Here is a 56,547-nt window from a genome sequence, read left to right on the forward strand (position 1 = left end):
CCGATTCGACGATGACGGTCGAGGCTGCCTCAAAGGCGGCGGGCGCCTCAGTCGGCAGGGCCAGCACGCGCGGATCGGTGACATGCATCGTGCCAAGCAGCCAGGACGGCGCGACACCGTCCTTCTCGATCTTCCAGAAGATGCCCTTGCTGTTCGGGATGGCGGCAGCTTCCGCTTCGAGTGCGGCCAGTTTCGTCGGGTCGGATTTTGCAAGCGCGGTCAGAACATTCGCGCCGCCACATTCGACCTCCGTGGCATCAGCCTCGGCGACGAAGACGAGAGCGACGAGGAGGCAGGCGGCGAGCATGACATGGAGCAGGGCGGCCAGCCAAAGTGCGCCATCGGCGAGCCGCGCAAGCAGGTGCCGCGGCAGGTTTTGCTGAGGTCTCGCAAAGGCGGTCATCGTTCTTCCCTGACAGTCGCATGGTCGATAGTCGACCCTAGGCCCGGGTCGGTCACGGCTTCCTTAACGGGCATGGTTAATCCGCTCTTTCGCCGAAAATCAGGCGCGCGGGTGGGCGCGGTCGTAGATTTCCAGAAGCCGAGCCGAATCGACGCCGGTATAGACCTGGGTGGTCGACAGGCTGGCATGGCCGAGCAGTTCCTGAATGGTCCTGAGATCGCCGCCGCCGGCCAGCAGATGGGTGGCGAAGGAGTGGCGCAGCGCATGCGGCGTTGCCGTCTCGGGCAGGCCGAGCGCCCCGCGCAGCTTCTGCATTTCGCGCTGGATGATCGCCGGCTGCAGCTTGGCGCCGCGCGCGCCCAGGAACAGCGGCGCATCGGCCGCGATCGGATAGGGGCAGAGCTTCAAGTAGGTGGCGACGGCCTCGCGCGCCGCTTCGATCAGCGGCACGATGCGGGTCTTGTCGCCCTTGCCGACGATGCGCAGCGACGAGGGCGCGCCGGCAAATGCTGACGGCGTGAGGCCGAGCGCCTCGGAAATGCGCAGGCCGCAGCCGTAGAGCAGGGTCAGCACCGCTGCGTTGCGCGCCGCGATCCAGGGTTCCTCGGCAAGTTGCGCCTCGGACGTCACGACATTCAGCGCTTCGCGATCGGTGAGCGGCTTCGGCAGGGATTTGGGCTGTTTGGGCGAACGCACCGCAGCCGCACCGGCCGCATTGGCAAGGCCGTTGCGTTCGAGATAGCGCAGGAAGGAGCGAAGCCCGGCCAGCCCGCGGCCGAGCGTGCGGGCGCCGGCGCCGCCCTTGCGACGCTGGGCGAGGAACCCGCGAAGGTCGGCCGGCCTCAGCGTGCGGATATCGGAAAGCCGTGGCGGCCCGGCGAGATGGCCGGTGAGAAATGTCAGGAATTGCCGGGTGTCGCGCTCATAGGCCTCGACGGTATTGTCGGAGAGGCGGCGCTCCCGCATGAGCCCGTCCAGCCAGCGCTGACGCTCGGCAAGTAGCTCGGGATGGCCGATGACGAGGAACTCGTTCATTGTCGTTTTCCTGAGTTTGTCGGTCCGCGACAATGCCCTGACGCATCTTAGGTTTTTGCTAATGCACCCTTGGAATCTGTCATCCTTCGATCATATAGAATTGCGATGGTCAGCCGCAAACAAACGGATCGGACTATGGCGGGACGGGATTCGGTGAACGGATTCGCGCATTTTGCAGAAGTAATCACCCTGGTCTCCCAGGGGCAGCCTGGCCACATCGTCGATACCCTGATCGCGGAGCGTGGCCAGCGGATCGTCAAGAGCCCGCTATGGCCGCTGATGCGGCCCTTTCTCTACACGTTGCTGAACTATCGCAAGGCGCACGAGTTCGCCGATGCCGTCGCCAATATGCCGGGATTCCAGGCCTTCGAGCACCTGAGCTCGCTGCTTTCGCTGGAGGTGCGGGTCGACCGGGCCGAGCGCATTCCCGCCAAGGGCGGCTTCCTGCTCGTCAGCAACCACCCGACCGGCATTGCCGATGGGATCGCCGTTTTCGACCTCTTGAAGAGCCGGCGGCCGGACATGATGTTCTTCGCCAATCGCGACGCCATCCGCGTCAATCCGCGCTTCGTCGAAATGGTCATCCCGGTCGAATGGCGCGAGGAACACAAGAGCAAGCTGAAGGCGCGTGAGACGCTGCAGGTGACCAACCGGGCGATCGGCGAGGGTAAGGCGACGGTGCTCTTCCCCTCGGGACGCATCGCCTACTGGGCCGAAGGATGTCTCAACGAGCGGCCATGGAAGACATCGGCCGTGGGCTTTGCGCGCAAATACGGCCTGCCGATCCTGCCGGTGCATATGAGCGCCCGCAATTCCGGCCTGTTCTACTGGTTCGCCAAATGGTCGACCGAGCTGCGCGACATGACCGTGTTCCACGAACTGCTGAACAAGAAGGGCGATCTTTTCGACTTTCGCATCGGCAACCTCATCCCGCCGGAGGCGCTGGAAGGTGAAACGGGCGAGGTGACGAAGGCGCTCGAACGACACACGGTCTTCGATCTGGCGCTGGATGCCGACGCGGCCTTCAAGCCCCGGCTGCAAACGGCGGCCGCGCTCTAGCGACTGTCGTGGCTTACGGAAACGCTGGCGGGCTTCACCCCGCGCGGCGGATCGGCTAGGTCTGAGCCATGCAGCTTCAATCCATGTTTGCCGAAAACTACCGTTCGCTGAGGTCGATCCGCATGGATCTGACCGGGGTCAACCTGTTCATCGGCGAAAACGGCGTCGGCAAGTCCAATCTCTACCGGGCGCTTCAACTCGTGCAAGCCGCCACGCGGGGCACTTTGGCGCGCGAGATTGCCGAAGAGGGCGGAATGTCGTCGGCGCTCTGGAGCGGCCGCCGGCGTGCCGACAAGCCGGCGCGCATAAGGCTCGAAACCGAGCTTCTGGACGAGGAGCGGGCCATCACCTTCCGCTACCGCATCGAGGCCGGGCTGCGTCCGCCGAAGGCTGCGGCCGGGTTCGCCTATGAGCCACAGGTCAAGGAAGAGGAACTGACGGTCGAAACCGGCCGCCGCCCGGTGACGATGATGAAACGCGTGGGCCCCGGCATCTTCGTGCGCGGCGAACGCGGGCGGATGGAGGATTATCCGGAGCAGGCGCTGACGTCCGAAACGGCGATCTCGCTGCTCGGCGATGCCGGCCATTATCCGGAGGTCGGCACCTTCCGCCGAGCGGTCGAGCAGTGGCGCTTCTTTCACGGCTTCCGCACCGATCGCGATTCGCCGTTGCGGCTGCCCTGCCTTGCGGTGACCGCGCCGATGCTCGACGAGACCGGCGTCAATATGGCGGCCGTCTTTGCAACGCTCCGCCACACGCGCGAGGACACGGTCGATCTCGACCGGGCCATTGCCGATGCGTTCGGCGGCGCTTACCTCGATGTTCCCGAACCTGGCCAGTTCGCCGAATTTTCGCTGGTCTTTCCGGATTTTCCCAACAGACCGTTTTCGCCGCGCGAGCTTTCCGACGGCCAGATGCGTTTTCTGGCGCTGGCGGCCGCACTGCTTTCCTATCGCCGGCCGCGCTTCATCGCGCTCAACGAACCGGAGACGAGCCTGCACCCGGACATGCTGCCGGCGCTTGCCGACATGATCGCCAGCGCGTCGCGCGAAAGCCAGATCTGGATCGTCACCCATTCGGAGCGGCTGGCGCAGGAAGTGCGTCAACGCTCGGGCATTCGTCCGCGGCGAGTGATCCGCAAGGACAGCGCCACCTGGATCGACGGCATGCGGCTGACAGGGCTGATGGACGATGACGAGTAGGCAACAAAAAAGCCCGGCGCGGTGGCCGGGCTCTTTCTGAACTTTCCTGAAAGTATCAGGCGATCTTCTGGCCGGTCTTGGCCCAGTCGGCCAGGAAGGTTTCGAGGCCCTTGTCGGTCAGCGGGTGCTTGACCAGCGCCTTCAGCGTTGCCGGCGGTGCGGTGACGACGTCCGCGCCGATGAGGGCGGCTTCCTTGACGTGGTTCACGGTGCGGATCGAAGCTGCAAGGATTTCGGTCTCGTAGCCGTAGTTGTCGTAGATGTGGCGGATCTCGCGGATCAGGTCCATGCCGTCAAACGCGATGTCGTCGAGGCGGCCGACGAAAGGCGAGACGAAGGTCGCGCCGGCCTTGGCGGCGAGCAGCGCCTGGTTGGCCGAGAAGCACAGCGTCACGTTGGTCTGATGACCGTCAGACGTCAGCGCCTTGCAGGCCTTGAGGCCGTCGAGCGTCAGCGGCAGCTTGATGCAGATGTTGTCGGCGATCTTCGAGAGAACGGCGGCTTCCTTCATCATCTCGGCGTATTCGGTTGCGGTCACTTCAGCCGAAACCGGGCCTTCGACGATGCCGCAGATTTCCTTGGTGACTTCCGTGATGTCACGGCCCGACTTCAGGATCAGCGACGGGTTGGTGGTGACGCCATCGAGAAGGCCGAGATCGTTCAGCTCACGGATTTCCTTGACGTCGGCGGTATCAACGAAAAATTTCATGGGGTCACTCCCTTGGGGCACGATTGCCGTTCGGCGCATATCTACCGGGGAGGAATTCCGTTGGCAGAGATCGCGCGCGTTGAAACTCTGGTGGAACCGTGACAAACCCTGCGGCCTGCAAGGCTGCGGTTCGCAGCGCAGTTTTCTTTAACCGAAACACGTGGCAAGGTCACGGCAAAATGACTCGCGATTCAACCGATTTATTCGGCGATTTGCTCGGGCCCGTTTCGGCCCGTCGCGTCGTGCCGGTCCTGGTGCCCTTGCCGGCGCCGAAAGCCTATTCCTATGCGGTTCCCGACGGCATGGCGGTCGAACCGGGCTCGATCGTGCAGGTGCCTCTGGGCCCCCGTCTCGTCGTCGGCGTGGTCTGGGATGGCGATGATGACGGGAGCGTCGATGCCAAGAAACTTAAGACGATCGAGAAGGCTTTCGACTGCCCGCCGCTGACGCGCGACATGCGGACCTTTCTCGATTGGGTGGCCGCCTATACCGTCACGCCGCCGGGGCTGGTGGCGCGTATGGCGCTCCGCGCACCGGCGGCGTTCGATCCTGAACCGATGGTGGAGGCACTGCGTCTCACCGAGATGCGGCCGGAGCGCATGACGGCTGCGCGCGAGCGCGTAATCGCTGCCGCCAGTGACGGTTTTTCCTGGACGCGCTCGGGGCTGGCGCATGCCGCCGGCACGTCGTCGAGTGTGATCGAAGGGCTAACCCAGCAAGGCGTATTCGAGACCGTCTTCATGGCGCCGCCGCCTGTCGTCGCCTTGCCAGATCCCGATTTCACCGCGCCCCGGCTCGAAGGCCCGCAGAAGGATGCGGCCGCCGATCTGCTGGCAGCGGTAGAGGAGGGCGGCTTCTCGGTGTCGCTCATCGACGGCATCACCGGATCCGGCAAGACCGAGGTCTATTTCGAGGCGATCGCTGCGACCCTTCGCGCCGGCAAGCAGGTGCTGATCCTGCTTCCCGAAATCGCGCTGACGTCGAGCTTCCTCGAGCGCTTCCAGGATCGTTTTGGCGCCAAGCCCGCCGAGTGGCATTCGGACTTGGCTCCCCGCACCCGCGAAAAGGTCTGGCGCCAGGTGACGACAGGCACCGTCCGCGTCGTGGCCGGCGCCCGCTCGGCGCTGTTCCTGCCCTTCGAGGAACTGGGCCTCATCATCGTCGACGAAGAGCACGACCCCGCCTACAAGCAGGAAGATCGCGTCTTCTACAATGCGCGCGACATGGCGGTCGTTCGTGGTCGCATCACCGGCTTTCCCGTCGTGCTCGTCTCGGCGACGCCGTCGCTCGAAAGCCGGGTCAATGGCGATGTCGGCCGTTACAAGCCGATCCACCTGCCGACCCGTTTCGGCGATGCGGCGCTGCCGCGGCTCGGCGTCGTCGACATGCGTCAGCACCCGCCGGCACGCGGCGGCTTTCTGTCGCCGGTGCTCTTGAACCAGGTCGGCAAGGCGGTCGAGCGTGGCGAACAGGCGTTGCTCTTCCTCAATCGTCGCGGCTACGCACCGCTGACGCTCTGCCGCGTCTGCGGCCATCGCTTCCAGTGCCCGGATTGTTCGAGCTGGCTCGTCGAGCATCGCTTCCGCGGGCAGATCCAGTGCCACCAGTGCGGCTACTCCGAGCGCACGCCGGAAGCCTGCCCGGAATGCGGCACGCTCGATCATCTGGTGGCCTGCGGGCCGGGGGTCGAGCGCATCGCCGAAGAGGTGGAGCGGCATTTCCCCGAGGCGCGCACCATCGTGCTTTCTTCCGACCTGATGGGCGTCAAACGGTTGAGGCTGGAGCTTGAAGCCATCACGCGTGGCGAAGCCGATATCGTCATCGGCACGCAACTCGTCGCCAAGGGACATAACTTCCCCCTGATGACACTGGTCGGCATTGTCGATGCGGATCTGGGTCTTGCGAACGGCGATCCGCGTGCGGCGGAGCGGACCTTCCAGCTGCTCTCGCAGGTGACGGGTCGTGCGGGCCGAACGGGTCTCAAAAGCCTCGGCTTGCTGCAGACCTATCAGCCGCAGCATCCGGTGATGCAGGCGATCGTTTCCGGCGATGCCGACGCCTTCTACGACCGCGAGATCGCCGAGCGCGAGAAAGCGCTGCTGCCGCCTTTTGGCCGGCTTGCCTCGCTGATTGTTTCGGCCGACACGCGCCAGGATGCCGAGGGCCACGCGCGCGGCTTGCGGATGGCCGCCCCCCGCACCGAGGGTATCAGTATTCTCGGTCCGGCCGAGGCGCCGCTGGCGCTGGTGCGCGGGCGGCATCGCTTCCGGCTGCTGGTGCATGGCCGGCGTAACAGCGACATGCAGGCCTTCGTCAAGGCGATGATCGCCGCCGGTCCCAAGGAGCGCGGCTCGATCAGCGTCCAGCTCGACATCGATCCGCAGAGCTTCCTGTAGTTCAAGTTTCCTGTGATCGCCGCATTCTGAAGCCCGTGGGCGATTCACAACCGGGGCGACATGCGCTAGAGGTCAGGGACGCATTGCTCCGGCCGACGACGGGGCAGCATGACAACGGGCTCATCTGCGGGAACGGGCATGGAGTTTTATATTCCGACGGAAACCGGCGAGTTCCTCGCCTTCTGCGCGGCGGCGGTAGCAGCGTTGATCGGCGTCGTCATGCTGTTTGCTCCGCGGCTGACCTTTCGCGCAGCCGGCATCGGTATTGCCGAGGGGCGGCGCGGCGGCCTTGCCGAGGCGCGCTCGACCATGGGCGGCATGCATGTGGGGCTCGGTCTTGCCGCCATTCTGCTCGCCCAGCCGATGGTTTATCTCGCTGTCGGCGCGGCCTTTGCGCTCGCCGCCTTCGGCCGAATCCTCTCGATGATGAGCGACAACGGCAGCACGCTCTACAACTGGGCGGCGCTCATCGTTCAGGCGGCACTCGCCATCCTTCCGCTCGCCTATGTCTTCGGCATGATCTGATTGCGATTGCGGGCTTCCCCGCGATTCACAGCGCAGGACCGAATTTACGGCAAAATTCGGCCAAAGGTGGCCGACTTATGCCGCATTCCTGCCCTTCGCGTGTTGCGAGTCCAAACATCCTATGCTAGACGAACCGCGAATTGCGGGGGAAGTGGGTCGCCAGGCCTCGATATCCTGCAAATTATTGCAGCAAATTCAAGATTTTAAGTTGACGGCCCACCGCCAGCGCAGTTCTTGGATGAAATTGAGAGAAGCTTGTGCCCGTGGCAGACACATCCCAGCTTATTTCCGGTGTTGCAGAAAGATATGCGTCCTCGCTTTTTGAACTCGCGCTCAGCGCCGGTTCGGTCGAGGCAGTCGGTGCGGATCTTACCCGCGTCCAGGCCCTGATCGACGGCAGCGACGATCTGAAGCGGCTGATCGCCAGCCCGGTCTTTTCTGCAGACGACCAGTTCAAGGCCATTTCGGCAGTTGCCGCGAAGGCTGGCATCTCCGGGCTCGTCGGTAACTTCCTCAAGGTCGTTGCCCGCAATCGCCGCCTCTTCGCGCTGCCGGGCATGATCAAGGCGTTCCGCCTGATCGCCGCGCGCCATCGTGGTGAAATTTCCGCCGACGTCACGTCGGCCCATGCGCTCTCCGCGGCGCAGGAAACTGAATTGAAGGCGACGCTGAAGAGCGTCACCGGCAAAGACGTGGCGGTCAACGTCACCGTCGACCCGTCTATTCTTGGAGGTCTGATCGTCAAGGTCGGGTCCCGCCAGATTGACACTTCCCTTCGCACCAAACTCTCTACCCTTAAGCTTGCACTGAAAGAGGTCGGCTGATGGATATCCGCGCCGCGGAAATTTCCGCAATTCTCAAAGATCAGATCAAAAATTTCGGCCAGGAAGCAGAAGTCTCCGAAGTCGGTCAGGTGCTTTCCGTCGGTGACGGTATTGCCCGCGTCTACGGCCTCGACAATGTCCAGGCAGGCGAAATGGTCGAATTCCCGGGTGGAATTCGCGGCATGGCGCTGAACCTCGAAGCCGACAACGTCGGTGTCGTTATCTTCGGTTCGGACCGCGACATCAAGGAAGGCGACACCGTCAAGCGGACTGGCGCCATCGTGGACGTTCCGGTTGGTCCGGAACTGCTCGGCCGCGTCGTCGACGCGCTCGGCAACCCGATCGACGGCAAGGGCCCGATCAACGCCAAGCAGCGCTCGCGCGTTGACGTCAAGGCTCCGGGCATCATTCCGCGCAAGTCGGTGCATGAGCCGATGTCGACCGGCCTCAAGGCCATCGACGCCCTCATCCCGGTTGGCCGTGGCCAGCGCGAACTCGTCATCGGCGACCGCCAGACCGGCAAGACCGCGATCATCCTCGACACGATCCTCAACCAGAAGGCCATTCACGACAATGGTCCGGAAGGTGACAAGCTGTATTGCGTCTACGTCGCAATCGGCCAGAAGCGTTCGACCGTTGCCCAGTTCGTGAAGGTTCTGGAAGAGCGTGGCGCTCTGCAGTACTCGATCATCGTTGCTGCGACCGCTTCCGACCCGGCTCCGATGCAGTACCTCGCACCGTTCGCCGGTTGCGCGATGGGCGAATACTTCCGTGACAACGGTAAGCATGCCCTGATCGGCTACGACGACCTGTCGAAGCAGGCTGTTTCCTACCGCCAGATGTCGCTCCTGCTGCGCCGCCCGCCGGGCCGCGAAGCTTACCCCGGCGACGTTTTCTACCTGCACTCCCGTCTGCTCGAGCGCGCTGCAAAGCTGAACGACGACATGGGCGCTGGCTCGCTGACGGCTCTGCCGGTCATCGAAACGCAGGGTAACGACGTTTCGGCGTTCATCCCGACCAACGTGATCTCGATCACCGACGGCCAGATCTTCCTCGAAACCGACCTGTTCTACCAGGGCATCCGTCCGGCCGTTAACGTCGGTCTGTCGGTTTCGCGCGTCGGCTCGGCTGCGCAGATCAAGGCGATGAAGCAGGTTGCCGGCTCGATCAAGGGCGAACTCGCCCAGTATCGCGAAATGGCCGCCTTTGCGCAGTTCGGCTCGGACCTCGACGCCGCTACGCAGCGCCTGCTGAACCGCGGTGCCCGCCTGACCGAACTCCTGAAGCAGCCGCAGTTCTCGCCGCTGAAGACGGAAGAACAGGTCGCTGTCATCTTCGCAGGCGTCAACGGTTACCTCGACAAGCTGCCGGTCAACCAGGTCGGCAAGTTCGAGCAGGGCCTGCTTTCGTACATGCGTTCGGAAGGCAAGGACATCCTGGAAACCATCCGCAAGGACAAGGCGATCTCCGACGACGTCAAGGGCAAGCTGAAGGCTGCAATCGACAGCTTCGCCAAGTCTTTCGCCTGAGCGGATTTCATTTAGGACGGATAACGGATGCCTTCACTTAAGGATCTGAAGAACCGGATCGCCTCCGTCAAGGCGACGCAGAAGATCACCAAGGCGATGAAAATGGTCGCCGCGGCGAAGCTTCGGCGCGCGCAGGAGGCGGCCGAGGCCGCCCGGCCTTACTCGCAGCGTATGGCTGCCGTTCTCGCCAACATCGCCCAGGCGGTTGGCGCGGACGACAGCGCGCCTGCGCTGATGACCGGAACCGGCAAGGACGATACGCACCTTCTGGTCGTCTGCACGGCTGAACGCGGCCTTTGCGGCGGCTTCAACTCGCAGATCGCCCGTCATGCCCGTGACCACGTTCGCAAGCTGCTTGCAGCCGGCAAGACGGTCAAGATCATCTGCGTCGGCAAGAAGGGCTTCGATATTCTGCGCCGCGAATACGCGTCGCTGATCATCGATCGTGTCGACCTGCGTGAGGTCAAGAAGATCGGCTTTGAAAACGCCGACCAGATTGGCCACAAGATCATCGCGCTCTTCGAAAAGGGCGAGTTCGATGTCTGCACGCTGTTCTATTCTGAGTTCAAGTCCGTTATCGCCCAGATTCCGACGGCTCAGCAGCTGATCCCCGCTTCGGCCGGCCCGGTCGCAGCGGAAGCATCGGATGCTTCGGCTGTCTACGAATATGAGCCGGACGCGGGCGCGATCCTCAGCGATCTCATTCCGCGCAACATTTCGGTGCAGATCTTCCGGGCCTTGCTCGAGAACGTCGCCGGCGAAATGGGCGCCAAGATGAGCGCGATGGATAACGCGACGCGCAATGCTGGTGAGATGATCAACAAGCTGACGCTGAACTACAACCGTCAGCGCCAGGCTCAGATCACCAAGGAACTCATTGAAATCATCTCGGGCGCGGAAGCGCTCTAAGGTCACGAGAAGAGGGTAAGGATTATGGCTAAGGCAGCTACCCCGAAAGAAACCGCAGCGGAGAAGAAGCCCGCTGCACCGAGGAAGGCAGCTTCCGCCAAGACCGCAGCAGCAGCCGCAACCGGCGCTGTCGGTCGCGTAACGCAGGTCATCGGCGCCGTCGTCGACGTCGCGTTCGATGAAGGCCAGCTTCCGCAGATCCTGAACGCGCTGGAAACCGACAACAACGGTAACCGCCTCGTTCTCGAAGTCGCACAGCACCTCGGCGAAAACGCCGTCCGTACGATCGCCATGGACTCGACCGAAGGTCTCGTCCGCGGCCAGTCGGTCACCGACACCGGCGCACCGATCACGGTTCCGGTTGGCGACGAAACGCTCGGCCGCATCATGAACGTCATCGGCGAGCCGGTTGACGAAGCGGGCCCGCTCGTCACCTCGGGCAAGCGCGCCATCCACCAGGAAGCGCCGTCCTACGTCGAGCAGTCGACGGAAGCGCAGATCCTCGTCACCGGCATCAAGGTCGTCGACCTTCTCGCTCCTTACGCAAAGGGCGGCAAGATCGGCCTCTTCGGCGGCGCAGGCGTCGGCAAGACCGTTCTCATCATGGAACTGATCAACAACGTCGCCAAGGCGCACGGTGGTTACTCGGTGTTTGCAGGCGTGGGTGAACGTACCCGCGAAGGCAACGACCTTTACCACGAAATGATCGAGTCCGGCGTTAACAAGCACGGCGGTGGCGCAGGCTCCAAGGCTGCCCTCGTGTACGGCCAGATGAACGAACCGCCGGGCGCCCGCGCTCGTGTCGCTCTGACGGGTCTGACGATCGCTGAAGACTTCCGCGACAAGGGCCAGGACGTTCTGTTCTTCGTCGACAACATCTTCCGCTTCACCCAGGCAGGTTCCGAAGTGTCGGCTCTGCTCGGCCGTATTCCGTCGGCCGTGGGTTACCAGCCGACGCTGGCGACCGACATGGGTCAGATGCAGGAACGCATCACCACGACGACCAAGGGCTCGATCACCTCGGTTCAGGCCATCTACGTTCCGGCCGACGACTTGACCGACCCGGCACCGGCAACCTCGTTCGCCCACCTGGACGCAACGACCGTTCTGTCGCGCTCGATCGCCGAAAAGGGTATCTACCCGGCCGTTGACCCGCTCGACTCGACCTCGCGCATGCTCGACCCGATGATCGTCGGCGAAGAGCACTACGAAGTGTCGCGTAAGGTGCAGACGACCCTGCAGCGCTACAAGGCGCTCCAGGACATCATCGCCATCCTGGGCATGGACGAACTGTCTGAAGAAGACAAGCTGGCCGTTGCCCGCGCTCGTAAGATCGAACGCTTCCTGTCGCAGCCGTTCTTCGTCGCCGAAGTCTTCACGGGTTCGCCGGGCAAGCTCGTCGCTCTCGAAGACACGATCAAGGGCTTCAAGGGCCTGGTCAACGGCGAGTACGACCACCTGCCGGAAGCTGCCTTCTACATGGTTGGCTCGATCGAAGAAGCGATTGAAAAGGCCAAGAAGCTGGCTGCCGAAGCCGCTTGATAGCACTGTTAAGCCTCGGCGCTGCACAAGCGCCGAGGCTTTCATCCTGTCCTTTCGCAAGGATAGGGAAGACATGCACAGCCGCCTCTCAGGTGGCGCGCCCACAAGAAGTGAATGGTCATGGCCGATTTCAACTTTGAGCTTGTTTCCCCCGAGCGCCTGCTCGTCTCCGAAAAGGTGACGGAAGTCGTCATTCCGGCGACCGAGGGCGAGATGACCGTGATGGCCAATCACGCGCCGACGATGACGACGGTGAAGCCCGGCGTGGTCACGGTGAAGCTGGCCGACGGCAAGACGGAGCGCTTTGCGGTGTTTGGCGGCTTTGCCGACATCCTGCCGACCGGCTGCACGCTGCTCGCCGAATCCGCCGTTCATGTCGATGAACTCGACCGCACGGCTCTCGAAAGCCGTATCGACGCGGTTCGTGCCGAGCTGGAAGGCGCCGGCGACGAAAAGAAGACCCGTCTGGAGCAGTTCGTCGCCGAACTGACGAAGCTCGGCGAGATCGTGATCCCGGCCTGAAAGGGACACCCGGAAGGGTGAAGCGAATGAGAAAGCCCCGCCTTCGAGCGGGGTTTTTTGTTGCCTGTTTTGCCCGATCTTGTAACCAATAGCAGCCGGACCGGCCGCTTTAGCCATTCTTCATTAGAGCTGCTGTACTGAGCCGGCATCGTTCAGCCTAGGAAGAGAGACCGCTGGCATGACGTCGAAGATTGTTCCTGTCATCATGGCCGGCGGAAAGGGCACCCGACTGTGGCCGCTCTCGCGCTCAGCCGCGCCCAAGCAGTTCCTGCAGATTCTTTCCGAGCGATCGCTGTTCCAGCAGACGCTCGAACGCGTGGGCGACCGCACGCGATACGAGCCGGCCATCGTCGTCACCAACAGCGACTTTCGCTTCATCGTCGCCGAGCAGGCCCGTACGATCGAGGCTGAGCTCGGCGACATCCTCTTGGAGCCGGTGGCGCGCAACACCGCACCGGCCCTTGCGGCCGCCGCCTTTGCAGTCCTTGGGCGCTACGGCGAAGGGGCGATCATGCAGGTGCTCGCCTCCGATCACGAGATCGATGCCGGCGTCCTCTACGAGGACTGCATCCTGAGAGCGCAGGCGGCCGCCGGGCGGGGAGAGCTGGTGACCTTCGGCATCACGCCGACCGAGCCGGCCACCGGTTACGGCTATATCGAGTGTGGCGACGAGCTGGCCGAAGGTACGAACCGGGTGGCGCGTTTTGTCGAGAAGCCGGATCGGGCGAAAGCCGAGGCGATGATCGCGACCGGGCGCTATCTCTGGAACTCCGGCCTGTTCATGCTGCCGGTGACGCTCTTTCTCGACGAGTTGAAGCGCTTTGCGCCCGAAGTCTTCGACGCAGCGAAGGCTGCCGTCGAAGGTGCCTACAAGGATCTCGATTTCACCCGGCTGCACGGCGAGAGCTTCGCAGCCGCTCCGGATATTTCCGTCGACTACGCCGTGTTCGAAAAGACCGACCATGCAGCCGTTGTGCCGTCGTCCTTCCCCTGGTCGGATCTCGGAAGCTGGGATGCGGTGTGGAAGACCGGGCGCAAGGATGACGACGGCAATGTCGTCACGGACCGGGCGACGGTGTCGAACACCCGCAACTCGCTGGTTCTGTCACGCGACATTCACCTGGCGGTGCAGGGGTTGGAAGACGTGGCCGTCATTGCCGGCGAGGACGCCGTCTATGTCGGGCGGCTGGACGACAGCCAGAGCGTCGGCCATATCGTCAAGGCGCTGGCGCGTTCTCCCAAAACCGCGGCGCTGACGGAGGTGCACCCGACCTCCTACCGCCCCTGGGGCGCGGTGGCCGCGCTTTCCGACGGCGAGCGCTTCTCGGTGAAGCGGCTACGTGTGACGCCCGGCAAGAAAATCTCCCTGCAGAAGCACCATCACCGCGCCGAGCACTGGATCGTCGTGCGCGGCACGGCGGAGGTCACCATGGGCGGCGAGACGCGGCTCCTGCACGAGAACGAGTCGGTGTTCATTCCGCAGGGCACGGTGCACCGGCTGCACAATCCGGGCAAGATTCCGCTGGAGCTGATCGAGGTGCAGACCGGCTCCTATCTCGGCGACGACGACACCGTTCGCATCGAGGACGAATTCGGCCGCAACTAAGCGCATCGCATCGTTGGCGGACCGTGAAACGAAAAATACCCGGGCTGAACCCGGGCATTGAAGTCGGCGCATCAGGACTGATTGGCTCAGCCGGCGACGCGCGCGCTCTCGCCCTTCTGGGCGTAGTAGTGACCGAAGCGGTTGGCGAGGAAGGTGTCGAGGCCGATGTCTTCCTGACGAACGAAACCCTTCTGGGCGATCTTGCCTTCGGCGAGCAGATCGAGCACGGCGCAGATGCTGCCGGCCGTGGTGATCTGGATGCCGCTCTGCATGCGACCGGCAACGACGCCGCTATAGACCTTGTTGGCGTAGGTTTCCTGGATCAGGCGACCGTCGCGGAAGCCCGAAACGGTAACGAAGATCACGACGACGTCCTGGGTGGTGGTCGGCAGCGAATTTTCGAAGATGTCCTTGAGGACTTCGCGGCGGTGACGCAGGCCGAGGTCGTTCAGCAGCGCCTTCATGATGGCGGCGTGACCCGGGTAGCGGATCGTCTTGTAGTTCAGCGTGCGGACCTTGCCCTTCAGCGTTTCGCAGAGCGTGCCGAGGCCGCCCGAGGTGTTGAAGGCTTCGTAGGTGACGCCATCAAGCGAGAATTCTTCGCGTTCTTCCATGGCCGGAACTTCGATCAGGTTGCTCTCAACGATCGCCTCGCAGGGCTCGATGTATTCGTTGATGACGCCGTCGGTGCTCCAGGTGAGGTTGTAGTTCAGAGCGTTCGACGGGTACTGCGGCAGGGCGCCGACGCGCATGCGCACGCTTTCCAGCGTCTGGAAGCGGCTGGCGAGATCGTTGGCGACGATCGAGATGAAGCCCGGTGCGAGGCCGCACTGGGGGATGAAGGCGGTGTTCGCCTTGGCGGCGATCGCCTTGACCTGGCGGGTGGATTCGACGTCTTCGGTAAGATCCAGGTAGTGGATGCCGGCTTCGGCAGCGGCTTCGGCGATTGCGACCGTCAGGTGGAACGGAGCGGCGCTGAGCACGGCGAACTTGCCGGAGAGAAGGGCGACGAGCGCCTTCTTGTCGCCGATGTCGACGGTTGCCGTCGTGATCGCGGCATGCTTTTCGACCTGTTCCAGCTGCTCGGCGGCGCGGTCGGCGACGCAGACGCTGTAGTCGCCGGTGTGGGCCAGCATGCGAGCGATGGTGGAGCCGATCTTGCCTGCTCCGATGACGACGATATTCTTCATTCTTTCCCCCGGGGTATGAGAACTGTTTGTGTCTCTATTGTCGAGGGAGGGGCCGTTGATTTGAAGCGCTAATATGACTAAATCGCCTATCTAAATTCGGCAGATTGCCCAACAGGACAGACGAAATGCAGATCACCGACAAGGATCGCGAGCTTCTCGCCATCTTGAGCGAGAACGCCCGCATGCCGACGGCGACGATTGCCCGAAGGCTTGGTCTGTCGCGCACGACGGTGCAGGCCCGTATCGAGCGGTTGGAGCGCGAAGGCATCATCGCCGGCTATGGCGTGCGCCTCTCGGAAAGCTACGAGAAGGGGCTGGTCAAGGCGCATGTGCTGATCACCATTGCGCCGCGGGCGCTCTCGCGCGTGACCCCGGAACTGAGCGCCATCCGGGAAATCCAGACGCTGCATTCGGTCAGCGGCAGCTTCGACCTGATCGCCGTGGTCGCCGCGATGTCGATCAGCGAACTCGACCTGCTGATCGATCGGATCGGCGAAATCGACGGTGTCGACCGGACGCTGTCGTCGATCATCCTCTCGACGCGGATCGACCGCTAGGCCGTCCTTCGGCTCAAGCGACAAGCGACGCGGCCGTCAGGGTGGGCTAACGGACGGCGCGGATTCCTCTTTGTTGCTACCCGTTCCGTCGGGCACCTTGGCTGGAGCGTTCCAGGCGCTCGGTCCCCGAACGAAACTGCGCAGGCTGCCATCGCCATAGGCGAGCCACTTGCTGCGGTCGAAATATTGTTCGGCAATGTTCTTCGGGCGGGCGCGGGCGGGTTGATTGGCGAGGAAATTGTAGCGCTGCGTCTCCTCGTCGGATTCACGCTTGAGCTGGATGCGGCTGCCGAAGCGCTTGAGGTCGAATTCCCTCAGCGCCTGGATCTGCAAGGTGACGCTGGCCGCATCCGCCCAGCGCACGTGGTCGAGGAACACGGATGCCGCGCGCGCCGCCGCCGTCGTCACCGCCTGGCTGTCCTCCTGGCGCTCGATGTTGAGCTTGACCCGGAACGATGAGATCTCTTCCTCGCCGCTGCCCTTGACGAAGATGAAGATCGAGGAGGGTTTGTCCTCGCCCGGCCGGGGGAAGGAAATGAGCGAGGAGCATTCCCATTGAGCCTGTTCGCCGGCGCTCGATTTCCATTCGAGTTCCCGAAAGCCGGCGTCGCGCAACTCGTCGCAAAGCGCCTTGGGGTCGCTGCGGATGGCGCGCAGGAACGGCTGCTCCGGCGTCTGCAGATCCTGGAAGGTCCAGGCGGGCAGGGCGATGCGCGGTGGCACGCGCCTCGCGCGCTTCGTGCCCGTCGTCTCGTCTGGCTTTCCCCGTTCGAGGAAGGTCGTCGGCAGGCCGAATGCGAGCAGAACCCTTTTCAGATTGCGCTGCTCGTTGGCGAGCAGGGCCGTCGCGACGATGGCGGTGACGATCAGCAGCAGGGCCACGATGAAGAAGCGCAGACCGGTGCTGCGGGCCGGCTTGCCGGCGGGCGTCTTGCCCTTGGCCGTGCTCATGCAGCCTCGCCCGCCCGATGATGGGCGATGAGCTGCGGAGCCTCCAGCGAAGGGCGATCGGTCTGCCGGGTTTCCATGATCTCAGGCTAGCAAGATGTCCAAGCTTTCTTCATCCTCGAAATCCGTCGCGGCGGCAATATGCAACCGCCGATAACCGCGCGGCGACTGTTGCATCTCGGCACAACGCGCCGGTGAATGGTTGTCGGCGTGAACTAAAAAGTTGAAATCCGGAAGCGATTGCATAGCTTGCGTCCGCAGACATTCAAACGGGGCGTACGTTCGTCATGACAGAGCCGACATCCGCAACTCCCTCGATCGACGTACCACTGGTGCACCGGCTGCTCGCGGCGCAGTTTCCGCAATGGTCGGAACTCGACGTACGGCCGATCGACCCGGGCGGCTGGGATAACCGGACGTTTCGCCTCGGCGACCGGATGACCGTCCGGTTGCCGAGCGCCGAACACTACGTTCTGCAGGTCGAAAAGGAACATCGCTGGCTGCCGCTGCTGGCGTCGCAACTGCCGCTGCCCATTCCGGTGCCTCTCGGCAAGGGCGTGCCGGGAGAAGGTTTTCCCTGGCCCTGGTCGGTCTATCGTTATCTCCCCGGGCAAACACTGGCTGTCGAGCGGGTCGACGATGTCAGTCAGGTGGCGAAGGACCTGGCGCGGTTCCTGCGCGCGCTGATGCAAGCGGATGCCATCGGGGCACCCTTGCCCGGCGATCACAATTTCCATAGCGGCGGACCGCCCGCCTTCTATGATGCGCAGACGCGTCAGGCGCTCACGCTGCTTGCGGACAATGTCGATACGACAGTGGCAGCAGAGGTGTGGGAGGCCGCACTTGCCGCGCCTTTCGAAGGAGCGCCTGTCTGGTTTCACGGCGATATCGCCTGGGGCAACCTGCTGGTCGAGAACGGCAGCTTGAGCGGCGTCATCGACTTCGGCACCTCCGGCGTCGGGGATCCGGCCTGCGATCTGGCGATCGCCTGGACGTTTTTCGACGGCGAGAACCGCGAGGTTTTCCGCGACGGCATGGCTCTCGATCGCGGCGCCTGGGCGCGCGGCCGCGGCTGGACCCTGTGGAAGGCGCTGATCGTCCTTGCCGACATGACTGGCGCGCCCGCGAGCGAAAAGGCAAAGCAGCGCGTGGTGATCGACGAGGTGCTTGCGGATCACCGTCGCTACGGCTGAGACCGGTTGGGCGGCGGCCAAGCGCCGACTTGACCCCGGCGCAAATTGCCTCTAGGTCAGGCGCACGCGGGACGACCCGCGTCGGTGTTTCGCCTGGGGACGGCCCCATTATCTCGACCGAGATATTGGAGACGATCGTACCATGCAGCCCCGTAGCCCGCGGCACGTCCGCGTGACCAATTCCTTCATCGAGCAGCCCGATTGCCCCGCCGGAAGCCATCGTTTCGTGGAACGATCTCGGCCGCCGATCGCTTTCCCAACATATTGAAGCGCGCAGGTGGCCGCCTGCGCGCGCCGCCGACGTTTCGTCACCAACGCACGAGGTTGATGATGGCCGGACCCATCGAACAATTTGAGATCAAGTCGCTCTTCCCGATCGCCGAAGTCGGCGGCTACCAGATCAGCTTTACCAACTCGGCCGCCTACATGGTGCTGACGATCGCGATCGCCAGCCTGTTCCTGATCCTGTCGACCAGGAGACGCGGCCTCGTGCCGAACCGGGCGCAATCGGCGGCCGAAATCCTCTACGAGTTTGCGGCGAAAACACTGCGCGACAATGCCGGCGAAAAGGGCATGCGCTTTTTCCCGCTGGTCTTCTCGCTGTTCATGTTCATCCTGACCGCCAACCTGATCGGCATGTTTCCCTATGCCTTCACGGTAACGAGCCATATCGCCGTCACCTTCGCGCTGGCGATGCTGGTGTTCCTGACGGTCACGCTCTACGGCCTCTACCGGCACGGCCTCGGCTTTCTCAGGCTGTTCATGCCCTCAGGCGTGCCGTTGATCCTGGCACCGATCATCATCCCGATCGAGGTGGTCTCCTACCTGTCGCGCCCGGTCAGCCACTCGGTCCGTCTGTTCGCGGTCATGCTCGCCGGTCATATCACGCTCAAGGTTTTCGCCGGCTTCGTCGTGGGCTTGAGCGGTTTCGGCGCGCTGGGCATTCTGGCGGCGATCATGCCCCTGCTGATGACGGTGGCGTTGACGGGGCTGGAGCTGCTGATGGCCCTGATCCAGGCCTATATCTTCACCATGCTGACCTGCATGTATCTCAACGACGCGCTGCATCCGAGCCACTGAAATAAGGCAAGGAGGCTCCCCGCCAAGGGGAGCCTTTTTTTCATTCGGCCGCCACGCGCCGGGCTTCGTTTCGGTAGGTCCGCCAGGACGACCAGGCGAAGGCCATCAGGAACATTGCGGTCATCAGGAGCACGATGGTCGGCGCCGGCGCGCTGTCGATGAAGAAGGACAGATAGACGCCGGTGAAGGACGCCGTCATCGCGATCAGCACGGCGACGATGAGCATCATGCCCATTGTCCGGGTTATCAGGAAGGCGATGGCGCCGGGCGCGATCAGCATGGCGATGGCGAGGATCAGCCCCACCGCCTTCAGCGCACCGACAATCGTCAGCGACAGGATCGCCAGCAGCCCATAGTGCAGCCAGTTGACCGGCAGGCCGACCGCCTTGGCCTGGGCCGGGTCGAAGGCATGCAGCAGGAAATCCCGCCACTTGACCGCGAGGATGCCGGCGGCGACGAGCGCGATCACGCCGGTCTCGACAATGTCCGGCCAGCCGATGCCGAGCATGTCGCCGAAGAGGATGTGATCGAGGTGCACGTCGCTCTGGATCTTGGTGTAGAGCACCAAGCCGAAACCGAACATGCCGGAGAAGACCACGCCCATGACCGTATCCTGCTTGATGCGGCTGTTTTCCTTGAGATAGCCGGTGAGCAGCGCGCAGGACATGCCGGCGGCAAAGGCACCGACGGCGAGCGGCAGGCCGACGATGTAGGAGATCACCACGCCGGGAAAGACGGCATGTGAGATCGCATCGCCCATCAGCGACCAGCCCTTCAGCACCAGGAAGCAGGAGAGCATCGCGGTCGGGATCGCCACCAGCACCGAGATCAAAAGCGCGTTGCGCATGAACTCGAATTCGAACACGGCAAGCATCATGTCGAGCGAGATCATCGGCCGGCCTCCACCGGTTCGGCGCCGCGCCGGCGCGCGGCCAGAAGCCCGTGCTTCGGGGCAAAGACGAAGGCCGTCAGGAAGATCAGCGTCTGCAGCACGATGATGATGCCGCCGGTGGCGCCATCGAGGAAATAGCTGAAATAGGCGCCGAAGAAGCTCGTCAGCGTGCCGATGGCGACGCTGATGAGGATCAGCCGCGGAAAACGATCCGTCAGCAAATAGGCGGTGGCGCCCGGTGTTACGACCATGGCGATGACGAGAAAGGCGCCGACGGTCTGGAGGGCCGCGACCGTGCAGGCCGAAAGCAGCGTGAAGAACAAGACCTTGAGGAAGGTCGTCGGGATGCCGATCGAGCGGGCGTGGCTCTCGTCGAAGAAGGTCACCATCAGGTCCTTCCACTTGGCCGTCAGGATGATGAGCGAGACGATGCCGATGATCGCCAGTTGCAGCGTGTCGGCGGGCGTGATCGCCAGGATGTTGCCGAGCACGATTGTCTGGATGTTCACCGACGTCGGCGACAGCGAGACCATGAAGAGGCCGAGGCCGAAGAAGGAGGTGAAGATCAGCCCGATGATCGTGTCTTCCTTGAGCCTTGTGCGCTGATTGAGAAACAGCATGGCGCCGGCGGCAAGGGCGCCGGAGAAGAAGGCGCCGAGCGAGAAGGGCAGGCCGAGCATGTAGGCGCCGGCAACGCCGGGCACAATCGAGTGCGAGAGCGCGTCGCCGATCAGCGACCAGCCTTTCAGCATCAGATAGGAGGACAGGAAGGCGCAGACGCCGCCGACCAGTGCGCTCACCCACATGGCGTTGAGCATGTAGCCGTAGGTGAAGGGTTCGGAGAGCGTGGCGATCATTTGCCGTTCTGTTCCCCGTTGGTCTCGGGCTTTGCCGGCTGCGCTACCATGCGGTCCTTGTCGCCATACATGACGAGCGGACGCTCGTCGTCGGTGATGACGGCAAGCTGGCGGGGATCGGCGTCGTCGTGCAGGCTATCGCCGCCGAGCACGAAGTGCCGCAGCACGCCGCCGAAGGCGAGCTCGAGGTTCTCGCGGGTGAAGGTCGTCTCGGTCGGGCCATAGGCGAGCACGGTGTTCTTCAGAAGCACGGTGCGGTCGCAGAATTCCGGTACGCTGCCGAGATTGTGGGTCGAGACCAGCATGACCCGGCCCTCGTCGCGAAGGCCGATCAAAAGCCGAATGATCGCGTCCTCGGTCTTGACGTCGACGCCGGTGAAGGGTTCGTCGAGCAGGATGACCTTGCCGTCCTGGGCAAGGGCGCGTGCGAGGAAGACGCGCTTCTTCTGGCCGCCGGAGAGTTCGCCGATCTGGCGCTTGCGGTAGTCGCTCATGCCGACGCGGGCAAGGGCTGCCTCGACCGCTTCGTGATCGACTTTCTTCGGGATGCGCAACATGTTCATGTGGCCGTAACGGCCCATCATGACCACGTCCTCGACCAGCACCGGGAAGTTCCAGTCGACTTCTTCGGCCTGCGGCACATAGGCGACGAGGTTTTTCTTCAGCGCGTCCGGCACGGAAAGACCGAGGATCGCGATCTCGCCGCGCGACAGGCGGGCAAAGCCCATGATCGCCTTGAACAGCGTCGACTTGCCGCTGCCGTTGACGCCGACGAGCGCAGTGATCGTGCCGGTCGGGATCTCGAAGCTGGCGTCACGCAGCGCCCGCAGGCCGTTGCGGTAGGTGACGGTGGCACCCGCGACGCGGATGCCGCTTCCTTGCTCACCGGAAGAAGGTGCTGGCCCGGAGCGCGTCTTCACCTGAAGGTTCATTGTGCAAGACCCTTGGCGATGGTTTCCGATGTGACGCGCAGCAGGTCGACATAGGTCGGAACCGGGCCGTCCGCTTCGCTCAAGGAATCAACGTAGAGCACACCGCCGTATTTTGCACCGGTCTCGCGCGCCACTTGTTCTGCCGGGTCCGGCGAAATCGTGCTTTCGGAGAAGACGACCGGGATATGGTTCGCCCGGACGGCGTCGATCACCTTGCGGACCTGCTGCGGGGTACCCTGCTGGTCGGCGTTGATCGGCCAGAGATAGAGTTCCTTCATTCCGAAATCGCGGATCAGGTAGCTGAAGGCGCCTTCGCTCGAGACCAGCCAGCGCTTGTCCTCGGGGATCTTGGCGATCTCGGCGCGGATCGGTGCAATGGTCGCCTCGATCTTCTGCTTATAGGCCTCGGCATTGGCCTTGTAGGTCTCGGCATTATCAGGGTCATACTTCACGAAGGCGTCGCGGATGTTGTCGACATAGATCAACGCGGCCGATGGCGACATCCAGGCATGCGGATTGGGCTTGCCGGTATAGGGGCCCTCGGCAATGCCCATGGGGTCGATGCCGGTCGAGACGACGACACCGGGAACATCGTCGAAGTTCTGGAAGAATTTCTCGAACCAGCGCTCCAGGTTCAGGCCATTCCAGAGGATCAGCTTGGCGTCATGCGCCTTCAGGATATCGCGCGGCGTCGGCTGGTAGTTGTGGATCTCGGCGCCCGGCTTGGTGATCGATTCGACGATGGCCGCGTCGCCCGCGACGTTCTTTGCCATGTCGGCAATGACCGTAAAAGTCGTCACTGCCTTGAATTTCTCCTGCGCGTAAGCGGCGCCTGGAACGAGCGCAATGGCTGCGACGGCCGTCATTGCCGCCAGGATCGCGCGCCTCGTCTGATCGATCATTCTTTACTCCCAGATGTTGATGCTCACAGGAGTAGGGGAATGATTTGCATAAGTCAATGCAAATGAGAAGCATTCGCAACTGGCTATTTTCAAAGGCCGTGCCCTTGGCTAGTGTACGACCATGAAACAGAACAAGAATCGTGTCGAAGAACTGGAAGGCGTGTTGAGGGATGGCGGCGTGCGCGTGACGCGCCAGCGTGCCGCTATTCTGAAGATCCTCGCCACCGCCGAAGACCATCCGGATGCAAACGAACTGCATCGCCGGGCGAAGGAAATTGACGCCACCGTCTCGCTATCGACCGTCTACCGGACGTTGTCTGCGCTTGAGCAACAGGGCGTGGTGCAGCGCCATGCCTTTGAGAGTGCGACCGCTCGCTTCGAGACCGCCGACGCGCCGCATCACGATCATCTGATCGACATCGACACCGGTGCGGTGATCGAGTTCCGCTCCGACAAGATCGAGCAGCTTCAGGCGGAAATCGCCGCCGAACTCGGCTATGACCTCGTACGTCACCGGCTGGAACTCTACTGCCGCAAGCGCAAGGACTGAGGCGTCGGCAATGGCGCGCCAGACGGCGCGCGCAATCTCTTCTCTTTATCCGTAAGTGGCCTCAGCCGCGGTCGGCGATCGCGTCGCCGCGTCGCCGCGCCGGAATGGTCATGGCCGCGACCCCGACGATGACGCAGCCAAGGCCGATCCAGGCGGTGTCCGACAGCCGTTCGCCGAGGAAGAGCGCGCCGATGGCAACGCCGATCGGCACGCGCAGATAGGCCTGTGCCGTGGCGCCGACCGAGCCCAGTGTCTGGATCAGCCGGAAGTAGATGGCAAAGGCAAGGGCGGTCGAGAAGACGGCGAGGCCGAGCAGTGCCAGCAGCGACTCCGTCGACGGCGCAAGCGTCCAGGGCCTGTCGACGACGAGGCTTACCGGGATCAGCAGGGCAGCACCTGCGATCAACGAGCCGGCGGCGGGCATCATCGGGTCGAGTCCCTTGAAGCCGCGACCGAAGATGGCGGCGCCCGCGTAGCAGACGGTGGCGAGCACCACGGCCAACTGTGGCAGCAACTGTTCCCCGAGGCCGCCGAAGGCCTCCATGCCGATGATCAGGCTGATGCCGGTCATGCCGGCGACGATGCCAACGAGCTTGCGGGCCGTGACCGCTTCGTGGCGGGTGATCAGCGCCGTCATCAGGAAGGCGAAGATCGGTGTCGTCGCATTGAGGATCGAGGCGATGCCGGCATCGATCGTCTGCTCGGCCCAGGCGATCAGCGTGAAGGGCACAACGCTGTTGAGGCAGGCCTGGAACAGGAAGCGCCGCCAAGTCGCCGCGTCACGCGGCAGGCTGAGACCACGCCAGCGCAGAACGGCAAGAAGAAGCGCGCCGGCAATCAGGGTGCGGGCGGCGATCAGCGTGACCGGCGGAATGGTCTCGATGCCGATCTTGATGAAGGTGTAGGAGGCGCCCCAGAGCGTTGCGAGCGCAAGAAGCAGCAGGAGTTCGAGAGAAAGGTTGGTCTTGGCCATCGGGATCGCATCCTTGTGTCGTCATTGTTGCCATCGTTCTAGCGCGACGCTTACGGCGGATGCTTCGTTGGCGATCGAAGTATCGGGATCCTCCGAGATGTGGAAAAGCGAAACCCCAGCTTTCGCGGGCCGGGGTTCCGTGATTGCGGGTGGCTCAATGGCTGTCGGCGAGCTTGGCCGCGTTGACGCTGGCTGTGCTTTCGAAGCTGAGGCCATTGAAGAAGGCGTTGAGCACGACGGCCGAGATCGAGGCAAGCACGATGCCGGACTCGATGATCGGGTGGATCGCATGCGGCAGCCAGATCAGGAAGTTCGGCGCGATCAGCGGGATCAGGCCGAAGCCGACCGAGACGGCGACCACGAACAGGTTGTTGCGCGACGACTTGAAATCGACGGTCGACAGGATGCGCACGCCGGTCGCAGCGACCATGCCGAACATCACCAGGCCGGCGCCGCCGAGCACGAAGGTCGGAACCGCTTCGACCAGTGCGCCCATCTTCGGGATGAGGCCGAGCGCGATCATGATGACGCCCCCCATCACGCAGACGTAGCGGCTCTTGACGCCGGTGACGCCGACAAGCCCGACATTCTGCGAGAAGCTCGTGTAGGGGAAGGTGTTGAACAGGCCGCCGATCATGGTGCCGAGGCCATCGACCCTGAGCCCCGCCGTCAACTGCTGCCGCGAGACTTCGCGATTGGTGATTTCGCCGAGTGCCAGGAACATGCCGGTCGATTCGATCATCACGACGATCATCACCAGCGACATGGTGGCGATCAGCACCGGATCGAAGATCGGCATGCCGAAGCGCAGCGGCGTGACCACGGCAAACCAGCCGGCATCGGCCACCCGGTCGAAATGCATCATGCCGAGTGCTGCGGCGACGACGCAGCCGACGACGACGCCGGTCAGCACCGCGATGTTGCTGATCAGTCCGCGGCCGAAGCGGGCGATCACGAGAATGGAGAGGAGCACGAAGCCGGCCAGCGCGATGTGGCTCGGCTCGGCGTAAAGCGGGTTCGGCACGCTGGCGCCAAGCACCAGGCCGTCCGGTACCGCCGGGCCTCCGGTGGCCGCGGCCTTCTTGAGCTCCGCCAGCCATTCCGCATGGCTCGGATCGACGAGCTTGGGTGCGGTCGGACCGAAGGGATTGCCGAAGATCCAGTTCACGCCGACGCGCATCAGCGAAACGCCGATGACGAGAATGATCGTGCCGGTGACGACGGGGGGGAAGAACCTCAGAAGCCGGCCCATGACCGGCGCGAGCAGGAGCGCGACGAGGCCGGCGCCGATGATGGCGCCGAAGATCATCCGGGCACCCTCTTGCCCGGGTGTCATCGCCGCCATCGAGACCATCGGGCCGACTGAGGCGAAAGTAACGCCCATCATGACCGGAAGCCGGATGCCGATGCTGCGGCCGAGGCCAAGCGACTGGATGATGGTGACGAGGCCGCAAACGAAAAGATCGGCGGAAATCAGGAAAGCGACGTCCTGGGGGCTGAGCTGCAAGGCGCGGCCGACGATCAGGGGCACCGCGACGGCGCCGCCATACATGACAAGGACATGCTGCAACCCGAGGGTCGCAAGTCTGCCCACGGGCAGCATCTCGTCCACCGGGTGTATGCTGGAAACGTCGCTCATGGTTCCTCCTCCCATTACATCGACCAGTCCGGCCCCCCGTCCTCCAACAGGGGAAACGCTATCTTCGGTTGTCGAGACAGAATGTCGCAAGTATCGCCGGAACGAAAACACTTTCCGGATTTCGGGGGAAGTTGTCGAGGGGTGATCGGGGCGGGAAAGGTTCGGATTTGACCGTCGAACGGCGCCGACCGGGCAGGTATTGCCGAAGAAGGCCTCAAGGCGCGCCAACGAACAGCTTGATCCTAGCAACGATGCAACGTTGCTGCAATGCGAAGCGACGATGGTTCGTCGCGCCGGGTGCGAAGGCTCCGCCGCGGTTCGTTTGGGATCATGTCGATGAATTCTTGCAGAGTGGCCTTTTCGTCTCCCTGCCGTGCGCTTTTCGTGCTGCTGATCGTTCTCTGGCCGGCGGTCGCCGGGGCGAGCGGCGTCAGCTTCCAGGGGCAATGGCAGCAGGTCACGTCCGGCGCCGGTGACTGCGAGAGCTGCTCGGTCGAGATCCGGCGGAACGGCCCCGTGCTGAAGGTGACGGGGAGGGATGGATGGTTCGCGGTGACCCATCTCGGGCGCGTCGGCGGCGGTTCGAGCGCTGCGGGCATCGGGCGCTGGAACGAGGACGGCGCCGGCCGCTATCGCGGCAAGCCGTTCGACATCCGCATCACGATCGTCGATGAGCATCTCCACATGGATATGAGCGTGCGGATGGATGATGGCTCGACGCAGGCGGTCAGGGCCATCTTCGACAAGCGACGATCCGAGAAATCCGGACGCTTGCGGCTTGCCCACATGTAGGCGCGACAGGTCCTTTCACGCCTATGGGCAAAGAAATACCGGGGCCGTTGCCGACCCCGGTGCCGCATCTCCCGAGGAGATGAGGGCCGCCCGTTTTGCAGGCGGCCGTTGGTTTCTTACTTCTGCCAGCTCTTGACCAGATCGTCGTAGTTGACGGTCTGCGGCTTTTCCTTCTCGTTCTCGATCTTCAGCTGCGGAGCGAGGTTGCCCTTGGAAACGGCATCCTTGTTCCAGTACTCGAGATCGTGCTCTTCGGCGAGCTTCGGACCGATGTCGCCCTGAACGCCCGAGCGTTCGAGACGGGAGAGAACCTTCTCCTGCTCGGCGCACAGCGAGTCCATGGCTTCCTGAGCGGTCTTGGCACCCGAGGATGCATCGCCGATCGCCTGCCACCAAAGCTGAGCCAGCTTCGGATAGTCAGGAACGTTCGTGCCGGTCGGCGACCACTGCAGGCGGGCCGGCGAACGGTAGAACTCGATCAGACCGCCGAGCTTCGGAGCGCGGTCCGTGAAGCTCTTGTGGTCGAGCGTCGACTGGCGGATGAAGGTGAGGCCGACATGGCTCTTCTTCACGTCGACGGTCTTCGAGGTGACGAACTGCGCATAGAGCCAGGCGGCCTTGGCGCGGTCGTCAGGCGTGGACTTCAGCAGCGTCCAGGAACCGGCGTCCTGGTAACCGAGCTTCATGCCGTCCTTCCAGTAGACACCATGCGGGCTCGGAGCAAAACGCCACTTCGGCGTGCCGTCCTCGTTGACGACGGGCAGGCCCGGCTTGACGAAGTCGGCGGTGAACGCCGTGTAGGTGAACATCTGCTGGGCGACTTCGCCCTGCGACGGAACCGGGCCGGATTCCGAGAAGGTCATGCCCTGCGCAGCTGCCGGTGCGTAGGCCTTCATCCAGTCGAGATACTTCTGGATGGAGTAGACAGCGGCCGGGCCGTTGGTGTCGCCACCGCGGGCAACGCAGGAGCCGACCGGGCGCGAGTTTTCGTCGACCTTGATGCCCCACTCGTCGACCGGCTTGCCGTTCGGGATGCCCTTGTCGCCGTTGCCGGCCATCGACAGCCAGGCGTCGGTGAAGCGCCAGCCGAGCGACGGGTCCTTCTTGCCGTAGTCCATGTGGCCATAGACTTTCTTGCCATCGACTTCGCGACCGGTGAAGAACTCGGCGATATCCTCATAGGCCGACCAGTTGACCGGAACGCCGAGGTCGTAGCCGTACTTCGCCTTGAAGTCCGCCTTGTTCTTCTCGTCGTTGAACCAGTCGTAGCGGAACCAGTAGAGGTTCGCGAACTGCTGGTCGGGAAGCTGGTAGAGCTTGCCGTCCGGTGCTGTCGTGAAGGACTTGCCGATGAAGTCGTCGATGTCGAGGTTCGGGTTGGTGACGTCCTTGCCTTCATTGGCCATGAAGTCGGTCAGGCTGCGGGCCTGCTGGTAGCGCCAATGGGTACCGATCAGATCCGAGTCGTTGATGTAGGCGTCATAAACGTTTTCGCCCGACTGCATCTGAGTCTGCAGCTTTTCGACGACGTCGCCTTCGCCGATCAGGTCGTGGGTGATCTTGATGCCGGTGATGTCGGAGAAGGCCTTGGCCAGGGTCTTCGATTCGTATTCATGAGTGGTGATCGTTTCGGAAACGACCTTGATTTCCATGCCGGCAAAGGGTTTCGCCGCATCGACGAACCACTGCATTTCGGCTTCCTGGCCGGCGCGGTCGAGCGAGGACATGTCGCCGATCTCGCTGTCGAGGAATTTCTTGGCTTCGTCCATGCCGGCAAAAGCGCTGCCGGTGAAAGCCAGCAGCATAGCTGCCGTCGTAGTCAAAAGATGCCGTCGCATAATTCCCTCCCTTAGGTTTGCGAATGCGGTTCTTTATCTTTCGAGGGGCCGCCCGTCTGGCGGCCCCTCAAATCGGTTCGCCTCAGACGTAGCGGAAGACGCCGACGGCATAGACCAGGGAGAGCGCGAGCGCCCACCACAGGTTCTGCCCGCCGACGAAGCCGAGCCATGCGAGGTGAATGAAGGCGCTGCCGAGCAGTGACACGAAGAGGCGATCGCCCCGTGTCGTCTCGAAGCGCAGGATGCCGACGCGCGGGTTGCCGCCGGGCGAGGCATATTCCCAGACCGCCATCATCGACAGCAGTGCGAAGATCGTCAGGAAGAACATGGCCGACGGAAACGACCAGGCCATCCAGCCACCGGGGATGAGCGGCGCGAACCAGTCGCGCGCGCCGTCCTTGATGGGCAGCATGCTGAAGAGCAGCCCGGCAACGGCGGCGTAGACGACGAGAACGGCGGCAAACGGCAGTTGCCAGCGGGCGTTGCGAACGGGTTGAGCGGTCATCATACCCTCCCCAGGGCAAAGCCCTTGGCGATGTAGTTGCGAACGAAATAGATCACGAGTGCGCCCGGAATGATGGTGAGCACGCCGGCGGCCGCCAGCACGCCCCAGTCGAGACCGGAGGCGGAGACCGTGCGGGTCATGGTGGCGGCGATCGGCTTGGCGTCCGTGGTCGTCAGCGTGCGGGCAAGCAGCAGTTCGACCCAGGAGAACATGAAGCAGAAGAACGCAGCGACACCGATGCCCGAGGCGATCAGCGGCATGAAGATCTTCACGAAGAAGCGCGGGAACGAGTAACCGTCGATATAGGCGGTCTCGTCGATCTCCTTCGGCACGCCCGACATGAAGCCTTCCAGGATCCAGACCGCGAGCGGCACGTTGAACAGGCAGTGCGCAAGGGCAACCGCGATGTGCGTGTCGATCAGGCCGAAGGCCGAATAGAGCTGGAAGAAGGGCAGCGCGAAGACGGCCGGCGGCGCCATGCGGTTGGTCAAGAGCCAGAAGAACAGGTGCTTGTCGCCGAGGAAGCGGTAGCGCGAGAAGGCGTAGGCCGCCGGCAGCGCTGCCGTCACCGAGATCACCGTGTTCATGACGACGTAGATGATCGAGTTGATGTAGCCGTTGTACCAGGAGGGGTCGGTGAAGATCACCTGGTAGTTCCGGAGCGTCGGATTGACCGGCCAGAGCGAGAAGGTGCTCAGGATCTCGCTCGTTTCCTTGAAGCTCATGTTGACGAGCCAATAGATCGGCAGGAGCAGGAAGACGATGTAGACCGTCGGCACCAGCCAGGAGAGGCGTTCGGTAAGTGGTTGTTTTTGCATTTTGTTTCTCCTCCCGCCTTTGTCAGCCCTGCGCGTCGCTCGTGGTCATCACGGTGTAGAAGATCCACGAGAGCAGCAGGATGATGAGGAAGTAGATGATCGATAGCGCTGCCGCCGGACCGAGGTCGAACTGGCCGATGGCCGTCTTGACGAGGTCGATGGACAGGAAGGTTGTCGAGTTGCCGGGACCGCCGCCGGTGACGACGAAGGGCTCGGTGTAGATCATGAAGCTATCCATGAACCGCAGCAGGAAGGCGATCAAAAGCACGCGCTTCATCTTCGGCAGCTGGATGTAGCGGAACACCGACCAGCGCGAGGCGCCGTCGATCTTGGCCGCCTGGTAATAGGCGTCGGGGATCGAGACGAGACCGGCATAGCAGAGCAGGACGACGAGGCTCGTCCAGTGCCAGACGTCCATGACGATCAGCGTGACCCAGGCGGCAACGGGGTTCTGCACGTAATTGTAGTTGATACCGATCGCTTCGAGCGTACGGCCGAGCAGGCCGATGTCGACGCGGCCGAAGACCTGCCAGATGGTGCCGACGACGTTCCACGGGATCAAGAGCGGCAGCGCCATCAGGACGAGGCAGACCGGTACGCCAAGACCCTTCTTCGGCATGTTGAGCGCGATGATGATGCCGAGCGGGATTTCGATCGCCAGAATGATCGCCGAGAAGATCAGGTTGCGGCTGAGCGCGTCCCAGAAGCGGTCCGACGTCAGCACCTGCACGTACCAGTCGGTGCCGGCCCAGAAAAACTGGTTGTTGCCGAAGGTGTCCTGGACCGAATAGTTGACGACGGTCATCAGCGGGATGACGGCCGAGAAGGCGACGAGCACGAGGACCGGCAGCACCATGAACCAGGCCTTGTTGTTCCAGGTTTTCTCCATGGTCAGGCCTCCTCGCCGACGCGCCAGGAATCGGCGTAGATGTTGATGGCTTTCGGATCGAAGGTGACGCGCGGCTCGGCGGGGATCTCGCCGTCCTCATCGACGATGATCGAGATCGGCTGGTCGGCAAAACGGGCGCGCACGATCTTGTGGCGGCCGATATCCTCGACCTTGGTGATCGCGACCGGCATGCCTTCGCGACCGAGCGAGACGAATTCCGGGCGGATGCCGAGCTCGGTCTTGGCGCCGGCCTTGACCTTGGGTTGGAAGGTGAGGCCCAACTGCTCGCCGCCGATCGTCGCGGTGCCGCCGTCGAGCTTGACCGGCAGCACGTTCATGCCCGGCGAGCCGATGAAGTAGCCGACAAAGGTGTGGCGCGGGCGCTCGAAGAGTTCCGCCGGCGTGCCGATCTGCACGATCTGGCCGTCATACATGACGACGACCTTGTCGGCGAAGGTCAGCGCCTCGGTCTGGTCGTGGGTGACGTAGACCATGGTGAAGCCGAACTGCTTGTGCAGGCGCTTGATCTGTGAGCGCAGCACCCACTTCATTTCCGGATCGATGACGGTCAGCGGTTCGTCGAAGAGGATCGCGCTGACGTCGTTGCGCACGAGGCCGCGGCCGAGCGAGATCTTCTGCTTCTGGTCGGCGGTGAGGCCCCGAGCCGTCTTCTTCGCCCAGCCGCCAAGGCCGATCATCTCGATCGTTTCCTTGACGCGGCGGTCGACCTCGGCCTCCGGCACATGCCGGTTGCGCAAGGGGAAGGCCAGATTATCGTAAACCGTCATCGTGTCGTAGATGACCGGGAACTGGAACACCTGGGCGATGTTGCGTTCCTGGGTCGACAGATGCGTCACGTCCTTGCCGTCGAAGAGGATCTCGCCTTCGGACGGGTTGATCAGGCCAGAGATAATGTTGAGCAGCGTGGTCTTGCCGCAGCCGGAGGGCCCGAGCAGCGCATAGGCGCCGCCGTCGTTCCACTCGTGGTGCACTTCCTTCAGCGCGTAGTCGTTTTCCGACTTCGGCTTGGCGCCATAGGCGTGGCGGATATGGTTGAGATTGATGCGTGCCATGTTTTCCTCCCAGCGCCTCCTTTAGGCCGTGCCGCCGATGGCGCGTCCGTCCGGCCCGAAGGCCATGAGATGGCGGGTATCGACGAAGACCTCGAGGGTTGCGTCGGGTTCGATGTCGTGAATGCCCGGCGCCAGCATCACCCAGCGCGCATTGGCAAAACCGACGTGAATGAAGCTTTCGGAGCCGGCAATTTCGGAGATCGCCGTCTTCACCGTCAGGGCATCGCCGCCACCCTGCGGGCGGTCAAACGACAGGTGATGCGGCTGGAACGCGACGGTGCAGGGACCGTTGCCGATGCCAGCCAGATGTGCCGGGACGGTGAGCACAGACTTGCCGTCGAGCGTGAAGGCCGAGCCCGCTTTGACCAGCTCGATGCAGTTCAGCGGCGGATCGGCGAAGGTGCGGGCGGTGATCAGGTCGACCGGGCGGCGATAGACGTCGATTGTCTTGTCGAACTGGGTGATGCGGCCCTGGCTGAGGGCTGCGGTGTTGCCGCCGAGCAGCAGCGCTTCCGAAGGCTCGGTCGTCGCATAGACGAAGATGGCGCCGGAGGCGGCGAAGATCTTCGGCAGTTCCTCGCGCAGTTCCTCGCGCAGCTTGTAGTCGAGGTTGGCGAGTGGCTCGTCGAGCAGCACCAGATCGGCGTTCTTGACGATGGCGCGGGCAAGTGCCGTGCGCTGCTGCTGGCCACCTGAGAGGTTCAAGGGCGTGCGGTCGAGATAAGGCGTCAGCTTCAGCAGATCGGCCGCCTTGCGCACCTCGCGGTCGATGGTGGCGGTGTCGGCGCCGCTGATGCGCATCGGTGAGGCGATGTTTTCGTAAACGGTCATCGCCGGATAGTTGATGAACTGCTGGTAGACCATGGCGACCGAACGCTTCTGCACCGGCAGGCCGGTGACGTCGGCGCCGTCGAAAAGGAGCGAACCGGAGGCGGGCTTGTCGAGACCGGCCATCAGCCGCATCAGCGACGTCTTGCCGGAAAGGGTCGGGCCGAGCAGAACGTTCAGCGACCCCCTCTCCAGCACCAGGTCGGTCGGGTAGATATGCGTCTCCCCGCCTACGACCTTGGATATCTTCTTCATTTCAAGCATTGAATTCTCCACCCAGCCTGTCGGCAGTCCGAGCGTTTTCCACCCCAGCGCGGAAACGCTCTATCTCATCGGTTTTCTGCATTTCCGGGCGCGCGCGCCCGTGTTGGAAATGCATTGAATGCGAGCGTTGTCAGGCGGCTGCGTTGGCCGCGCCTCGCATGTATTCCTCCAGCGCTGCCGCCTCGCCCGGCGTCAGCTTCAATCCCAATTTCGTGCGCCGCCACAGCACGTCCTCGGCGTGCCGCGCCCATTCCTGCGTCATCAGCCACTTGACCTCGGCCTCGTAGAGATCGGCGCCGAAATGGTGGCCGAGACCGGCCTCGTTCGACGCCGAACCCAGAAGTGCTGCGGCGCGCGTGCCATAGAGGCGCACGAGGCGACGCGCATGCTGGGGCGCAAGGAAGGGATATTGCTTTCGCAGTCTTGCGACTTCGTCGGCATAACCCTGGGCGGGAAAATCGCCGCCCGGAAGCCTGGAGCCGGCGGTCCATTTCGAACCCTTGACGCCGATCGCCTCGCCGATCTTTTCCAGCGCGGATTCGCCGAGGCGGCGATAGGTCGTGAGCTTGCCGCCGAAGACGTTGAGCAGTGGTGCCGCACCCTTGTCACCCTCGACCCGCAGCACGTAGTCGCGCGTCGCTTCCTGCGCCTTGCTGGCGCCGTCGTCGTAAAGCGGGCGAACGGCCGAATAGGTCCAGACGATGTCGTCCTTTTCCACCGGCTCAAGGAAATACTCGCTTGCTGCCCGGCAGAGATAGTCGACCTCCGCGTCGCTGATGCGCACCTCGCCCGGATTACCGGTGTAGTCGCGGTCGGTGGTACCGATCAGCGTGAAGTCTTCTTCGTAAGGGATGGCGAACATGATGCGGCCATCCGGGTTCTGGAAGAAATAGGCGCGCGGATCGTCGAACTTCTTCTTCACGACGATGTGGCTGCCCTGAACGAGGCGGACATTGTGCACGTCGTTCTTGCCGAGCGCGCCCGAGAGAACCGCGTCGACCCAGGGGCCGGCGGCATTGATGAGCATGCGGGCCTTGAGCGTCTTGCGTTCGCCGGTTGCCTGGTTCTCGGTTTCGATGGCCCAGAGCCCACCGTCGCGACGTGCAGCGACGACGCGGGTACGGGCCATGATGACGGCGCCGCGGTCGGCAGCGTCGCGGGCATTCAAGACCACGAGGCGGGCGTCGTTGACCCAGCCGTCGGAATATTCGAAGGCCTTGTTGAACAGGCGCTTCAGCGGTTTGCCGGCGGGATCGCGGTTCATGTCCAGCGTCGCCGTTGCCGGCAGCAGCTTGCGGCCGCCGATATGGTCATAAAGGAAGAGGCCGAGGCGGATGAGCCAGGCCGGGCGCAGGCCGCCCTTGTGATAGGGCAGCACGAAGCGCATCGGCCAGATGACGTGCGGCGCCATTGCCCACAGCACCTCGCGCTCCATCAGCGCTTCGCGCACGAGGCGGAATTCGTAATGTTCGAGGTAGCGCAGGCCGCCGTGAATGAGCTTGGTGGAGCCGGAGGACGTGCCGGAAGCGAAATCGTTCATTTCGGCCAAGGCGACCGAGTACCCACGGCCGACCGCGTCGCGCGCGATGCCGCATCCGTTGATGCCGCCGCCGATGACGAAGACGTCGTAGATTGCCTGCTCTGACACTGCTGTTTCCCCTCCACATTTCGCGATGCACAAATTGATGCATCAGCGAAAGTGAAATCAGTTAAAACGAAAACATATCGAATGTCAAACGAATGCTCCCCGAATCTTTAGGGGTGGCTAAATCTCCCGTGTCAGGCGTCGGTTTCGATCAGGCGAACGTCCTGTTCAACACAGATTTTCCTGACGTTTTCGAGCGTGCAGCGGTCGGTGATGAAGGTCTGGACCTGCGATATATGGCCGATGCGAACAGGCGCGGTTCTTTCGAATTTGGTCGAGTCGGAAACCAGAATGACATGGCGCGCATTGGCGATGATCGCCTGGGCGACTTTCACTTCGCGAAAATCGAAATCCAGCAGCGCGCCGTCATGGTCGATCGCCGAGGCGCCGATGACGGCGAAGTCGACCTTGAACTGCTTGATGAAATCGACGGCGGCCTCGCCGACGATGCCGCCGTCCGAGCCGCGCACGACGCCGCCGGTGATCACCACCTCGATCGAGGGGAAAACGCGTAAGCGATTGGCGACATTGATGTTGTTGGTGATGACCATCAATTCCTTGTGGTCGAGCAGGGCCTCGCCCACAGCTTCGGTGGTGGTGCCGATATTGATGAACAGCGACGCGTTGTCGGGGATGAGTTCGGCGGCGGCCTTGCCGATCGCCTGTTTCTCCGGTGCCGCGATCTGGCGGCGGGCGTCGTATTTGACGTTTTCCTTGCCGCTCGGGAAGATCGCGCCGCCATGAATGCGGTTCAGGATCTTGGCGTCGCAGAGGTCGTTCAGGTCCTTTCGGATGGTCTGCGGCGTGACAGAAAAGCGCTGCGCCAGCTCCTCGACCAGTACCCGGCCCTCGCTTTTTGCCAGTTCCAGGATCTCCTCCTGCCGACCGGTCAAATACATTCCATCCTCCCCATTTTCGTTTTGTTTCATAATATGCAAAAACGAAAGCCGCGCAATTTCAGAATCGGCGTTTGCGGCGAAATCGCTTTCGCAGCGGGTCCAGGGTGTCGGCGCGCGTTGCATTCGCTACGGCGATAGGCGACCCTGCCTTAGGAGTGAAGAGGGGAAAGACATGTTTCATCCGGCCTTGTTCAAGGGCATGACCGTCGTGATCACCGGTGCCGGGCGCGGCATCGGGCTCGAGGTTGCCCGGCAGTTCCTGGATTGTGGCGCGCATGTACTCGTCCATGCCGGCCGGTCGATCGGCGACCTGCCCGATTTTCTCGAATCTGCGGCGACGGAAGGCCGGGCCTATGTGGCGACGGCGGATTTTCTCGCGCCGGATGGTGTCGAGGGGCTGGCCGACGTGGTGCGCAGCCGCTTCGAGAGCATCGATATCCTCATCAACAATGCCGGCACGATGGTCGGCCGCTTCCCGGCGGCGGAGCTGTCCGACGAGCAGTACCAGACCGTCGTCCAGCTCAACCAGACCGCGGTCGTCGAGATGACGCGGGCGATGCTGCCGCTGTTGCGCAAGGGTACGCATCCGGCGATCGTCAACACCGTCTCGATCTCTGCGGTTACCGGCGGCAGCGCCGGATCGTCGATCTATTCGGCGACGAAGGCGTTCGTTTCCACCTATTCCAAGGCCTTGGCGCGGGAACTCGCGCCCGATGGCATCCGTGTCAACTGCGTTTCGCCGGGGACGATCACCACCGAATTCCACGAGCGCTACTCATCGCCGGAGAAGCTGGAGGCGACCCGCAAGACCATTCCGCTTGGTCGGCTCGGGACGGCGGAAGACTGCGCGCCCGCCTATCTCTTCCTCGCCTCGCACGCGCTGTCGGGTTACATCACCGGGCAGGTGCTGGAGGTGAATGGCGGGCAGCTGATCGTTTGAGCGGTAGATGAAGTCGGCTGCCCCTCATCCGCCTACCGGCACCTTCTCCTCGCTTGCGGGGAGAAGGAAGGCTGCGGCGCCCGCTCGCGTCCCCCACTCCATTCGGGGCCTGCATCATGAAGGGGCGACCTCGCGAAGCGCCACGTCCCGCGAGCGGGAGAGGGTTAGGGTGAGGGGCAGAGCCACAACAACTGAAGGCCGGACATGATCGACAAGCTGGAAATGTTCCTCGTTCTCGCCCGCGAAAGGCATTTTGGTCGCGCGGCGGAGGAGTGTGGGGTGACGCAACCGACGCTGTCGGCGGCCATCCGCCAGCTTGAGGATCAGCTCGGCGTCATGCTCGTCAGCCGCGGGTCGCGCTTTCAGGGCCTGACGCCCGAGGGCCAGCGCGTACTCGAATGGGCGCGGCGCATCGTCGGCGATACCCGCACCATGCGTGAGGAGATGCGGGCGGCGCGCAAGGGTCTTTCTGGCCATATCCGGCTGGCCGCGGTGCCGACGACACTTGCCATGGTGCCGATGATCACGGCGCCATTCCAGGAAAAGCACCCTGATGTCACCTTTTCCGTGCTCTCGACGACGTCGGTGCAGATCCTGGCGCTGCTCGAAAATCTCGAGATCGATGCGGGGCTCACCTATCTGGAGAACGAGCCGCTCGGCCGGGTGACGAGCGTTCCGCTCCAGGTCGAGCGCTATCACCTCGTCACCGCCGCCGGAACACCGCTTTCGGAGCGGGAAAGCGTGACGTGGAAAGAGGTTAGCGACGTTCGGCTTTGTCTATTGACGGCCGATATGCAGAACCGCCGCATCATCAACCAGCATTTTTCGGAGGCCGGTGCCGTCGCCAAACCGACGCTCGAATCGAACTCGATGATCGTGCTTTTTTCGCATGTGCGCACCGGCCGCTGGGCCAGCATCATGCCATTCAACGTCGCGAAATCATTCGGTTTTCACGAAGATATCCGGATGATCCCGATCGTCGATCCGGACGCTCGTCACACGGTCGGCCTGGTTGCGACGCATCGTGAGCCGTTTACGCCGCTGGTGTCGGCCTTGCTGCACGAAGCACGCATTCTCGGCGAGCGAAATCAGGCTCGATAGATTTTTTCTATCGATCGACGGAACAGCCTTATTGACCCATGCGGCCATAAGCGCGAAGCTTTTTGATCATGGCCGGAGACCGCCGAGGAACGGCCTTCGCCAGAAGTGAAATGTCGGCTGGGCCGGTCGTCCGTTTCGGGTGCTGCCGCCTCGCCCATGAGCCGGGAGGGCTCCCGTTGAACATCCATCAGCCGCGCGCCGATATCGCGGAAACCACGCTCGCCATCGTCGAGGAGCTGAAGAGGCTGGAAGGGCCCTTGCTGCCGATCCTGCACGAACTGCAGGAAGAGTTCGGCTATGTGCCGCAGGAATGTCTTCCGGTGATTGCCCGCGAACTCAACCTCTCGCGCGCCGAAGTCTATGGGGTGATGAGCTTCTACCATGATTTCCGCGATCACCCCGCGGGGCGCCACGTGCTGAAGCTCTGTCGCGCCGAAGCCTGTCAGTCGATGGGCGGCGACCAGCTGGCCGAGCGCGCGAAGCGGCTGCTCGGCATCGATTTTCACCAGACGACCCCGGATGGCGCGGTGACGCTGGAGCCGGTCTACTGTCTCGGGCTCTGTTCCTGCGCACCCTCCGCCATGCTGGACGGAGAGGTGCATGCCCGGGTCGATGCCGCCGATCTCGAAGCGCTCGTTCAGGAGGCGCGTCGATGACCGCAAAGATCTACATTCCGCGGGACGCCGCGGCCGTGGCGCTCGGCGCCGACAAGGTAGCCAAGGCCATGGCCGAGGCGATCGGCGCACGCGGCCTCGACGCCACGATCGTGCGCAACGGTTCGCGCGGCATGCATTGGCTGGAGCCGCTGATCGAGGTGGAAACGGCTGACGGCCGCGTTGCCTATGGCCCGGTCAAGGCACATGACGTTTCCTCACTGCTCGATGCCGCCCTGCTCGACGGCGGCGATCATGCCCTCTGTCTCGGGAAGACCGAGGAGATCCCCTTCCTGAAGCAGCAGACGCGGCTGACCTTTGCCCGCTGCGGTATCATCGATCCGCTTTCGCTCGACGATTACCAGGCCCATGGCGGGCTCGCCGGTCTGCGCAATGCCATTGCCATGGCGCCGCAGGACATTGTCGCGCAGGTGACCGAAAGCGGCCTTCGCGGCCGTGGCGGCGCAGGCTTTCCGACCGGCATCAAGTGGAAGACCGTTCTCGATGCGGCGGGTGATCGGAAGTACATCGTCTGCAACGCCGACGAGGGCGATAGCGGCACCTTTGCCGACCGGATGATCATGGAAGGCGATCCCTTCGTGCTGATCGAGGGCATGGCGATCGCCGGCATCGCGACCGGCGCGACCAAGGGCTTCATTTACACCCGCTCCGAATACCCGCATGCGATCGCGGCGATGGCTGAGGCGATCGAGATCGCCCGCAAGGCCGGCGTGCTCGGCACCTCGGTGCTCGGTTCCGGTCGGGCCTTCGATATGGAAGTGCGCGAGGGCGCAGGTGCCTATGTCTGCGGCGAGGAAACGGCGCTGCTCAATAGCCTCGAAGGCAAACGCGGCATCGTGCGGGCCAAGCCGCCGCTTCCCGCGCACAAGGGCCTCTTCGACTGTCCGACCGTGATCAACAACGTGATCTCGCTCGCCTCCGTCCCCATCATCATGGACAAGGGCGCCGCCTATTACCGCGACTTCGGCATGGGCCGGTCGCGCGGCACGATCCCGATCCAGATCGCCGGCAACGTCAAGCATGCCGGTCTCTACGAAACCGCCTTCGGCCTGGCGCTCGGCGAGATCATCGATCACATCGGCGGCGGCACGGCGAGTGGCCGGCCGGTCAAGGCCGTGCAGGTCGGCGGTCCGCTCGGCGCCTATTTTCCCCGTGCCCTGTTCGATACGCCGTTCGACTACGAAGCCTTTGCCGCGCGTGACGGTCTGATCGGCCATGCCGGCATCGTCGTCTTCGACGACACCGTCGACATGCTGCACCAGGCGCGCTTTGCGATGGAATTCTGCGCGGTAGAAAGCTGCGGCAAGTGCACGCCCTGCCGCATCGGTTCGACGCGCGGTGTCGAGGTGACCGACAGGATCGCCGCTGGCATCGAGCCGGAGAAGAACCGCGAACTGCTCGCCGATCTTTGCAACACGATGAAGTTCGGTTCGCTCTGCGCCCTTGGCGGCTTCACGCCCTATCCGGTCATGAGCGCCATGACCCATTTCCCGGATGATTTTCAGCCGGCACCGCGCGTTCAAGCGGCGGAGTGAGGAAAAGACCATGTCTCTCATTCATGAAATCGACTACGGCACTCCGGCCTCCAAGTCCGAAAAACTGGTGACGCTGACGATCGACGGACGCGAGGTCACCGTGCCCGAGGGCACTTCGATCATGCGCGCGGCGATGGATGCCGGCATAGAAGTGCCGAAGCTCTGCGCTTCCGACATGATGGATGCCTTCGGCTCCTGCCGGCTCTGTCTCGTCGAGATCAAGGGACGCGCCGGCATGCCGGCCTCCTGCACGACGCCGGTTGCAGCCGGTATCGAGGTCTCCACCCAGACGCCGCGGCTGAAGGACGTGCGCCGCGGGGTGATGGAGCTCTACATTTCCGACCACCCTCTCGACTGTCTGACCTGTGCTGCCAATGGCGATTGCGAGCTGCAGGACATGGCCGGCGCAGTCGGCCTGCGCGACGTGCGCTACGGCTATGAGGGCGAGAACCACGTCACGGCGCGCAACAATGGCGAGATCAACGCCAAGTGGATGCCGAAGGACGAGTCCAATCCCTATTTCACCTACGATCCGGCCAAATGCATCGTCTGCTCGCGCTGTGTGCGCGCCTGCGAGGAAGTGCAGGGCACCTTCGCGCTGACGATCGGCGGCCGCGGTTTCGACAGCCGCGTTTCGGCCGGGATGGCGGAAGACTTCATGTCGTCGGAATGCGTCTCCTGCGGCGCCTGCGTCCAGGCCTGCCCGACGGCGACGCTCATCGAAAAGTCGGTGATCGAGATCGGCCAGCCCGAACATTCCGAAGTGACGACCTGCGCCTATTGCGGCGTCGGCTGCTCGTTCAAGGCGGAAATGCGCGGCGAGGAACTGGTGCGTATGGTGCCGTGGAAGGATGGCCAGGCCAATCGCGGCCATTCCTGCGTCAAGGGCCGCTTCGCTTACGGCTATTCCAACCACAAGGACCGCATCCTCAACCCGATGATCCGCGAGAAGATCTCCGATCCCTGGCGCGAGGTCACCTGGGAGGAGGCTTACGCGCATGTGGCCTCCGAGTTCCGGCGGATCCAGTATCAGTACGGCCGCGATTCCGTCGGCGGCATCACCTCGTCGCGCTGCACCAATGAAGAGACCTATCTGGTGCAGAAGCTGGTGCGCGCCGGCTTCGGCAACAACAATGTCGATACCTGCGCCCGCGTCTGCCATTCGCCGACCGGCTACGGCCTCGGCCAGGCCTTCGGGACCTCGGCCGGTACGCAGAACTTCGACAGTGTCGAGTTCACCGACGTCGCCGTCATCATCGGCGCCAACCCGACCGACGGCCATCCGGTCTTCGGCTCGCGACTGAAGAAGCGGCTGCGCGAAGGCGCCAAGCTGATCGTCATCGATCCGCGCCGCACCGACATCGTGCGCTCGCCGCATGTGGAGGCCGCCTATCACCTGCCGCTCCAGCCCGGCACCAACGTCGCGATCTTGACGTCGATCGCCCATGTGATCGTCACCGAAGGCCTCGCCAACGAACAGTTCATCCGCGAGCGCTGCGACTGGTCGGAGTACGAGGATTGGGCCGCCTTCGTCGCCGAGCCCTACCATAGCCCGGAGGCGACCGAAGCCTATACCGGCGTGCCGGCCGATCTCGTGCGGGGCGCGGCCAGGCTCTATGCCACCGGCGGCAACGGCGCGATCTATTACGGTCTCGGCGTCACCGAGCACAGCCAGGGATCGACGACGGTCATGGCGATCGCCAACCTCGCCATGGTCACCGGCAATATCGGTCGGCCGGGCGTCGGCGTGAACCCGCTGCGCGGCCAGAACAACGTGCAGGGTTCCTGCGACATGGGTTCGTTCCCGCACGAGCTGCCGGGCTACCGTCACATCTCCGACGATGCCACCCGCGAGACCTTCGAGAAGCTCTGGGGCGTCGAGATCTCCAACGAGCCGGGTCTGCGCATCCCCAACATGCTCGATGCCGCGGTCGACGGCACCTTCAAGGCGCTCTACATCCAGGGCGAGGACATCCTGCAGTCCGACCCGGACACCAAGCATGTGGCAGCCGGCCTCGCCGCGATGGAATGCGTCGTCGTGCACGACCTGTTCCTGAACGAAACGGCCAACTACGCGCACGTCTTCCTGCCCGGTTCGACCTTCCTCGAAAAAGACGGCACCTTCACCAATGCCGAGCGCCGCATTAACCGCGTGCGCAAGGTGATGACGCCGAAGAACGGTTATGCCGACTGGGAGGTCACGCAGAAGCTCGCCCAGGCCATGGGCCTCAACTGGAACTACCGCCATCCGTCCGAGATCATGGACGAGATCGCCGCGACGACGCCGAGCTTCGCGCTGGTTTCCTACGATTATCTCGAAAAGATGGGCTCGGTGCAGTGGCCCTGCAACGAGGCGCATCCTGAGGGTTCGCCGATCATGCATATCGACGGTTTCGTGCGTGGCAAAGGCAAGTTCATCCGCACCGAATATGTGGCGACGGATGAACGCACCGGCCCGCGCTTCCCGCTGCTTTTGACGACCGGCCGCATCCTTAGCCAGTACAATGTCGGCGCCCAGACGCGACGCACCGACAACGTCGTCTGGCATGCGGAAGACCGGCTGGAGATCCACCCGCACGACGCCGAGCAGCGCGGCATCCGTGATGGCGACTGGATCCGGCTCGCAAGCCGCGCCGGCGAGACGACCCTGCGTTCGCTGATCACCGATCGCGTCGCGCCCGGCGTCGTCTACACCACCTTCCACCACCCGACGACGCAGGCAAACGTCATCACCACCGACTTCTCCGACTGGGCCACCAACTGCCCGGAATACAAGGTGACGGCGGTGCAAGTGATGCCGTCGAACGGCCCGTCGGACTGGCAGGTCGACTATGACGAGCAGGCCCGCCAGTCGCGCCGGATTTCCGGTAAGCTGGAGGCGGCGGAGTAATGCCTTTCGCTGCGACCGATCATGGCGACGTTTAGGACATCCAAGACCGTTCCCGAGGCCGCCCGCCGCAACGGCGCGCTTCGGGACGGTGCGCGCGCCGTGCCGGAGGAGACGCCGGTCGCTTTCAGCTATGGTGGTTCGACCCATGCGGTGATGATGGCGACGCCCGGCGATCTCGAGGATTTCGCCGTCGGCTTCAGCCTGACCGAAGGCATCATTACCGATCCCGGCCAGATTGAAACGGTCGAGGTCGTCTCCGAGACGGTCGCCGGCAATCTCGGCATCGACTTGCAGATCGTGCTTCAGGACGAAGAGAACGACATGCTGCGTCAACGCCGACGGCACATGGCGGGGCCGGTCGGTTGCGGTCTTTGCGGCATCGAATCGATCGAGCAGGCGGTACGGCCGACGCCGGACGTTTCCCGTTCGAGACTGACGTTGTCGCAGGAGGACGTGGTTTCGGCCGTAGCGCTGCTCAATGGCCAGCAGCCGCTGCATTTCGAAACGCGCGCCGTGCACGGTGCCGCCTTCTATGTGCCGGGCCGCGGGCTGATCGCTGTGCGTGAGGATGTCGGCCGCCACAATGCGCTCGACAAGCTGGTCGGTGCCGCCGCACGCGCCGGCTTCAAGGGCAGCGAGGGCGCCGTGGTCGTCACCAGCCGCGTGTCCGTCGAGATGGTGCAGAAGACGGCAGTCGTCGGCAGCCCTGTGATCATCGCCATTTCGGCGCCGACGGCGCTTGCCATTCGCACGGCGGAAGCTGCGGGCATGACGCTGATTGCGCTCGTGCGCGGCGACGAATTCGAGATTTTCACCCATGCCGAACGCATCAAGTCCGGAGCTGCCGTCGATGTCGCATGACAATACCAACGCCAAGCTGATCTATATGGCGAACCAGATCGCCACCTTCTTCAAGAGCCAGCCCGAGAGCGAGGCGGCGCAGGGCGTTGCCACCCATATCAACAAGTACTGGGAGCCGCGCATGCGGCGCAAATTGTTCGAGCATATCGACAATGGCGGCGAGGGGCTGACGCCGCTGGTGCTGGAGGCGGCCGCAAAGATCAAACGTCCGGAAGCGGCCTAGCCTGCATTCCTTACCCGCCAGCGCTTTCTGCGCGCTCATCGAGAGTGTTTTCCTAAGCGGGCACTCTCCTGAAAAGATTTAAGGGAAGGCGGCTACCGGTCGCCGCCTTCCCCATTCCCGAGCGCGGGGTGCAGGGATGTGCGCTCAGAAATTCTGCCAGCCATCCGCGGCCGGTGCCGCGGCCAGGCTTGTTCGTTGTCCGCCGCGCATGGCGCGGGCGGTGGCATGCAGGCGTGATGGCTGCGCGCGATCTTCGAGGTGGCGGTTCGCGTCGACGACCTGGGCCTGCTCGCCGTAGCGGAACTGGCGGAGCAGTTCGTGCAGGGCTTCGGCCTCGCGGGCCATGGCGTGGCTTGCGGCCGTGCTTTCCTCGACCATCGCGGCGTTCTGCTGGGTCGCCTGGTCCATCGAGTTGACCGCCTGGTTGATCTCCTTGAGGCCGGTCGACTGTTCCCGTGCCGCTTCCACGATCGCCGAGACGTTGGCGTTGATCTCCTGGACCTGGACGAGGATTTCCTCAAGCGCCGCCCCGGTCTGGCCGACCAGCGACACGCCGTTCTTGACGTGTTCGGTCGAGGTGCCGATCAGCGACTTGATGTCCTTGGCGGCACTGGCGGAGCGTTGGGCCAGTTCACGCACTTCCTGGGCGACGACGGCGAAGCCCTTGCCGGCTTCACCGGCGCGCGCCGCCTCGACGCCGGCGTTCAGCGCCAAAAGGTTCGTCTGGAAGGCGATGTCGTCGATCACGCCGATGATGTTGGAGATTTCGCGTGACGACTGTTCGATCTGGTCCATGGCGCCGATCGCGCTCTTGACCACATTGCCGGAGCGTTCGGCACCGGCCTTGGTCTTGGCGACCAAGCCTCCGGCCTCCTCGGCGCGGCGGCTGGAGTCCGAGACGGTCGTGGTGATCTCGTCGAGCGCTGCGGCGGTCTCTTCCACGGAAGCGGCCTGTTGCTCGGTGCGCTTCGACAGGTCGTCGGCGGCGGCCCGGATCTCGCGGGCGCCGGAGGCGATCGCGCTGGCATTGTCGCCGACGGTTCGCATCGCCCCGCGCAGCTTTGCGGTGGCATCGTTGAAGTCGATCCGCACCGCTTCCATGCTTGGTACGAAGGGCGTGTCGAGGTTGCGCGTCAGATCGCCTTCGGCGAGCGCCCGCAGGCCCGCGCCGAGGCTGTTGATGGCGCTCATGCGCTCGCTGACATCGGTCGCGAACTTGACGACCTTGTAGACCTTGCCGCTGAAGTCGCGGATCGGGTTATAGGCCGCCTGGATCCAGATCTCCTTGCCACCCTTGCCGTAGCGCACGAACTCGTTGGAGAAGAACTCGCCGGCGGCGAGCCGCTTCCAGAAGTCGGCATATTCGGCGGTGCGGGCATAGTTGGGCTCGCAGAACATGCTGTGGTGCTTGCCCTGGATTTCCTGGAGGCTGTAGCCGAGCGCGGCGCAGAAGTTTTCGTTGGCGGTCAGGATCTCGCCCGATGGGGTGAATTCGATTACAGCCTGGGAGCGGGAGATCGCGTCGAGCTTGCCGGCATCTTCCGTGGCCCTTGCCTTGGCGGCAGTGATGTCGCTTGCGAACTTGACCACCTTGTAGGGCTTGCCGCCCCGAAGCACCGGGTTGTAGGTCGCCTGGATCCAGATTTCGCGGCCGCCCTTGGCGACACGCTTGTAGGCATTGGCGTCGAATTCGCCGCGGCCGAGCCGGGCCCAGAAGTCGCGGTATTCCTGCGTCTGGGCGTAGTCGGCGGGGCAGAACATGCGGTGGTGCTGCCCGACGATTTCGCTGAGGTTGTAACCGAGTGCCTGGCAGAAATTCTCATTGGCGGTCAGGATCTTGCCGGTCAGGTCGAACTGGATGATAGCCTGCGACTTCGAGAGCGCGGCGATGATCTGGTTCGCGTCTGCAATTTTTCCGAGAGCGAACATTGTAACCCTCTTCTCGTTTGTTGGCTCAAGCCGGGGGCTTCGTGCCTTCTTTGACAGGGTTTGCGGAGCCGAAGCGGCGCAAACTCCCGGACTAAGACAAATGCCGGCCTGCCGAAACATGTCTGGTCGTCCCGCGCCGGCCCACCGGGTCAGCGATTTAGTGCTTCGTGAGGGGAGTTCGAACTGGCGGGCTTCATGCCCAGGCGCCGTGTTTATGCAATCTAGGTTAGTGATAGGACTATTAAGCAGGTGTTAAAATAGCAACTATCAAATTTCAGTTGTAAGAACTCGTAGATCCCAATTTTAGTTGAATTAGTTTCTCCTGTTTTTCTAAAGTATTGCCCTCTGGCTGAGCAAATAACCAACAAAAAAGCCGCCCGACGAGACGTCGGACGGCCTTGAATATCGCTGAGCTGTTGCTTTAGGCGGCCAGTTCCTCGACCTCGCGTTCCTTGAACATGCGGGCAAGGTTCAGGAAGCAGATCATGCCGGTTTCGTTGGCGATGATGCCTTCGGCGAAGCTCTTGTCGAAGGAGGCCGTCACTTCCGGCACCGGCTGCACCTGGCTGCCCTGGACCGTGAGGATATCCGACACGCGGTCGACGACGAGGCCGATGACCATGTTGTGCACTTCGGCGACGACGATGGCGCTGCGCTCGTTGGCGGTGGTCGATTTCATGCCGAGCTTGTGGGCGAGGTCGATGATCGGGATCACCGTGCCGCGCAGGTTCATGACGCCGATCACTTCCGGCGGCGAATGCGGGATAGGCGTCGAGGGCGCCCAGCCGCGGATTTCACGGATCGTCGTCGTCTTGACGCAGAATTCCTGATCGTGGAGGCGGAACGCAATGATTTCCAGCGTCTCGCCGTCGAACCCGGCCGTCCTGAGTGTGCTTGTCATCGAAGGTCCTTCCAGCTTTCCGGTCGACGCCTCTGGGCGCGACACCGCCATACTCCAGATCTCTCCGCATGGCTGACGGCGCATCAGGCGCGGTCAATGATCCGTAAAGGAGAGATCCTTCCAGTCCGCCGATCACATCCGGCAGGGCGCAGCTGCATCATGCGCGGAGGAACCGCTTTGCGCTTTGGGAAAGGACTATAGGCCGGGATTCGTTAAGACTTGCTTTTGCAAGTGCTTACGAAGATCTCGCCCCGGGCGTGACCCCGGGGCGGAAGCGATTTGCGATCAAGCGGAGGCGAGAACCCTGGCAAACTGTTCGACCGCCCAATCCACCTGCTCGGCGGTGATGACGAGCGGCGGCGCGATGCGGATCGTGTCGCCGTGGGTGTCCTTGGCAAGGATGCCGAGCTGCTTCAGCGCTTCGCAATACTTGCGCGCGCCGCCGGCTTCCGGCACCAGTTCCACCGCCAGCATCAGGCCGCGACCGCGCACTTCCTTGATGATGTTGGAACGGATGTCGGTGAGGCCCTTCTGGAAGCGCTCGCCCATCTTTGCCGAGTTCTCGATCATGCCTTCCTCGGTCAGCGCCTTCAGCGCCGCGCGGGCAATGGCGCAGGCAAGCGGGTTGCCGCCGAAGGTCGAGCCGTGCTGGCCGGGCTTCAAGACGCCGAGCACTTCGGAATTCGAAAGCACCGCAGAGACCGGATAAAAGCCGCCGGACAGAGCCTTGCCGATCAGCGTCACGTCGGCTTCGATCGCCTCATGCTCTTCGGCAAGCAGCTTGCCGGTGCGGCCAAGCCCGGTCTGGATCTCGTCGAGGATCAGCGTGATGCCGTGCTTGGTGCAGAGCTCGCGCACCGTCGTGAAGTAGCCGACCGGCGGGACGATGACGCCGGCTTCGCCCTGGATCGGCTCGACCAGGAAGGCGACGGTGTTTTCGTTGATCGCCGCACGGAAGGCGTCGATGTCACCGAAGGGTACGACCTTGAAGCCCGGCGCAAACGGGCCAAAGCCGGTGCGGGCGTCCGGATCGGTCGAGAAACCGACGATACCCATGGTGCGGCCGTGGAAGTTGTTGGAGCAGACGATGATCTCGGCCTTGTTCTCGGCCACGCCCTTGACCTCGTAGCCCCACTTGCGCACGGCCTTGACGGCGGTCTCGACGGCTTCGGCGCCGGAGTTCATCGGCAGCACCTTGTGCGAGCCGGTCAGCGCAGCGATCTCTTCGTAGAAATGCGCCAGCTGATCGTTGCGGAAGGCGCGGGAGGTCAGCGTCAGCTTCTGCGCCTGCTCCATCATCGCCTTCAGGATCTTCGGGTGGCAATGGCCCTGGTTCACGGCAGAATAGGCCGAGAGACAGTCGAGGTAGCGGTTGCCTTCCATATCCCAGACATAGACACCTTCGCCGCGCGAAAGCACCACGTCGAGCGGCTTGTAGTTATGGGCGCCGAGCCGGTATTCGGTTTCGATCAGGGCAGCCGTCGTGTTCATATATCGTCCTCCGGTGTTTCTTTGTCTGAGCGGGAAGAGGAAAAGTGTGCGCGGTTTTCCGCCCGCATCCCGCTTAGACTTATGAGAGCCGTTCACGCTTATGATCTTGGATCCAGTCGACCCAAGATCTCCGTGATCTAGGCGCTGCGGGTCGGCCGGTCGAGAACACGGCGGCCGAAGAGGCTCGCCGTCAGTTCGACCAGGATGCGCGCGCTCTTGCCGCGATCGTCGAGGAAGGGGTTGAGCTCGACGACGTCGAGCGAGGAAACGAGCCCGCTTTCCCAGAGCACTTCCATGATCAGGTGCGCCTCGCGGAAGGTGGCGCCGCCCGGAACGGTGGTGCCGACGCCGGGCGCCAGTTCTGGATCCATGAAATCGACATCGAGGCTGACATGCAGCAGGCCATTGGCGGCGCGGACCTCTTCGAGGATCTGGCGCATGATGTGAGCCATGCCGAGTTCGTCGACGGCGCGCATGTCGAAGACGCGCACGCCATGTTCTGTGATCTCTTCGCGCTCGCGGTCGTCGACCGAGCGGATACCGACCTGGAAGACCTTCTTCGGATCGACGAGCGGACGGTCCGACGGCAGGATCGGGGCGAATTCGGCCTGGCCGCAGAAGAAGGCGACCGGCATGCCGTGCATGTTGCCGGAGGGCGAGGTCGACGGCGAGTTGAAGTCGGCATGGGCGTCGAGCCAGAGCACGAACAGCGGCCGGCCGACGTCTGCGGCATGGCGCGCCATGCCGGAGACGCTGCCCATCGAAAGCGCATGGTCGCCACCCAGAATGATCGGGAAATGGCCCTTGCGCACGGTGTCGTGCACGGAATCATGCAGGGCGCGGGCGAAGGCTGCGACGATCTGCAGGTTGTTGGCGCCGGGATGGTTGGCGAGATCGCGCGCCGGCAGCGGCTTGACGTCGCCTTCGTCGTGAACCGTATGGCCGAGATCGCGCAGCACCGTGTCGATGCCGGCGATGCGCAGGGCCGTCGGACCCATGGCCGCGCCGCGTCGTCCAGAACCTTCCTCGATGGGTGCGCCGATCAGCGTGATAGTCGTCATGTCCGCCCGATTCCTTCTCAAGATAATTCCGATGTGACCCAGTCCGGGATGTGTGGATTATGGCCAAAATGGGCGTCAGCAAAAAGATGGAAAACTGCCGATTAGTGAGCTAGATTCGATAGATTGCTAAGTCCGATTTTACAAAGTGGCAGGCTATGGATGATCTCGACCAGGCGCTGATAAGCGCTCTGCGCCAGAATGCGCGCATTCCCGTTTCGACGCTATCGGAAATGACGGGCGTGTCGCGGGCGACGGTGGCGGCCCGTATCGACAGGCTGGTGGCCAATGGTACGATCGCCGCCTTCACCATCCGCACCGGTGCCGAAATCCCGACCTCCGGGGTGCGCGCCGTGGTCATGATCGAGGTGCACGGCAAGATGGCCGATCGTGTCGCCGAGCAATTGCGCGGACTGCCGCAGGTGCGGGCGCTGCACAGCACCAATGGCCGCTGGGACTTCATCGCCGAGCTTCAGGACCGCGATCTCGTCTCTTTCGACGAAACGCTGCGGCGCATCCGCCTGATCGACGGCATCACCGTTACGGAGACGAATATCCTGTTGAAAACCAGTAAGATGACCGGGGCGTTCTGAGCATTTCTGGCCGCCCGAAGCGGTGAGGAAATTGCCTCTCAGAGTCGAATTGTTCTTGCTTTGTTCTAGTACTTCGCTATGATGGCCGCCTCACCCAAGATGGAGGATGTCATGGTTGCCAATGGCGGCAGGCTTGCCGATCGGCAGATCTGTGTGAAGCTGTTCGTCAGGCATGGCGACGAGGATCGCGCCATCGCCTTCTATCGCGAAGCACTCGGCGCCGAACTGCTGCAAAGGCATGAATGGCCGAGCGGCATTCTGACGAGTGCGGATCTGAGGATCGGGGAATCGGTGTTCCGTATTGCCGGGGCCAATCCGCGCCGCGATGCGGAACCCAAGCTCGGCGGGCCGCGCTCGCCGCATGCGCTCGGCACCACGGCGGTGATCCTGGAGCTGCATGTGCGCGACGTCGATCGCGTCATCGGCCGAGCGATCGGCGCAGGCGCAAGCCTTCGCAATGCGGCCGAAACCTTGTCGACGGGCGATCGCGTCGGCGCCTTCATCGACCCCTTCGGCCACATCTGGGCGTTGTTCAACGCTATGGAAGATGCCGACGTCGTCGATCTGAGCATCGAGGCCCGCAACGCCGCCTGAGGCGTTGCGGGCCCTTTCGCTGCCCGGGCATGTGCTCTGGGTGGATTTTATGCCTGCTGCCTGACGATCAGAAGAACTCGTCGAGCAGGCAGTAGAAGTCACGTTTCTCCGAATCGTCCTTGTCGAGGCCATAGCGGGTCAGAAACGGCTGAACCCACTCCTCGCCGAGATTGTGGACGATGCTGCGGCAGGCAAGAGCGATGTCCTGGTAGGGGTCGGCGACGCCCAGCCGGCTGCAATCGATGAAGCCGGAAAACCGGCCGTTCTTCTCGATGATGTTCGGCAGGCAGGCGTCGCCATGGGTGACGACGAGTTCGCCGGGTTGGGGCACGCGCGCCTGCAGTTCGGCAAAGAGATCCGCCGCCGTTCGGCCGAGCCGCGTCTCGTCAAAGTCGCTTTCATCGATCACGCCTGCCTGGGTGCGCGCCTTCGCGATGGCGATGCGCTCTTCGATCCGGTGATCGAAGGGGCAGTTGGCGATATCCAGCGCATGCAGTTGCTTCAGCGCGTCCGCGAGGATGACGATCTGGTCCTTGGGCGAGAGCGTCGTGGAGGCGAGGTCCGTCCCTTGCACTGCTTGCAGCAGCAGCCAGTTCGTCTCCGCGCCGAAGGCACGAGCGATCACCCGCGGGCAGGGCAAGTCCTTTGATGCCAGCCAATCAAGCCGCGCCGCCTCGTCGACGAACTCGCTGAACGGGCCGGCTTCCTCGAGCTTCAGCACCAGCATGGGTCGATCGGGCGCCTTTAGAAGAAAGATGCTCGAGTCGGATTGCCCGAGCAGATCACGGTTCCACTGATAGCCAGCGACAAGAGGGCGGAATGGTTCGGGCAGTTCGGGACGCGGAAAAGAAGAGGGCAAGGCAATCACCTGAAAAAAGGAATGAAACAACGGGGCGCGCGGTCGCGCCTGGATGCCGATGTAGGTTTGGCAAAGTGGCATTTCCACGGAGCGGTCCCGCAAGTTTTGACGGCGCGTGCCGGTAAATCGCCTTTCACGGTGCGTCTTCGCCAAATCTCCATCAAAGCTTCGCAAAGCCCGCTCGGGTCGACCGCAAAGTCACCTTTTTAGAAGTGTTTCGAAGAGGTGCTCATGGGCGTGAACCACAATGAACTGCTGTCGGCGGCCGAATGCGCCGACCGTCTTGGCCTTACCATCCGCGCTCTCAAGGTCTATGAGGACCGCGGCCTGATCACGCCGCGGCGGACGGAGAAGAAGTGGCGGCTCTATGGTGCGGTCGAAATCGCGCGGCTGACCGAAATCATGGCTTTGAGGCGGCTTGGCCTTAGCCTCACCCGGATTACCGAAATGCTCGCCGGTACTGCGCCGGCCCTCGGACAAACGCTAGCCGTCCAGCAATCGGCGTTCTTGGACCTGCGCGACCGTGTCGAACACAGCCTGTCCTTGATCGATGCGGCGCTCCAGAAGATCGAGCGCGGCGATGCCCTGTCGATCGACGAACTCCTCATGCTCGCCCGAAAAACCGAGATGACCGGCCTGTCACCTGACGCCGTCGCATGGAACCGCTACGAGCTGACGCGCCCACGCCGCGAGGTCTCCTTCGTCCCCGAGAATGGCTGGGCCTGAAACAGGCGCAAGAAGGGCAGCGCGCTCCGCGCCGATGACATGCGACCGATCACGGCTTCAGACGCCGCCGGTGCCTCCAAAAGACCATAGTGAGTTTGCTGTCGAGCGGGCAACACAGGGGCTCTGGAGCCGGTGGATCGCGATCGACCCACCGGCTTCCTTGTCATGCGGGCGGGACAGGCGTGTTTACGCCCGCCGCCGCTCAATATTCCTTTTCGAAGAAGACGCCGCCCGAGGCCGAACCGTCGCCGGCGGCCGAGCCCTTGAGCTTCACGCCCTTGCCGACATCGAGATTGATGACCGCCTTGCTGGAGGCGGAATCGGAGCCCTGCTGCAGCTCGATATAGGTGCGGTCGTTGAGATACTTGCCGGCGCGCACGGAGGCGCCGCCATTCTCGTCGGTGGTGACGTCGAGATCGTCGACGCCGAGCTTGTTGCGCAGGCCGTCGAGCAGCGAGGTCGATCCGCCACCGGCAAGCTGGCTGACGGCCGAGGCGAGCTGGGCGATCTGGAAGGCCGAGAGGTTTGACAGCGACCGGTTGAAGATCAACTGCGCCAGGATTTCGTCCTGCGGCAGCGCCGGGGAGGAAGAGAAGGCGATCTGCGGATTGTTGGCGAGGCCCGCGACCGCGACGGTGATGGTGGTCGCGCCGACGCTGGAGGTCGCCTTGAGGTCGAGCGTCGGGATCAGGTCACCGCCAAAGCCGATATTGCCGTCGGTGAAGGTCAGGCGCTTGCCGAGGATTTCGAGCCGTCCGCGACGCATCTCAAAGCCGCCGGAAACAATTGGCTGCACGGCGGTGCCACGGATCGTCAGGTCGCCGCCAAGCTCCGCGTCGATGCCGCGGCCGCGCACGAAGATCTGGTGGGCGTTGACGCCGAGATCGAAGGCAATCACGCCGCTGGCATTGGCACCTGCGGCCGGCACTTCGTCCTTGCGCAGGTCCTTGACCATCTTCCGCACCTTGGGCGGCGCATTCTTGTGCTTGATGTCGATGGCCGAAAGCGACGTCGGCAACTTCTCCGGAATGGTGATCGATGCCTTGCGGATCGTCACCTTGCCGCCGAGCGTCGGGGTCGCGACCAGGGGACCGGTCAAGGTCATCTCGCCGGCAACGTTGGCGTTGAACAGGGTGCCATCGACGTAGGTCGCGTTGTTCAGCTTGATCGTCAGGTTGGCCGGGAAGCCGGAACCGGGTACGGTGCCGACGGTACCGCTGGCTTCGACCGAGCCGCCGGTCGCGAGATTGGCCGAGAGCCTGGAGATCGTCGCCTGCTTGCCATCGAGCGCGACATTGGCGGTCAGGTCGTTGAGCGCCAGGTTGCGACGCACGTCGACGAGGCGCCCGCCTGACGTGGTGATCGTGCCGGCGATCTGCGGCGCCTTCGCGGAACCGGAGATTGCCACATCGACATTTGCCTGGCCCGTCAGCGTGAAGCCTTTCTCCGCCATCAGGTTGGCGATGAGGGCGAAGGGGACGTTGCCACTGAACTTCATCGCGATCGGCATGTTGCCGCCGATGTCGACATTGCCGCCGCCCTTGAAGGAAAGTCCGCCGGCGCCCGAAAGCGTCGTATCGAGCGTCACTTTGTTGTTGGCAAAATTGCCGTCCGCCGTGACATCGAAGGCCGCAACGCCCGCGGTGCGGGCTGCCGCGAGCGAGGCGCCCGACCATTTGAGGTCGTAGGCGACGACCGGGGCAGACGCTGCGCCCTCGACATCGACGGTGCCGGCGATCGTGCCCTCGGCGCCAAGATCCGGCGCAAAGGCGTTGACCAGTGCTGCGGGCAGGGCGTTGAGCTTCGCAGTGATGTCGAGCTTTTCGCCAGCCGTGCCGTTGACGGCGATCGTACCTTTCGATGCCTGGATCGTCAGCGCGTTGAGACGGACGGTGCCGCTTTCGATGGCAATCACCGTCGGCTGCGCCAGTTTCAGGGCAATGCCCTTCGGCGTTGCGCCAAAGGATGCGAGGCGGATTTCCGTGCGGCCCTTGGCGCTCGCAAGGTCGCCCTTCACCGTCAGCGGTCCGCCGTCAAATTTGCCGTCGACGGCAAAACCGGTGCGGCCGGCTCGTTGCTCGAAATCGACGGCAAGTCCGGAAACACGGTTTTCGCCCTGCGCCACCGTTTCGGCGCGGATGCTGCCCTTGATCGCCAGGGCCGCGAGGTCGGCGATGGTGATGTCGGCGGTCGGCCTGGAGATGGTCAGCTGGTCGCGTTTGATGCCGCTGCCGCCGGCCTTGACGACGACGGAGGTGATGCCGTTTTGGGTCTTGATGGCCGCCGAGCCGTTGAGGTCGCCGGAGGCCTTCTGCCCGGCCATGGCGGCCAAGAGGCCGAGATCGGGCAGGTCGAAGCTGACCGTGCCGTCCGGCTTGAAATCGGGGGTGAAGCTGATTGCCCCGGTCAGCTTGTTCTCGCCGATCCTGGCCTCGAGCACCGGGATTGCGGTCTGGCCATCCTTCGAGACGACGTCGGCCTTGACGTCGATGGCCTGGCCGTCGAGTGCACCGGTCGCCGTCAGGCTTGCCTGCGGGCTCGAAGGGTTGGCCTTGGCGTCGGCCTTGACGTTGAGGTCGCTGAGCGTGCGTCCGGCCAGTGTCGCGCCGCTCGACGTCAACTCGGCCTTGATGCCGAGTTCCGAAAGCGGGCCGGTCACGGCGGCGGTAAAGTCGGCCTTGCCCTTGGCATCGGCAAGCAGCTTGCCGAGATCAGGCAGGGTACCCCTAAGGTCGGCCGTCAGGTTGCTCTGCGCGAGCGCAACGGTGCCGGCGGCCTCGATCGTGCCCGACTTGAGCTCGAGGCCCTCCACGGTGACGCCGCCGTCGGTTGCCGTCTTCACTTCGCCCGAGAGTGCGATCGTGCCATCGAATTTCGCGGCGGCCGCCGGCGGCAACGCGTCCGGAATGGCGAAGAGCTTGAAGGCCGCGAAAACCGTGTTCTCGTCGCGATAAAAGGCGCCGGTGAGCGAACCGCCGATACCGGGGCTTTCGATCGTCACCGGGTTGAAGGCGATGTTTTCCTTCGTCACGGAGAGGATTGCGTCCACCTTCAGCGGCACCTGGACCAGGCGGGCGAGGTTGGGGTCGTTGAAGCCGGCTTCGCCCACCTCGATTGCCGCCTTCACCGGACCGGATTGCGCCTGGAGATTGAAGCCGTCGCTGCGTGCCGAAAGCTTGACTGCGCCAAGCGCCACGTCGGGCACCGCCAGGGAGGTGACGTCTGCGGTGAGATCGAGGATCGCGGCTTGCGCGTCGCCGATCAGCGAGAAATCGACGGCATTGATCTTGGCCTGCGCTTCACCCTTCTGCAGCGGCCAGCGGAAGTCGACAGGGCCGTTGGTGCCGGCAAGCCTGGCCTTGAGGTTGTTCTCGCCCTTGCTGTCGTAAGTACCGAAAGCGGCAAAGGAGAGCGCGCCCGTTGTCACATGAGCCTTGTCGACCTGAACCAGCCCCTGGTCGTTGAACGCGGCGGCGATGTCGAGACTGGTGTCACCCTCGAACATCGGGCGCAGCGCCGGCGGCATCAGCGAGCCGAAACCGCCGCCGCCGTTAACGGTCAGCCGGTGCATTCCGTCGGGCGTCTGGACGTGGCGACCGTCGAGCTTGAGAATTTCGCTGCCGTCGAGTGCGGCCGTGGCGCTGCCGACCCAGTCGGAAAGCGGGCCTTCGCCGGTCAGCTTGATGTTGACTGCGGGCTCGTTGGGCAGGCGAAGCAGCTTTGCCAGCACGCCGTTGTTGGGCTCGTCCACGGTCGCCTCGAGCTTCAGCTCGTTGCCTGCCGGATTGAAGACGATATCGGCAACCGCGCGCGCTTCCGGCCGGTCGCGCTGGGCGGCCGCAAGCTGAAGGGCGATGCTTTCGTTGGTCGCGTTCACCTTGCCGCTGGCGGTCAGGAACTGGTCCTCGCCGGCGATCGCCTTGCCGATGATGATCTCCTTGAGATCGATCGCGTCGATCTTGACGTCGACGGGAAGCGCAAAGGTCGAGCGGACTTCCTTGGTCTCGGTGGAGGGGATCGGCAGGCGCTCGACGCGCACCGAGCCGGCCGAGAGCGCCGCGGCTTCGAAGCGGAAGGAGAGAAGGGCGGCGGGCGACCAGGTGAGATCGAGGTCGCGCACTTCGGCATAGACGCCCTCGCCATCGAACAGCGTGATGCTTCCGGCCGTGAACTTGCCGGTCAACAGCGCGCTCGGATCGGCGATCCGCACGATCTGGTCAGGGGTTGCCGCATACTTCTCGATTGCCCAGGCGACGAGCCTTGCGCCGGGTGTGGTGAAGCCCACGAAGGCGACGAGAAGAAGGGCAACGACCGCAATCACGCCAAGCACACGAAGGCCATAGCGCAGCGTCGCGCGAAGGAAGCGGACGACCTGATTCATGATCTACCCATAACGCAAGTTGCTCCCAAGCGGAATCTCCGCCGGCAGAAACTATCCGGCAATGGCGGCGATTTGCCGGTTCTGATGGAAGAAACGGCCCGGATCAGAAGGATTGGCCGATACCGGCATAGATGCCGTACTTGGTGCCGCCGGGATATTTGTTAAGCGGAACGGCAAAGTCGAGGCGGATCGGGCCGAAGGGCGTGGCGTAACGCAGGCCGATGCCGGCGCCGGCGCGGATGTCGGAGAAATCCGGCGTCGTCTTC

Annotated in this window: 51 protein-coding genes and 1 pseudogene (2 of these 52 cut by a window edge); 25 read left to right on the forward strand and 27 right to left on the reverse strand. The window is 63.4% G+C overall.

The features are described 5' to 3' along the window. Nucleotides 1-403, reverse strand: partial view of a TraB/GumN family protein gene (locus tag ASD01_RS24705; RefSeq protein ID WP_034802533.1) — the 5' portion only. It extends 683 nt beyond the left edge of the window; the window shows 403 of its 1,086 coding nt (coding positions 1-403); its start codon is at nt 401-403; its stop codon lies beyond the left edge, outside the window. 99 nt (nt 404-502) lie between these two features. After that, on the reverse strand, nt 503-1,438 hold the full coding sequence (locus tag ASD01_RS24710) for a tyrosine recombinase XerC (RefSeq protein ID WP_034802532.1): 936 nt from the start codon (nt 1,436-1,438) through the stop codon (nt 503-505). Between the two features lie 135 nt (nt 1,439-1,573). On the opposite strand from ASD01_RS24710, the gene ASD01_RS24715 reads away from it, so the two are divergent. Both ASD01_RS24715 and ASD01_RS24720 read left to right on the forward strand, forming a co-directional pair. Continuing rightward, a complete protein-coding gene (locus tag ASD01_RS24715; RefSeq protein ID WP_034802530.1) occupies nt 1,574-2,497 on the forward strand; it encodes a GNAT family N-acetyltransferase in 924 nt (307 codons plus the stop codon). A gap of 68 nt (nt 2,498-2,565) precedes the next feature. After that, nucleotides 2,566-3,699 (forward strand): AAA family ATPase, encoded by a 1,134-nt coding sequence (locus ASD01_RS24720; protein ID WP_034802522.1) that lies wholly within the window; start codon nt 2,566-2,568, stop codon nt 3,697-3,699. A 55-nt stretch (nt 3,700-3,754) separates the two neighbouring features. On the opposite strand, the gene fsa is transcribed toward ASD01_RS24720, so the two are convergent. After that, on the reverse strand, nt 3,755-4,408 hold the full coding sequence (fsa, locus tag ASD01_RS24725; RefSeq protein WP_034802519.1) for a fructose-6-phosphate aldolase: 654 nt from the start codon (nt 4,406-4,408) through the stop codon (nt 3,755-3,757). 179 nt (nt 4,409-4,587) lie between these two features. Here fsa and ASD01_RS24730 point away from each other — a divergent pair, with 179 nt between their 5' ends. From ASD01_RS24730 to ASD01_RS24765, 8 genes are all read left to right on the forward strand, one after another. Continuing rightward, nucleotides 4,588-6,804 carry a primosomal protein N' gene (locus ASD01_RS24730; protein ID WP_034802515.1) on the forward strand — a complete coding sequence of 739 codons (2,217 nt, stop codon included), beginning with the start codon at nt 4,588-4,590 and terminating at the stop codon, nt 6,802-6,804. Between the two features lie 138 nt (nt 6,805-6,942). Next, complete coding sequence (locus ASD01_RS24735; protein WP_034802512.1) at nt 6,943-7,329, forward strand: AGROH133_08824 family phage infection protein; 387 nt, start codon at nt 6,943-6,945, stop codon at nt 7,327-7,329. 257 nt (nt 7,330-7,586) lie between these two features. Then, the gene (locus ASD01_RS24740; RefSeq protein WP_034802509.1) at nt 7,587-8,153 is read left to right on the forward strand and encodes a F0F1 ATP synthase subunit delta; all 567 of its coding nucleotides are present in this window, start codon (nt 7,587-7,589) and stop codon (nt 8,151-8,153) included. Continuing rightward, entirely contained in the window at nt 8,153-9,682 is a 1,530-nt protein-coding gene (atpA, locus tag ASD01_RS24745) for a F0F1 ATP synthase subunit alpha (protein ID WP_034802507.1), read from the forward strand. Before ASD01_RS24740 ends, atpA begins: the two co-directional genes overlap by 1 nt. A 27-nt stretch (nt 9,683-9,709) precedes the next feature. Continuing rightward, nucleotides 9,710-10,591: a F0F1 ATP synthase subunit gamma gene (locus ASD01_RS24750; protein WP_034802504.1), complete on the forward strand. Its 882-nt coding sequence runs from the start codon at nt 9,710-9,712 to the stop codon at nt 10,589-10,591. 24 nt (nt 10,592-10,615) lie between these two features. Further along, complete coding sequence (atpD, locus tag ASD01_RS24755) at nt 10,616-12,133, forward strand: F0F1 ATP synthase subunit beta (RefSeq protein WP_034802502.1); 1,518 nt, start codon at nt 10,616-10,618, stop codon at nt 12,131-12,133. Between the two features lie 120 nt (nt 12,134-12,253). Then, on the forward strand, nt 12,254-12,655 hold the full coding sequence (locus ASD01_RS24760; protein ID WP_034803086.1) for a F0F1 ATP synthase subunit epsilon: 402 nt from the start codon (nt 12,254-12,256) through the stop codon (nt 12,653-12,655). Nucleotides 12,656-12,833: 178 nt separating this feature from the next. Beyond that, entirely contained in the window at nt 12,834-14,261 is a 1,428-nt protein-coding gene (locus tag ASD01_RS24765; protein ID WP_034802500.1) for a mannose-1-phosphate guanylyltransferase/mannose-6-phosphate isomerase, read from the forward strand. An 86-nt stretch (nt 14,262-14,347) separates the two neighbouring features. Here ASD01_RS24765 and ASD01_RS24770 read toward each other — a convergent pair whose 3' ends face one another. Beyond that, nucleotides 14,348-15,451, reverse strand: a complete 1,104-nt coding sequence (locus ASD01_RS24770) for a saccharopine dehydrogenase family protein (protein WP_034802496.1) — start codon at nt 15,449-15,451, stop codon at nt 14,348-14,350. 125 nt (nt 15,452-15,576) lie between these two features. Between ASD01_RS24770 and ASD01_RS24775 the strand changes: the two genes are divergently transcribed. Then, nucleotides 15,577-16,008: an Lrp/AsnC family transcriptional regulator gene (locus tag ASD01_RS24775; protein ID WP_034802493.1), complete on the forward strand. Its 432-nt coding sequence runs from the start codon at nt 15,577-15,579 to the stop codon at nt 16,006-16,008. Between the two features lie 36 nt (nt 16,009-16,044). Here the strand turns inward: ASD01_RS24775 and ASD01_RS24780 are convergent, their stop codons facing one another. After that, nucleotides 16,045-16,959 (reverse strand): DUF6030 family protein, encoded by a 915-nt coding sequence (locus ASD01_RS24780; RefSeq protein WP_051659628.1) that lies wholly within the window; start codon nt 16,957-16,959, stop codon nt 16,045-16,047. Nucleotides 16,960-17,040: 81 nt separating this feature from the next. Beyond that, a complete protein-coding gene (locus ASD01_RS35760) occupies nt 17,041-17,202 on the reverse strand; it encodes a hypothetical protein (RefSeq protein WP_156553009.1) in 162 nt (53 codons plus the stop codon). A 41-nt stretch (nt 17,203-17,243) separates the two neighbouring features. Between ASD01_RS35760 and ASD01_RS24785 the strand changes: the two genes are divergently transcribed. Then, the gene (locus tag ASD01_RS24785; RefSeq protein WP_034802488.1) at nt 17,244-18,149 is read left to right on the forward strand and encodes an aminoglycoside phosphotransferase family protein; all 906 of its coding nucleotides are present in this window, start codon (nt 17,244-17,246) and stop codon (nt 18,147-18,149) included. A gap of 330 nt (nt 18,150-18,479) precedes the next feature. Further along, a complete protein-coding gene (locus ASD01_RS24790; RefSeq protein ID WP_089044351.1) occupies nt 18,480-19,229 on the forward strand; it encodes a F0F1 ATP synthase subunit A in 750 nt (249 codons plus the stop codon). A 40-nt stretch (nt 19,230-19,269) separates the two neighbouring features. Here ASD01_RS24790 and ASD01_RS24795 read toward each other — a convergent pair whose 3' ends face one another. The 4 genes from ASD01_RS24795 to ASD01_RS24810 are packed head-to-tail and all read right to left on the reverse strand — an operon-like array spanning nt 19,270 to nt 22,812. Then, nucleotides 19,270-20,121 carry a metal ABC transporter permease gene (locus tag ASD01_RS24795; RefSeq protein ID WP_034802483.1) on the reverse strand — a complete coding sequence of 284 codons (852 nt, stop codon included), beginning with the start codon at nt 20,119-20,121 and terminating at the stop codon, nt 19,270-19,272. Then, the gene (locus tag ASD01_RS24800) at nt 20,118-20,978 is read right to left on the reverse strand and encodes a metal ABC transporter permease (protein WP_034802481.1); all 861 of its coding nucleotides are present in this window, start codon (nt 20,976-20,978) and stop codon (nt 20,118-20,120) included. The genes ASD01_RS24795 and ASD01_RS24800 overlap by 4 nt, the downstream gene beginning before the upstream one ends. Beyond that, complete coding sequence (locus tag ASD01_RS24805) at nt 20,975-21,910, reverse strand: manganese/iron ABC transporter ATP-binding protein (RefSeq protein ID WP_034802478.1); 936 nt, start codon at nt 21,908-21,910, stop codon at nt 20,975-20,977. Before ASD01_RS24805 ends, ASD01_RS24800 begins: the two co-directional genes overlap by 4 nt. After that, entirely contained in the window at nt 21,907-22,812 is a 906-nt protein-coding gene (locus ASD01_RS24810) for a metal ABC transporter substrate-binding protein (protein WP_034802475.1), read from the reverse strand. Before ASD01_RS24810 ends, ASD01_RS24805 begins: the two co-directional genes overlap by 4 nt. Nucleotides 22,813-22,933: 121 nt before the next feature. Here ASD01_RS24810 and ASD01_RS24815 point away from each other — a divergent pair, with 121 nt between their 5' ends. After that, the gene (locus tag ASD01_RS24815) at nt 22,934-23,362 is read left to right on the forward strand and encodes a Fur family transcriptional regulator (RefSeq protein ID WP_034802472.1); all 429 of its coding nucleotides are present in this window, start codon (nt 22,934-22,936) and stop codon (nt 23,360-23,362) included. Nucleotides 23,363-23,423: 61 nt separating this feature from the next. Here ASD01_RS24815 and ASD01_RS24820 read toward each other — a convergent pair whose 3' ends face one another. Next, entirely contained in the window at nt 23,424-24,335 is a 912-nt protein-coding gene (locus ASD01_RS24820) for a DMT family transporter (protein WP_034802469.1), read from the reverse strand. 154 nt (nt 24,336-24,489) lie between these two features. Continuing rightward, nucleotides 24,490-25,974 carry a nucleobase:cation symporter-2 family protein gene (locus tag ASD01_RS24825; protein ID WP_034802466.1) on the reverse strand — a complete coding sequence of 495 codons (1,485 nt, stop codon included), beginning with the start codon at nt 25,972-25,974 and terminating at the stop codon, nt 24,490-24,492. A gap of 336 nt (nt 25,975-26,310) precedes the next feature. Here ASD01_RS24825 and ASD01_RS24830 point away from each other — a divergent pair, with 336 nt between their 5' ends. Further along, a complete protein-coding gene (locus ASD01_RS24830) occupies nt 26,311-26,766 on the forward strand; it encodes a hypothetical protein (RefSeq protein ID WP_143106236.1) in 456 nt (151 codons plus the stop codon). A 116-nt stretch (nt 26,767-26,882) separates the two neighbouring features. Here ASD01_RS24830 and ASD01_RS24835 read toward each other — a convergent pair whose 3' ends face one another. The 8 genes from ASD01_RS24835 to ASD01_RS24870 form a co-directional block, all read right to left on the reverse strand. Then, nucleotides 26,883-28,604 carry an ABC transporter substrate-binding protein gene (locus ASD01_RS24835; protein ID WP_034802459.1) on the reverse strand — a complete coding sequence of 574 codons (1,722 nt, stop codon included), beginning with the start codon at nt 28,602-28,604 and terminating at the stop codon, nt 26,883-26,885. Between the two features lie 82 nt (nt 28,605-28,686). After that, entirely contained in the window at nt 28,687-29,109 is a 423-nt protein-coding gene (locus ASD01_RS24840) for a DUF2160 domain-containing protein (protein WP_034802456.1), read from the reverse strand. Continuing rightward, nucleotides 29,109-29,927 carry a carbohydrate ABC transporter permease gene (locus ASD01_RS24845; RefSeq protein WP_034802454.1) on the reverse strand — a complete coding sequence of 273 codons (819 nt, stop codon included), beginning with the start codon at nt 29,925-29,927 and terminating at the stop codon, nt 29,109-29,111. Before ASD01_RS24845 ends, ASD01_RS24840 begins: the two co-directional genes overlap by 1 nt. 22 nt (nt 29,928-29,949) lie before the next feature. Then, complete coding sequence (locus ASD01_RS24850) at nt 29,950-30,816, reverse strand: carbohydrate ABC transporter permease (RefSeq protein WP_034802451.1); 867 nt, start codon at nt 30,814-30,816, stop codon at nt 29,950-29,952. 2 nt (nt 30,817-30,818) lie between these two features. Continuing rightward, nucleotides 30,819-31,889, reverse strand: a complete 1,071-nt coding sequence (locus ASD01_RS24855; protein ID WP_034802449.1) for an ABC transporter ATP-binding protein — start codon at nt 31,887-31,889, stop codon at nt 30,819-30,821. Nucleotides 31,890-31,910: 21 nt separating this feature from the next. Next, on the reverse strand, nt 31,911-32,981 hold the full coding sequence (locus tag ASD01_RS24860) for an ABC transporter ATP-binding protein (protein ID WP_034802446.1): 1,071 nt from the start codon (nt 32,979-32,981) through the stop codon (nt 31,911-31,913). Nucleotides 32,982-33,111: 130 nt separating this feature from the next. Next, entirely contained in the window at nt 33,112-34,629 is a 1,518-nt protein-coding gene (glpD, locus tag ASD01_RS24865) for a glycerol-3-phosphate dehydrogenase (protein ID WP_034802443.1), read from the reverse strand. A 131-nt stretch (nt 34,630-34,760) separates the two neighbouring features. Then, nucleotides 34,761-35,525 carry a DeoR/GlpR family DNA-binding transcription regulator gene (locus ASD01_RS24870; protein ID WP_034802440.1) on the reverse strand — a complete coding sequence of 255 codons (765 nt, stop codon included), beginning with the start codon at nt 35,523-35,525 and terminating at the stop codon, nt 34,761-34,763. A 172-nt stretch (nt 35,526-35,697) separates the two neighbouring features. Here ASD01_RS24870 and ASD01_RS24875 point away from each other — a divergent pair, with 172 nt between their 5' ends. The 7 genes from ASD01_RS24875 to ASD01_RS24905 all read left to right on the forward strand — a co-directional run bounded on the left by ASD01_RS24875 (nt 35,698) and on the right by ASD01_RS24905 (nt 43,749). Beyond that, nucleotides 35,698-36,465 carry an SDR family NAD(P)-dependent oxidoreductase gene (locus ASD01_RS24875; RefSeq protein ID WP_034802437.1) on the forward strand — a complete coding sequence of 256 codons (768 nt, stop codon included), beginning with the start codon at nt 35,698-35,700 and terminating at the stop codon, nt 36,463-36,465. A 204-nt stretch (nt 36,466-36,669) separates the two neighbouring features. Next, the gene (locus tag ASD01_RS24880; protein WP_034802435.1) at nt 36,670-37,566 is read left to right on the forward strand and encodes a LysR family transcriptional regulator; all 897 of its coding nucleotides are present in this window, start codon (nt 36,670-36,672) and stop codon (nt 37,564-37,566) included. A 176-nt stretch (nt 37,567-37,742) separates the two neighbouring features. Further along, nucleotides 37,743-38,222, forward strand: a complete 480-nt coding sequence (locus tag ASD01_RS24885) for a formate dehydrogenase subunit gamma (protein WP_034802432.1) — start codon at nt 37,743-37,745, stop codon at nt 38,220-38,222. Continuing rightward, nucleotides 38,219-39,775: a formate dehydrogenase beta subunit gene (locus ASD01_RS24890; protein WP_034802429.1), complete on the forward strand. Its 1,557-nt coding sequence runs from the start codon at nt 38,219-38,221 to the stop codon at nt 39,773-39,775. The genes ASD01_RS24885 and ASD01_RS24890 overlap by 4 nt, the downstream gene beginning before the upstream one ends. A 10-nt stretch (nt 39,776-39,785) precedes the next feature. Continuing rightward, on the forward strand, nt 39,786-42,665 hold the full coding sequence (gene fdhF / locus ASD01_RS24895; protein WP_034802427.1) for a formate dehydrogenase subunit alpha: 2,880 nt from the start codon (nt 39,786-39,788) through the stop codon (nt 42,663-42,665). A 21-nt stretch (nt 42,666-42,686) separates the two neighbouring features. Further along, entirely contained in the window at nt 42,687-43,526 is an 840-nt protein-coding gene (fdhD, locus tag ASD01_RS24900) for a formate dehydrogenase accessory sulfurtransferase FdhD (RefSeq protein WP_034802424.1), read from the forward strand. Then, nucleotides 43,516-43,749 (forward strand): formate dehydrogenase subunit delta, encoded by a 234-nt coding sequence (locus ASD01_RS24905; protein ID WP_034802422.1) that lies wholly within the window; start codon nt 43,516-43,518, stop codon nt 43,747-43,749. The genes fdhD and ASD01_RS24905 overlap by 11 nt, the downstream gene beginning before the upstream one ends. A 144-nt stretch (nt 43,750-43,893) precedes the next feature. Here ASD01_RS24905 and ASD01_RS24910 read toward each other — a convergent pair whose 3' ends face one another. The 4 genes from ASD01_RS24910 to rocF form a co-directional block, all read right to left on the reverse strand. Next, a complete protein-coding gene (locus tag ASD01_RS24910) occupies nt 43,894-45,678 on the reverse strand; it encodes a methyl-accepting chemotaxis protein (protein WP_034802419.1) in 1,785 nt (594 codons plus the stop codon). A 421-nt stretch (nt 45,679-46,099) separates the two neighbouring features. Continuing rightward, nucleotides 46,100-46,579: a chemotaxis protein CheW gene (locus tag ASD01_RS24915; RefSeq protein WP_034803080.1), complete on the reverse strand. Its 480-nt coding sequence runs from the start codon at nt 46,577-46,579 to the stop codon at nt 46,100-46,102. Nucleotides 46,580-46,864: 285 nt separating this feature from the next. Beyond that, the gene (gene rocD, locus ASD01_RS24920; RefSeq protein WP_034802416.1) at nt 46,865-48,070 is read right to left on the reverse strand and encodes an ornithine--oxo-acid transaminase; all 1,206 of its coding nucleotides are present in this window, start codon (nt 48,068-48,070) and stop codon (nt 46,865-46,867) included. A 137-nt stretch (nt 48,071-48,207) separates the two neighbouring features. After that, on the reverse strand, nt 48,208-49,131 hold the full coding sequence (gene rocF / locus ASD01_RS24925; protein ID WP_034802414.1) for an arginase: 924 nt from the start codon (nt 49,129-49,131) through the stop codon (nt 48,208-48,210). 155 nt (nt 49,132-49,286) lie between these two features. Here rocF and ASD01_RS24930 point away from each other — a divergent pair, with 155 nt between their 5' ends. Both ASD01_RS24930 and ASD01_RS24935 read left to right on the forward strand, forming a co-directional pair. Continuing rightward, nucleotides 49,287-49,721, forward strand: coding sequence for an Lrp/AsnC family transcriptional regulator (locus ASD01_RS24930; RefSeq protein ID WP_034802411.1), 435 nt, complete (start codon nt 49,287-49,289; stop codon nt 49,719-49,721). 111 nt (nt 49,722-49,832) lie between these two features. Then, complete coding sequence (locus ASD01_RS24935) at nt 49,833-50,315, forward strand: VOC family protein (protein ID WP_034802409.1); 483 nt, start codon at nt 49,833-49,835, stop codon at nt 50,313-50,315. 67 nt (nt 50,316-50,382) lie between these two features. Here ASD01_RS24935 and ASD01_RS24940 read toward each other — a convergent pair whose 3' ends face one another. Then, nucleotides 50,383-51,174, reverse strand: coding sequence for an APH(3') family aminoglycoside O-phosphotransferase (locus tag ASD01_RS24940; RefSeq protein WP_034803077.1), 792 nt, complete (start codon nt 51,172-51,174; stop codon nt 50,383-50,385). A gap of 231 nt (nt 51,175-51,405) precedes the next feature. On the opposite strand from ASD01_RS24940, the gene ASD01_RS24945 reads away from it, so the two are divergent. After that, entirely contained in the window at nt 51,406-51,900 is a 495-nt protein-coding gene (locus ASD01_RS24945) for a MerR family transcriptional regulator (protein WP_051659627.1), read from the forward strand. Between the two features lie 202 nt (nt 51,901-52,102). Here the strand turns inward: ASD01_RS24945 and ASD01_RS24950 are convergent. Both ASD01_RS24950 and ASD01_RS24955 read right to left on the reverse strand, forming a co-directional pair. Next, nucleotides 52,103-54,904 (reverse strand): annotated as a pseudogene (locus ASD01_RS24950) (translocation/assembly module TamB domain-containing protein); the annotation flags it as partial. 1,480 nt (nt 54,905-56,384) lie between these two features. Then, nucleotides 56,385-56,547 carry the 3' end of an autotransporter assembly complex protein TamA gene (locus ASD01_RS24955; protein WP_082572989.1) on the reverse strand. The gene runs 1,751 nt beyond the window's last position, so 163 of the gene's 1,914 nt are visible here — the last part of the coding sequence; its start codon lies beyond the right edge, outside the window; its stop codon occupies nt 56,385-56,387.

The organism is Ensifer sp. Root423, from assembly GCF_001426275.1.
In the GTDB taxonomy this organism is placed as follows: domain Bacteria; phylum Pseudomonadota; class Alphaproteobacteria; order Rhizobiales; family Rhizobiaceae; genus Ensifer; species Ensifer adhaerens.

Excerpts from the sequence above, each read along its gene's own strand:
- ASD01_RS24710 (WP_034802532.1), bottom strand. The coding sequence starts at position 1,438 with ATGAACGAGTTCCTCGTCATCGGCCATCCCGAGCTACTTGCCGAGCGT.
- ASD01_RS24715 (WP_034802530.1), top strand. The coding sequence starts at position 1,574 with ATGGCGGGACGGGATTCGGTGAACGGATTCGCGCATTTTGCAGAAGTA.
- ASD01_RS24720 (WP_034802522.1), top strand. The coding sequence starts at position 2,566 with ATGCAGCTTCAATCCATGTTTGCCGAAAACTACCGTTCGCTGAGGTCG.
- fsa (WP_034802519.1), bottom strand. The coding sequence starts at position 4,408 with ATGAAATTTTTCGTTGATACCGCCGACGTCAAGGAAATCCGTGAGCTG.
- ASD01_RS24730 (WP_034802515.1), top strand. The coding sequence starts at position 4,588 with ATGACTCGCGATTCAACCGATTTATTCGGCGATTTGCTCGGGCCCGTT.
- ASD01_RS24735 (WP_034802512.1), top strand. The coding sequence starts at position 6,943 with ATGGAGTTTTATATTCCGACGGAAACCGGCGAGTTCCTCGCCTTCTGC.
- atpA (WP_034802507.1), top strand. The coding sequence starts at position 8,153 with ATGGATATCCGCGCCGCGGAAATTTCCGCAATTCTCAAAGATCAGATC.
- ASD01_RS24750 (WP_034802504.1), top strand. The coding sequence starts at position 9,710 with ATGCCTTCACTTAAGGATCTGAAGAACCGGATCGCCTCCGTCAAGGCG.
- atpD (WP_034802502.1), top strand. The coding sequence starts at position 10,616 with ATGGCTAAGGCAGCTACCCCGAAAGAAACCGCAGCGGAGAAGAAGCCC.
- ASD01_RS24760 (WP_034803086.1), top strand. The coding sequence starts at position 12,254 with ATGGCCGATTTCAACTTTGAGCTTGTTTCCCCCGAGCGCCTGCTCGTC.
- ASD01_RS24765 (WP_034802500.1), top strand. The coding sequence starts at position 12,834 with ATGACGTCGAAGATTGTTCCTGTCATCATGGCCGGCGGAAAGGGCACC.
- ASD01_RS24770 (WP_034802496.1), bottom strand. The coding sequence starts at position 15,451 with ATGAAGAATATCGTCGTCATCGGAGCAGGCAAGATCGGCTCCACCATC.
- ASD01_RS24775 (WP_034802493.1), top strand. The coding sequence starts at position 15,577 with ATGCAGATCACCGACAAGGATCGCGAGCTTCTCGCCATCTTGAGCGAG.
- ASD01_RS24780 (WP_051659628.1), bottom strand. The coding sequence starts at position 16,959 with ATGAGCACGGCCAAGGGCAAGACGCCCGCCGGCAAGCCGGCCCGCAGC.
- ASD01_RS35760 (WP_156553009.1), bottom strand. The coding sequence starts at position 17,202 with ATGCAATCGCTTCCGGATTTCAACTTTTTAGTTCACGCCGACAACCAT.
- ASD01_RS24785 (WP_034802488.1), top strand. The coding sequence starts at position 17,244 with ATGACAGAGCCGACATCCGCAACTCCCTCGATCGACGTACCACTGGTG.
- ASD01_RS24790 (WP_089044351.1), top strand. The coding sequence starts at position 18,480 with ATGGCCGGACCCATCGAACAATTTGAGATCAAGTCGCTCTTCCCGATC.
- ASD01_RS24795 (WP_034802483.1), bottom strand. The coding sequence starts at position 20,121 with ATGATCTCGCTCGACATGATGCTTGCCGTGTTCGAATTCGAGTTCATG.
- ASD01_RS24800 (WP_034802481.1), bottom strand. The coding sequence starts at position 20,978 with ATGATCGCCACGCTCTCCGAACCCTTCACCTACGGCTACATGCTCAAC.
- ASD01_RS24805 (WP_034802478.1), bottom strand. The coding sequence starts at position 21,910 with ATGAACCTTCAGGTGAAGACGCGCTCCGGGCCAGCACCTTCTTCCGGT.
- ASD01_RS24810 (WP_034802475.1), bottom strand. The coding sequence starts at position 22,812 with ATGATCGATCAGACGAGGCGCGCGATCCTGGCGGCAATGACGGCCGTC.
- ASD01_RS24815 (WP_034802472.1), top strand. The coding sequence starts at position 22,934 with ATGAAACAGAACAAGAATCGTGTCGAAGAACTGGAAGGCGTGTTGAGG.
- ASD01_RS24820 (WP_034802469.1), bottom strand. The coding sequence starts at position 24,335 with ATGGCCAAGACCAACCTTTCTCTCGAACTCCTGCTGCTTCTTGCGCTC.
- ASD01_RS24825 (WP_034802466.1), bottom strand. The coding sequence starts at position 25,974 with ATGAGCGACGTTTCCAGCATACACCCGGTGGACGAGATGCTGCCCGTG.
- ASD01_RS24830 (WP_143106236.1), top strand. The coding sequence starts at position 26,311 with ATGAATTCTTGCAGAGTGGCCTTTTCGTCTCCCTGCCGTGCGCTTTTC.
- ASD01_RS24835 (WP_034802459.1), bottom strand. The coding sequence starts at position 28,604 with ATGCGACGGCATCTTTTGACTACGACGGCAGCTATGCTGCTGGCTTTC.
- ASD01_RS24840 (WP_034802456.1), bottom strand. The coding sequence starts at position 29,109 with ATGACCGCTCAACCCGTTCGCAACGCCCGCTGGCAACTGCCGTTTGCC.
- ASD01_RS24845 (WP_034802454.1), bottom strand. The coding sequence starts at position 29,927 with ATGCAAAAACAACCACTTACCGAACGCCTCTCCTGGCTGGTGCCGACG.
- ASD01_RS24850 (WP_034802451.1), bottom strand. The coding sequence starts at position 30,816 with ATGGAGAAAACCTGGAACAACAAGGCCTGGTTCATGGTGCTGCCGGTC.
- ASD01_RS24855 (WP_034802449.1), bottom strand. The coding sequence starts at position 31,889 with ATGGCACGCATCAATCTCAACCATATCCGCCACGCCTATGGCGCCAAG.
- ASD01_RS24860 (WP_034802446.1), bottom strand. The coding sequence starts at position 32,981 with ATGCTTGAAATGAAGAAGATATCCAAGGTCGTAGGCGGGGAGACGCAT.
- ASD01_RS24870 (WP_034802440.1), bottom strand. The coding sequence starts at position 35,525 with ATGTATTTGACCGGTCGGCAGGAGGAGATCCTGGAACTGGCAAAAAGC.
- ASD01_RS24875 (WP_034802437.1), top strand. The coding sequence starts at position 35,698 with ATGTTTCATCCGGCCTTGTTCAAGGGCATGACCGTCGTGATCACCGGT.
- ASD01_RS24880 (WP_034802435.1), top strand. The coding sequence starts at position 36,670 with ATGATCGACAAGCTGGAAATGTTCCTCGTTCTCGCCCGCGAAAGGCAT.
- ASD01_RS24890 (WP_034802429.1), top strand. The coding sequence starts at position 38,219 with ATGACCGCAAAGATCTACATTCCGCGGGACGCCGCGGCCGTGGCGCTC.
- fdhF (WP_034802427.1), top strand. The coding sequence starts at position 39,786 with ATGTCTCTCATTCATGAAATCGACTACGGCACTCCGGCCTCCAAGTCC.
- fdhD (WP_034802424.1), top strand. The coding sequence starts at position 42,687 with ATGGCGACGTTTAGGACATCCAAGACCGTTCCCGAGGCCGCCCGCCGC.
- ASD01_RS24905 (WP_034802422.1), top strand. The coding sequence starts at position 43,516 with ATGTCGCATGACAATACCAACGCCAAGCTGATCTATATGGCGAACCAG.
- ASD01_RS24910 (WP_034802419.1), bottom strand. The coding sequence starts at position 45,678 with ATGTTCGCTCTCGGAAAAATTGCAGACGCGAACCAGATCATCGCCGCG.
- ASD01_RS24915 (WP_034803080.1), bottom strand. The coding sequence starts at position 46,579 with ATGACAAGCACACTCAGGACGGCCGGGTTCGACGGCGAGACGCTGGAA.
- rocD (WP_034802416.1), bottom strand. The coding sequence starts at position 48,070 with ATGAACACGACGGCTGCCCTGATCGAAACCGAATACCGGCTCGGCGCC.
- rocF (WP_034802414.1), bottom strand. The coding sequence starts at position 49,131 with ATGACGACTATCACGCTGATCGGCGCACCCATCGAGGAAGGTTCTGGA.
- ASD01_RS24930 (WP_034802411.1), top strand. The coding sequence starts at position 49,287 with ATGGATGATCTCGACCAGGCGCTGATAAGCGCTCTGCGCCAGAATGCG.
- ASD01_RS24935 (WP_034802409.1), top strand. The coding sequence starts at position 49,833 with ATGGTTGCCAATGGCGGCAGGCTTGCCGATCGGCAGATCTGTGTGAAG.
- ASD01_RS24945 (WP_051659627.1), top strand. The coding sequence starts at position 51,406 with ATGGGCGTGAACCACAATGAACTGCTGTCGGCGGCCGAATGCGCCGAC.